We start from the raw sequence: 49,673 nt of genomic DNA, 5'->3' as shown, positions 1-49,673 counted from the left end.
CGCCATGCCCGCCGGCCTCCAATCCCGGCGGCAAGCTTGAATCATCAAAACGCTGATTTGTGAATCCCCAGCGATTCAGTCCGATGGGCTAACGCTCTAAGCTTTTGATCTCTCTAGAGGCGAATTCGACCGTTTTTTCCAAACGCTCATTGGAATCCTTGAATAATCAAACGGATTTTGATCCGCCATTCTGGCGTTCGCTCAAGGCAGACGTTGGTGCGGAGTTCCTGGACTTAGCGCTCCACTCGGCTGTTCATTTGGAAGCTAGGATTTGGAAAAGGGCCGCGTTGCCGGCGGCCAGGACCTAGCCCGCATCCACTATCTCAGATCTCCCGCAAGCCCCGTTCTCGTCCGGGACGCCGCAACGAAATCGCAATGAATTGGGTGAAATGACCGTGAACAGAATGCGACCGATCCAGCCCCCACACCAAGAAAGATCAATAACTTAGAAGATATCCACTGCGTTCGGGACGCAGGGGCGGAGGTTTAAATCCGCTCGCTCCGCCCATTTTTTTCCAACGTCCAGCGACATGCGATCTTCACCTTGGCATCTGCGTCTGCCCTGAAACCATGACCACGAGGCAAGCGGGCAAGCGCGGCCTGATCAGGCCTTCGCGTCCAACGCATCGACGGTCGCGAGCTTAAACTTTAGCGTCGAACTTCGTGCCAGCGGACTTGTTGAAAGTTGATAGAGCCAGCTGCGAGAACGCGTTCCAGTCCGATCGCGCGAGGCGATAGCCCGTTTCATGGTCTTGGCGAAAGGTCGTCGCGGCAGGCATTGAGCATGATCAGTCGAAGCTGCCTTGTAGGCGCGACGGCGAACAGCCATGCTCAAGCCCCACCGTCTCGTCGAGAACGTCAGAGCCGGTCTCTCGGATCGCATCGGTAGGGATCAGCGACCAGCATCCGGATTAGCTGTCTTCTTTTGTCATTCGGCCGGTGAGTCCTAGCCTGCATTCGCCTTCAACCCCGCCGCCTGGATGCCCGCGACCGCGCAGGCCTCGTCATTGTCGGAGGTGTCGCCGGAGACACCGACGGCGCCGAAAAGCGTCGTGCCATCCATAATCAGCACGCCGCCGGGGACCGGCACCAATGCGCCCTTGGCGATCGTGTTCACCGCGTCGATAAAAAAGGCCTGCTCCTGCGCGCGTTGGAATAAGGCGCGCGAACCCATCCCCATCGCGAGCGCACCATAGGCCTTGCCGTGCGCGATCTCGCCGCGCATCAGGCTGGTACCGTCCTGCGCGGCGGCGAACTTGAGCACGCCGCGCGCGTCCAGGATGGTGACGACCAGCGGCTTCAGCTTGAGCTCGCCGGCCTTCGCGAAGGCGGCGTCGAGAATTTTGCGGGCGGTGTCGAGGGTGAGGTCAGCCATGGCTGGTTTCCTTTGTAGCTGGAGAACTGGAATTGGGTCCGTCGCGATCGAGGCTCATGGCGAGCACCCGCGCGACGTGAAGGGCCTCGCGCCCGGCACCGTCGTGGATCTGGTGCCGGCAGGAGGTGCCGTCGGCGACGACCAGCGTAGCCTGGTTCGCCCGCCGCACGGCCGGCAGCAGTGACAGTTCGGCCATCTGGATCGAGGCATCGTAAGTGTCGGCACCATAGCCGAACGCGCCGGCCATGCCGCAGCAGCTCGATTCGATGGTCTCGACCTCAAGGCCGGGGACGAGGCGCAGCACCTGCTCAACCGGCTTGAAGGCGCCGAAGGATTTTGGTGGCAATGGCCGTGCACAATGGCTTTGTCGGCCAGGTTACCGAGCGGCAGTTGCAGCCGTCCGGCCTCGGCCTCGCGCACCAGAAATTCCTCGAAAGTCAGCGCGTGGGCACCGACCGCGTTGGCGTCGTTGTCCTTGCGTAACGAGGCGAGCTCATCACGGAGCGTCAAGAGGCAGCTCGGCTCTAGACCTATGATCGGCACGCCGCGCGCGGCGAAGGGCGCGAAGGTGGCCACGAGACGATCGAGCTCGGCCTTGGCCTCCTCGACGAGGCCGGCTGACAGGAACGTGCGGCCGCAGCACAGCGGGCGGCTGCCGCTCGACGGCTTCGGCAGATGCACGCGATAGCCTCCGGCCGCAAGCACGCGCAGCGCAGCTTCGAGATTTTCGCGCTCATAGATGCGGTTGAACGTATCGGCGAACAGAACCGCTTCGCGGCCGCTCTCCGGTCCCACGTTGTCAGCCGGCGGCACGAACACATCGTTGCGGAAGGCGGGCAGGGCACGGCGCGCGCTGATGCCGGCAAAGCGCTCGAACAGCTTTCGCAAGAGCAGGTTGCTGTTGCGCAAATTCGCCAGCAGCGCTTCGATTGCTCTATAAATTTGTGTCGAGGCGCTAAAGCGGCGCCTCGCCGCAGATTGCGCTTGCACCTGGCGCCCGAGCTGCCGCAAATGACAGCAAAACGGAGCCAAGGAAGCGAGCGTGCCATGAGCGACACCACTGCGGTCATTACCGAGAAGCGCGGGCAGGCGTTCTGGATCACCATCAACCGGCCGGAGAAACGCAACGCCCTGAACGGCGATGTCATCGCCGGCATCAGAAGGCTATCGCGACGCGCATGACGACAAGGACGTCCGCGTCATCGTGCTGACGGGCGCGGGCGACAAGGCGTTCTGCGCGGGCGCCGACCTGTAGAATTCCGGCGCGGCTTTCGCGATGGATCATTCCAAACCAAATGTCGACTATGCCGATCTGCTACGTTTGTCACAGAACGCCACTAAGCCTGCGATTGCGCGGGTTGGCGGCGTCTGCATGGCCGGCGGCATGGGCCTATTGTGCATGACCGACATGGCGGTTGCAGCCGATCACGTCATCTTCGGCCTGCCGGAGGTGAAGGTCGGCGTGTTCCCGATGCAGGTCCTGAGCCTGCTGCAGAGGATCGCGCCGCCGCGGCTTGTCAACGAATGGGCGCTCACGGGTGAGCCGTTCGATGTCAAGGCGGCGCAGGCCGCGGGCCTCCTGAACTACGTGGTGCCCGCCGCGGAGTTAGATGCAAAGGTCGACTGGCTGATCGCGCGTATCGTCGACAAATCGCCGACCGCGATCCGCCGCCGCAAATACGCCATGCGCGCGATCGCCTCGATGTCATTCGACGAGAGCATCGCCTACACCGAAAGCCAGATTGCGCTGCTTGCGATGACCGAGGACGCCAAGGAAGGCCTGAAGGCCTTCACCGAAAAGCGCAAGCCGGTCTGGACGGGGAAGTAGCTTTCCGACCCGAGCTCGATCAAGCTATGGAAGATAGGACGAAGGGGGATTGCGTGGCTCGCCCAGTGATTAGACCTCAGAGGTGAGTTCGAGCTGCTTAGCCGCTTCCGCGAGGGTAGCAGGCGGCAAAGTATAGCTGCCGAATGCCAGCAGGACACGCTTGATGACGTTGTACAAAGCCTTATCGGTGATCGTAACCAGGAAACGCTCGCCGGCACGCGGATATACTGAGGTGCACTTAATGATTTGGGGCCAATTGATCTAGTAGCTCGTCGCAGAGCAACTTCTGGCGACCGTGGCGAACAACTGAGAGCCTTGATCGCGGGCAACCAACGGTATATGCAGCAGGCGGCCGCGCTGGGGGCGCAGCTAGAGTGTGGAATGATCCATTCCCTTACCTCTTTGCGCTTCTTTTGCGCGCTTTATGTTTTCCTCTTCCACGTTCGATTTGTTCAGGAACTACCTCCCGGACTGTCAAATCTCGTGGACAATGGTTTCACCGGTATGACGTTTTTCTTCATCTTGTCGGGGTTTGTGCTTGCGATCAGCCATTGGGATCGTCCAATCGCATATGGCAGTTTTGTATTAGCGCGCGTAGCCCGGTTGTATCCCGCCTTTGCACTCGCGTTCATTCTCTCGTATTCCGCCTACAACACCGGGGCTCCCTCGGACGCTCAGGCTCTCAATGTTGTTGCGAATGTCACGCTGATGCAGGCTTGGTTCCCAAGCATGTACGAGCTGGGTCTGAACCGCGGCTCATGGTCGATTTCTGTAGAGCTGTTTTTCTATCTCCTGTTTCCGTTTGTATGTCTCGCCATCCAACACAGATTGCGTGACGCGAAGATCGCCGTCCTGTGGCTAGTTGGCCTGTGGCTTGCGAGCTTCCTGCCCGGCCTCGTGCAACGTGTCGCCCCGCAGCCAGGGGGTATGTGGCTCTACTATGCATTCCCTCCGTTTAGGCTTGCTGAGTTCCTAGTCGGGATCGCGTTGGCGGTGATTTGGAAGCGGAAACTGATTGAGCCGCGACTTTCTCTACTCTGCTTATCTGGATTTGCATTCGTCGCATCGTGCTTCGCCGGACTGACGACCAACAATCTAACCATACTCAACGCGACGGCTGTTCCGTTTATTTTGGCGATCATTCATTATTCGGCTGAGAAGCGCCCTGTTTGGCTGGAATGGAAGCCTCTCGTCTACCTAGGCGATGTCAGTTACGGCATATACATATATGGCTTCGTCACAATCCCGATGCTGATGTGGCCGATGCTACACCGCGGCTTCGATCATATGGCTGTGCTCATGGCCGGCGTCTTATCTACGTTAGGGCTGGCTGTGATCAGCTACCATGTTCTCGAGCAACCGGCCCGCGCCTTTGTGCGAAACCACACATCGCGGATCTCAAGAGTTCCGGCAGAATAGACGGCGTCCACAGAACTCATGATCAATCTGTCGCATCGTGGCGACAACTGAGCGCGAGCCGTCATCTCGGCTCGAGATGAAACTGATGGATAGCCGGGATGAAAGGCGGTGCAGAACTTGAGGATCGCGTTCTTAATGTGTTCGGCAGGCACCGCCTCAGAGGTTTGCGAATTAGGAGCTCGGCTCCAGGCCAAATTCTCGCCTAGACCTGGAGCTGTTTTCAATCTCAGAAGCGAGTGGTTCGGCGCGGCCTATTGGGCGGACAATGATCAGCCCATTCGCGTGGGCTCTTAGTATCATCGTACTTGTCCGTGGCGCTGTATCTGCCATGGTGAAGAGGAGGTAAGGCGCCGTGGCTAGAGTTCCACATCCATCGCCGCCAGCACATACCCCAAGAGAGTCGTGACAGCTACATACGATGCGGCTCCCGCAATGACCGTGAATATGCTCAAGCTAACGCCCTGCCAACGGTATGTTGGGCGAATCTAAAAATCGATTCAATCTGCGGACCGCTACCCCCGAGGGTAGACCAAATTCAAACTGTGGTGGGATGATCGCACAACCTCCAAATTCGATCCCTCGGCGCACCATGAGATCTTCGCTTAAGGCTCTGCTTATCGTCACCGGGATCTTCTTCGGATGGCTGGCGCTCAGCGTCCTGACATTCGATGATGTGCCGAACGGCTCTGCTTATCTCGGCCCACGACGTTAAAGGGCCTGAGAAAGGCGGGGAGTAGATTTTAACGCAAATCAGTTGGCGAGAAGACACAGGCGCGCCGGCCCACGTTGGCGGGCCTCTGTGCTAGCAAATGGGCGTGCCCCGCCGATCGTGCGGAACGTCGCGGCCCGGCCGCAGTCGGCGCCTGCCGCCGTTTGTTCTCGGTTCGTTCCCATGAACGGGCGGGTACTCTCCGTACTGCGATCAAGTCGCGCACGCCGGTGAAGCGCAGTTCGCAAGCCTGATCTTGGTTTCGGATTTTGGCTTGGGCAACCAACGTTGGGGCAGATGGCGTGCCGACTAATCGAGAGCGGCCGTTTTTTGCGTCGCAACTTCGTCAGTTACGTGATGACACGTTGTTAGAACAAATGCCGCTCTGCTGCATTGCCATTCACTACCGAGGGCAGCACTTGATACTGGCTCGTGAGCGGCCAATCCTAACAGAGCGGCCGCGCCGATCAGCAAATTTACTATGACGAGCTTGCGTGCTTTGCGAGCCCACGTTGGACTGATCATAGAGGTAGCTCCCCTTCTGGGACATGCTCTGGAAGAGAGAAGGCTAGGCCTCGTTTGTTTCAGGCCGACTTCGCGCCCAGGGAAAATGGTTTCATGGCGCGGAGCTGGAGGATCGATTCGGAGGCATCTCGGTTAGGCCAGCATGGGCATCCAGGCGATTATGCAGGCGGTATTGGTCGGCCTTCCCGTCCTAATTGTCTCTGCTTGCGTGAGTTCTGATCGGGTCACTTCGGGTTCGACAGTTCGATCAGGGGCTATGGGCGCGAGACCTCAACGCCCTCAAGTCGACAGCCGACTGATGCAGCAACCTCAGGCGTAAAAGCAGAACTGAATGCTGCGCGCGCGAGAGCTAGCCGATAAAGCCATCTTCGGCTCGCACTCACAAGGCCCGCCGGTTCACGCCGGCGGACTCCGGACAGCGTCACCCGCACTATCACCAGAGACGATCTCGCTCCGATGCTTTCACGCCATTAGGCAGCCTTGAAGACGGCTTGGCGTGAGGTGGCTTCACGCTGGGGCCCAAAACCGCCCACTCGCTCTGCGAACAGGTTCGCACATTCCTCATGTTTGCGACCCTCGGCGGCAGACCGATCCCGACGTCTTTTCGGATTTCATTTTCAAGGATGCGATCAACGGTAGTTTATGGACACTACCCATCGAGTTTGCCTGGTACGTCGTGATCGGATCGCTGCTCTCGATGTGGCCATCATGGAAAACCGCAGCTTGGCTGCTGTGGCTCTCCGGGGGCGCCGTGATAGCAATGCAGTGCACGCATTTCGATTATGCCTTCTATGGAATCCCTGCCACTTTCTTCGCTCTCTTCGGCGTGTCATTTGCGAGCGGCGCTCTCCTGTCCACGACCAAGGCTTCCTGGTTGCCTTATCGGGCTTATATGATTGTGGCTGCGCTACTGATGCTCTTCCTCATGCGCGGCCGACCAGAATGCCAAGTACTGGGCACAGCAAGCCTGGCCGTTCTCACGGTCGTCATAGGCGTGTCCTTCGCGGACAACTTAGTTCGCAGCCGGTTCGATATTTCCTATGGGGTTTATATCTACGCTTTTCCGATCCAGCAGCTGGTGATCAATCGTGTCACGGAAAATTTTTGGGCCGGCATGCTGATTGCCGCTGCTTTGACTACGATTACGGCCGTCTTGTCTTATCATCTCGTCGAGAAGCGGTTCCTAAAACGGCGCCACGGACGTGAGGAGACGGCACCCGGAGCTCTGGCATTGGCAGCCAGCTAGGTTCCCGGGGCCTAATAGTGTCGCGGTATGCGTGCGGCGCGCCTGTGTGGTTTGCAGAGCAAGCGCCTAATTCTCGATCTCCGATGGAATGGAGTACTTCCGCTTCAGGAGCTTTCAATGGCTCCTGTGCTTCGGCTTCTGTCAGCTCACGGACCGCGAGGAGCCGATCCTCAGAGCGTTTGCGGTAGATTTTATCGTGGTCTCGCCAGATCTCGGCGGAGGGGCCGCGCAATCCGCGAAGCCAAACGAAGCATGCCATCGCTAGTCGTCCGTGAAGAACCCTGAATTCAGGCTGGATTGATCCGGGGTCGGGCGAAGAGGATGGCCAGGATTTGCCACAACGAGAGCCTGAGCCAGCAGATCAGGCGGCGGAAGTTGTAGCCGACGGCGGCGAGGACGGCGTTGCTGGCGTCGCCCTCGCGATGCCAGAGATAATTGCGGCCCATTCGACGCTCGGATTTGAGATGGCCGATACCGGTTCGACGGCGGACCGCCTTCGCAGCTCGCGCGTGATCTGTGGCGTCACCCGCCGCTTCTGCCCTGACGTGAACACCCTCAACTTGTAATCGGGTGGGGCATTGTGGCCGCGATAGCCCTTGTCGGCGAGGAGGCGCTCGAGGGTATTGCCGATGAGGGCTTCCATGTCCGGGATGACGGCTGCGAGCGTATGCCCGTCATAGGGTTGCCGGGCAGCGCCTTCACGTGGGTCACGAATTGACCGCCTTTGGCGTGCGCCAGCGTCGTTGCAACACGACGGAATCACGGCTCGTGATTCGACGGAATCCTCAAAAATGAAACTGCAAGCTTTTGGGCGGTCAAAGCCCGAAAGTTTGCAATCCCAAAGACCTTCTCGCCCCGAAAACTGATTCTTGATCAACCGCTTGGAGGTTCTTCACGGACGACTCGCTACCGTTCATCCTCCACGAAAATGAACTCCCGCCAAGGCGGCCGCGCGTCCGTCATCCTCAATTGACTGCCGAATACTGCTGTTGCTCGCAGTTTTCTAAAATGACGGACTGCCTTAAGTCCTTGTACACATCGTCGAAAAACACAGAATATATGCGGCGGGGTCTGTCGGGCAACGGGGTCGCCTCTCGCAGGCAGACAAAGTAGCTTCCTGGGCCGTGGTCCGTACTTCGTAGCGCGGAGATCTCAACCGGCATGATCAGCTTTGCTGTTTGGGCGGCGATCTGAACGCCTTTCTGTATTTCCTCTTGGCTTGGTGCTTGCACTGGCCGGGCCTCTGGCAATGGAGCTGGGGTATCGACCCAGATCGAAGAGCAGGCGGTCAGGAGCAAGCATAGCAACGGGGTAGAACGCATCACTGATCGAATTTGCGTGGTTAAGGATCACGACACGATATACGGACAGTTTCAGCTCACTGCTAGCTCTCTCGCGACGCGACTATCGGCGCATTCCAGACGCGCAGACCCAGCTCAACTCGAGAGATGCCGGTGTACTTGCTGACCTCTTCGTTCTGAAGCGCGGCCAGTCGATCGATCATGAGCTGGGCGTAGGCTGCGGCGAGCATCGCCTTCTTGATCTCAGGGGGAGGTTCGTGAGGTACGCTGGGCTCCAGGGCAGGGGCGCTTCCAGCGGCAGCGGATCCTGAGCACGGTCGATGGCGCGATCGTGCGGTAGAGTGGACGGAAACGGGTCATCGGGAATGGAAGTGAATGGACTTGCGTTGAGGACTTCCTGTTCGTTGCGCATACTTTGCTCTCCGTGAGCCCCAGCGTGTTTTTGGGATCACTGAATCCGAGCTCGGTCAACGGTGAGAATTTGTTGGCTTTGTCGACATTGCGCGAACTGCCTGCAATCTGACGGCTCATCGCCGTGATCGTTGGCCTTTGTCTGGTCGGAAGTTATCGCAAAACTCGGCCGGCGAACGCCGGGCACTCCGAATCGGGGGCGACCTGTTGGCGCTGCGGTTATCGATTTTGTGTGATTTAGCGGGTTTGAGAGGAGCGACTTCGTCGACCGGGGCTGACTGCTCTCTGCGATCATGGGTCACCCGGGGTACGTCCCCGAAAGCCGGTCCGACGAGATGACTTTCGGGCCCGGAGCGTATCGGAGCCGTCGCTCTAAACGCGGTACCCCTGGACCGCGAGCACCTCGCGCAGGAACGCCACCTTCTTTTGTCGCTTCCCGGCCGGCGCAGCACCTTCCGCACCTCGTTCACCAGCCGCTCTAGGCGTTCCACATGCGCCCGCACGACGTCGTGTCGGCGGTCCCGTTCAGGTTGGTCGAGCGCGATCATGGCCTGGCGGTTGCCCAGCTGCGGCGTAGGTGGCCAAACGTTCCACTTCGCCAAATTTCATTTGCCAGTCTCCTTTTGGCTGAGTTCGGACGCCGGCGGCAGCCGCAGCGATAGCTACGAGCTGACGCCTGACGACATACGCGATCTTCGCAAGCAGCTGGCGCGTCTATGCCGAGGACACGAAGTTCTGCGCATGGTCTCGGTCCTGGATCCTGAGGAGCAGTGCTACAACGCGAAGTATTGATGCGAACGAGCTTCACGGCAGTGTGAATCCGATTTCCGTTGAGCCTTGCTGTTTCGCGACTGACCTTGGCGAGGCGTGAGGAGCTCGGCGATGAAGGTAAAGCTGCACGAAGTGGTAAAGTACTAGAGAAGGAGAGCTTTCGGCTGTCCGTGAGGACCGAGGGCGGTGGCGTTATCCTGGTCGTGACGAACCCCCGTGGTGATGGCGCCGGGGACCACGTTGCTACGTTGAATCTCCATAACAATGTAGTCGGCTGCTATGAAGAGGACGTGTTCTGGGACGCCGTCGCGCTCTACCGACACTCGCAAAAGCAGCAGGACGCGGCCTGATGGACAGTTCCTGGCTCACCCAGGATCAGCACGAAGCAGTTAGCTTGACTCAGGGTCTGCGCAATCTGATTTGCGCCACGACACCACCTGCTAAGCTTCAGGTAGACCGTGACAGGCAGGAACGCAGCGAGCCTTGAACTCAAAGCCTGTTGCCTGGCCTTGGGCGTGACAGGCAAATTGCCGCATTTTAGCTGTACCTTGGTTCTATAGTAGTCTTCGACACGTTTTGCTCGATAGTGTTGTCTTGAACGAATGCGCGGTGGCCCCACTACTTCTGCCAATTGACGATGTCGGCTGCCTGCTCAGTACCTTCTTCGCGGCGGTCGGCACCAAGCGATGCAAGATCATAGGCTAGCCCGTGCGCCCCCGGGAACGCATACGTATACGGTTTCCCCCATATCAAGCGAGCGCGCTTCCGACAGTCCGTCAAAGGCACATCCTCAGTATCCTGCGGAGCCTGGATGGAGCTATCCTGCGTTGCCCGTTAGGCCTGCGGCCTGGATGCCTGCGACGGCGCAGGCCTCGTCGTTGTCCGACGTGTCGCCGGAGACGCCGACTGCGCCAAGTAGCGTCGTGCCGTCCATGATCAGCACGCCGCCGGGGACCGGCACGAGCGCGCCCTTGGCGATGGTGTTCACCGCATCGATGAAAAAGGCCTGCTCCTGCGCGCGCTGGAACAAGGCGCGCGATCCCACCCCCATCGCCAGCGCGCCATAGGCCTTGCCGTGCGCGATCTCGGCGCGCATCAGGCTGGTGCCGTCCTGCGCGGCAGCGAGCTTGAGCACGCCGCGCGCGTCCAGGATGGTGGCGACCAGCGGCTTCAGCTTGAGCTCGCCGGCCTTCGCGAAGGCAGCGTCGAGGATCTTGCGAGCGGTGTCGAGGGTGAGGTCAGCCATGGCTGATTTCCTTTGCAGCTGGAGAAGTGGAATTGGTCTCGGCGCGATCGAGACTCATCGCCAGCACGCGCGCGACGTGAAGGGCCTCGCGCTGGGTGCCGTCGTGGATCTGGTGGCGGCAGGAGGTGCCGTCGGCGACGACCAGCGTCGTCTGGTCTGCGCGCCGCACGGCCGGCAGCAGCGACAGCTCGGCCATCTCGATCGAGGCATCGTAGGTGTCGGCGCCATAGCCGAAGGCCCCGGCCATGCCACAGCAGCTCGATTCGATGGTCTCGACCTCAAGGCGCGGGACGAGGCGCAGCACCTGCTCGACCGGCTTGAAGGCGCCGAAGGATTTTTGATGGCAATGGCCGTGCACGACTGCCTTATCGGCGAGGTTACCGAGCGGCAATTGCAGCCGGCCGGCCTCGGCCTCGCGCACCAGAAATTCCTCGAAGGTCAGCGCGTGGGCGCCGACCGCCGTGGCGTCGTTGTCCTTGCGTAGGGACGCGAGCTCGTCGCGGAGCGTCAGGAGGCAGCTCGGCTCGAGACCTATGATCGGCACGCCGCGCGCGGCAAAGGGCGCGAAGATAGGCACCAGACGATCGAGCTCGGCCTTGGCCTCGTCGATGAGCCCGGCTGAGAGAAAAGTGCGTCCGCAGCAGAGCGGGCGGCTGCCGCTCGTAGGCTTCGGCAGATGGACGCGATAGCCGCCGGCCGCGAGCACGCGCAGCGCTGCGTCGAGGTTTTCGCGCTCATAGATGCGGTTGAACGTATCAGCGAAGAGAACAACCTCGCGGCCGCTCTCCGGCCCCACGCTGTCGGCCGGCGGCACGAACACGTCGCTGCGGAAGGCGGGCAGGGCGCGGCGTGCGCTGATGCCGGCAAAGCGCTCGAACAGCCTTCGCAACAGCGGGCTGCGGTTGCGCAAATTCGCCACCGGCGCGAAGCGTGAGGCGAGGTCGGCATAGCGCGGTAGGTAGCCGACCAGGCGGTCGCGCAACGTGAGGCCATGAGACTCTGCGCGCGCGGCCAGCACCTCGATCTTCATCTTGGCCATGTCGACGCCGGTCGGGCACTCATGGCGGCAGGCCTTGCAGGAAACGCAGAGTTTCAGCGTCTCCATCATCTCGTCGGAGGCAAGCGCGTCCGGGCCGAGCTGGCCGGAGATCGCCAGCCGCAAGGTATTGGCGCGGCCCCGCGTGACATCCTTCTCGTTGCGCGTCGCGCGATAGGAGGGGCACATCACGCCGCCCTCGAGCTTGCGGCAAGCGCCGTTGTTGTTGCACATCTCGACCGCGCCCTGGAAGCCGCCGCCTGCGCCGGGATAAGCGGACCAGTCGAGCCTGGTCTTCAGCTCGGTGACGCGATAATCGGGCCGGTAGCGGAAGAGCGAGCGGTCGTCCATCCTCGGCGCATCGACGATTTTGCCGGGATTGAGAACGCCGTCGGGATCGAAGCGCTGCTTCACTTCCTTGAAGTCGGCGACGAGGCGTTCACCGAACATGGTCTCATGGAATTCGGAGCGCACCAGGCCGTCGCCATGCTCGCCGGAATGCGAGCCCTTGTATTCGCGCACCAGCGCAAACGCCTCTTCGGCGATGGCGCGCATCGCCTCGACGTCCTTCTCGAACTTGAGATTCAGCACGGGCCGCACATGCAGGCAGCCTTCGGATGCATGCGCATACATGGTGCCGCTGGTGCCATGCTTGGCAAACACCTCGTTCAGCCGTGCGGTGTAGTCGGCGAGGTGTGGCAGCGGCACCGCGCAGTCCTCGACGAAGGAGACCGGCTTGCCCTCCCGCTTCATCGACATCATGACGTTGAGGCCGGCGGCGCGGAAATCGGCGATGCCGCTCTGAAGCGCCGGCTCCGTGATCTCGACCACTCCGCCCCATTTGCGCTTGTCGTTGTTCCAGCCGAAGCCGAGATCGCCCATCAGCTCGCCCAACTGCTTGAGGCGCGCCAGATTGTCCGCCTGGTCTTCCTCGGCGAATTCGACCACCAGCACGGCGTCTGGATCGCCCTTGATCGCGGCGGAGATGATCGGCTTGAACATCGCGATGTCACGGCCGAGTGCGATCATAGTGCGATCGACCAGTTCGACTGCGATCGGCTTGAGCCTGACCAGATGCTGGGCTGCGTCCATCGCTTCGTAGAAACTGCCGAAATGGCAGACGCCGAGCGCCTTGTTGCGGATCACAGGCCACAGCTTCAGCTCAACCTTGGTGGTGAAGGCCAGCGTGCCCTCGGAGCCGACCAGGAGATGCGCCATGTTGTTGGGTGCATTGCGCGGCACCAGCGCATCGAGATTGTAGCCGCCGACGCGGCGCTGCACCTTGGGAAAGCGTGCGGCGATCTCCTCGGCCTCGCGGGCGCCGAGATCGAGCATGTCGCGGAACAGGGCCCGTGTGCTGTCGCCGGCCTCGACATCGGAGAGATCGCCCGAGACCTCGCCGAAACGGTTCAGCGTGCCGTCGGCAAGGGCCGCCTCCATCGACAGCGTGTTGTCGCGCATGGTGCCATAGCGCAAGCTACGGCCGCCGCAGGAATTGTTGCCGGCCATGCCGCCGATGGTGGCGCGCGAGGCCGTGGAGACGTCGACCGGAAACCACAGGCCGTGCTTTCTAAGCTGGCGGTTGAGATCGTCCAGCACGATGCCGGGTTCGACCACGCAGGTGCGCCCCTCGACGTCGAGCGACAGGATCCGGTTCAGATGCTTGGAGAGGTCGACCACGAGCCCGTCATTGACGGTCTGGCCGCATTGCGAGGTGCCGCCGCCGCGCGGGGTGACCTTGTGTCCCTCGTCCCGGGCAATGGCGAGCGACAGCAAGGCCTCGTCCATGGTCTTGGGCACGACCACGCCGGCGGGCATGATCTGATAGAACGAGGCATCGGTCGCGTAGCGGCCGCGGCTGAAACCGTCGAACAGGACGTCGCCGGTCATTTCCGCGCGCAGGCGCCGTTCCAGCGAGGAAGCGTTTGTCATCCCTGATCCCGGACCGATCCAGCGAGGTGGCCCAGCCTTGCTGAGTTATTCACTATGTCTCGCGTTCGATTATTGTGAATTCAGAATGGGCAACCCGGCCATCCTCTCAGGACGAGACCGGCGCGTCCTCTCGGGGTTCGGTCAGGTGCTCGATCGCGGCCGCCCGCTTGTTGCGCAGGTGCTGGAACAGGATGTCGCTGAGCTCGCTCGCAGCCCGCCGGCGCAGCGCATCGAGAATGGCCTCGTGCTCGCGCATGGCCTCCGCCCAGCGCTGCCGATTGCGGGCGAAATTGGCGGAGTAGCGAACGCGCCGGATCCGGCCGGCGAAGTTGGCGTAAGCCGCCGTCAGCGTCTCGTTGCGCGCGGCCGCGACGATGCTCTCATGGATGCGCTGGTTGGCCTGGAAATAGCCGTGCATGTCGCGATGTAGATAGCGGCCGTACATCTCGTAATGCAGCTGCTCGATCGCGGTGATCTCCGCGTCGGTAATGGCTTCGCAGGCGAGGCGCCCGGCGAGGCTCTCCAGTCCCGCCATCACGTCGAACAGCTCCTCGAGGTCGCGCTGGCTGAGCTGGCGCACCCGCGCGCCGCGGTTGGGCAAAAGTTCGATCAGCCCCTCGGCAGCGAGCACTTTCAAGGCTTCGCGCAGGGGCGTGCGGGAGATTCCGAGCATCTCGCAAAGCTGCCGCTCGGGAACGCGCCCGCCTTCCGGAATGTTGCCCTCGACCACGTAATCGCGCAGCCGCAACAGGATCTCGCCATGAAGCGAGGCCTCCTGGCGATCGCCGCCATTTAGGCTGGGCGGGGCAATCGGAACCCCGGTGTCGGGAATCGTGGATTTCATTTGTAGCACAGTAATTTGCCTGTTTAGTCGCGTCGACGGCCACAATAGAATACCAAAATTCGATTGAAAGGACAAAAAATGAATGCAAAATAGCCGAAAGGAGCCGGCCAGAACCCCACCGACAGGGAGGTTTTCATGCATCAGGGACGCCATTTCCTCCAGATTACAGGCCCGAGCCCGGTGCCCGAACGCGTGCTGCGCGCCATGGATATGCCGGTCATCGACCACCGCAGCGCTGAATTCGCCGAGCTCGGCCGGGCCGTGCTTGAAGGCAGCCAGAAGATTTTCCAGACCAAAGCTCCCGTCGTGATCTTCCCCTCGTCGGGGACCGGCGCCTGGGAGGCCGCGATCGTCAACACGCTGTCGCCGGGCGACAAGGTGCTGATGATCGAGACCGGCCATTTCGCCACGCTGTGGCGGCAGATGGCCGGGCGCTTCGGCATCGAGGTCGATTTCGTTCCGGGCGACTGGCGCCGCGGCGCCGATCCGGCCGTGATCGAGGCGAGGCTCACCGATGACACCGCGCACGCGATCAAGGCCGTCATGGTCGTGCATAACGAGACATCGACCGGTGCGACCAGCCGCATCGCCGAGATCCGCGCCGCGATCGATCGCGCCTCGCATCCGGCGCTCTTGATGGTCGACACCATCTCCTCGCTCGGCTCGGTCGACTACCGCCACGACGAGTGGAAGGTCGATGTCAGCGTCAGCTGCTCGCAGAAGGGATTTATGCTGCCGCCCGGTCTCGGCTTCAACGCGATCTCGGAAAAGGCCCGTGCTGCGTCAAAGACCAACAGGATGCCGCGCTCCTATTTCGACTGGGAGGAGATGCTCAAGCCCAACGCCAAAGGCTTCTTCCCCTACACGCCGGCGACCAATCTGCTCTACGGCCTGCGCGAGGCGATCGCGATGCTGCTCGAAGAGGGCCTCGACAACGTGTTCGCTCGCCACCAGCGGCTGGCTGCTGCGACGCGCGCTGCCGTCAAGCACTGGGGCCTTGAGATCCTCTGCCAGGAGCCGGCCGAGTACTCGCCGGTGCTCACGGCCGTGCTGATGCCGCCGGGACATGATGCCGACCAGTTCCGGAAAGTGGTGCTCGACAATTACAACATGTCGCTCGGCTCCGGCCTGTCGAAGGTCGCCGGAAAGGTCTTCCGCATCGGCCATCTCGGCGAATGCAACGCCCTGACGCTGCTCGGCGCGCTCACCGGCGTCGAGATGGGCTTGTCGGTTGCGGGCGTGCCGCATCGCGCCGGCGGCGTCGACGTCGCGATGAAGCTCTTGGAGCAGCGCCCGCAGGGCAATGCATCGCCGCATCTGAAGGTCGTCGGCACGTAAAGTGGTCGCGGTGAAAGGGGATGGTATCCGAGGGCAGGTCGGCTCGTTATGCACGGACGGACCCTCTTGGAGGAGGGGACAAGCCGGTCAAATGGTGCTATTCGGCGGCCACCAAACCAAGGCTAGACCGGGAAGGACGCCGATGACCGTGCATACTGGAAGGCATTTCTTACAGATTCCAGGACCGACCAATGTGCCCGACCGGGTGCTGCGCGCGATGGACATGCCGACCCTGGACCATCGCGGTCCGGAGTTCGCCGAGCTCGGTTTTGCGGTCCTCGCCTCGATGCAGCGGGTGTTTCGCACCCAGCAACCCGTGATCATCTTCCCCTCGTCCGGCACCGGCGCCTGGGAAGCGGCGATGGTCAACGTGTTCGCGCCCGGCGACAAGGTTTTGATGTGCGAGACCGGCCAGTTCGCCGTGCTGTGGCGCGGCATCGCCGACAAGTTCAAGCTCGACGTCGACTTCATTCCGAGCGACTGGCGTCATGGCGCCGATCTCGCCGAGATCGAGAAGCGTCTTGCCGCCGACAAGCAGCACGCGATCAAGGCGGTCTGTGTCGTGCACAACGAGACCTCGACCGGCTGCGTGACGCCGCCGCTCGACGTGCGCAAGATTCTGGACCGCACAAAGCATCCGGCGCTGCTGATGGTCGACACTATCTCCGGCCTCGGCTCGATGGAATACGAGCACGATGCCTGGGGCATCGACGTCTCCGTCGCCGGCTCGCAGAAGGGTCTGATGCTGCCGCCGGGGCTCGGCTTCAACGCCGTCTCGGAGAAAGCGCTCGCGGTGGCGAAAGCCAACCCCGGCATGCGCTCCTACTGGGACTGGCAGGAGGTCATCAGCTTCAACAAGCTCGGCACCTTCCCCTATACGCCCGCAACCAACCTGCTCTACGGCCTGCGCGAGGCGGTCAAGATGCTGGAAGAGGAGGGGCTGGAGAACGTCTGGAGCCGCCACAAGCGACACAGCGCGGCGACACGGGCCGCGGTCAAGGTTTGGGGCCTTGAGACGCAGTGCGCCGACCCTGCCGCGCATTCGCCGGCGCTGACCGGCGTTCGCGTGCCGGAAGGACACGACGCCGACGCCTTCCGCAAGGTGGTGCTGGAGAACTTCGACATGTCGCTCGGCACCGGCCTGAACAAGATCAAGGGGAAGGTGTTCCGCATCGGCCATATCGGCCATTTCAACGATCTGATGCTGATGGGCACGCTCGCCGGGGTCGAGATGGGCCTCGATCTCGCAAAGATCCCGCACCGGAGCGGCGGCGTCCTGGCGGCCATGGACGTCCTGAAGGGACGCGAAATGATGCCGATGGCAAAGGCCCAGGTGGCTTGATCCATCCAACTTGAAGAAGAAGTGAGCGCGATGAACGCACCAACTGCCAGCGAAGACCTGCTCTACTCCGTCCAGGACGGCATCGCGCAGATCACCTTCAACCGCCCGCAGGCACGCAACGCCATGACCTTCGCCATGTATGACCGCATGGCGGACATCTGCCAGGAGATCAACGCCGATCGTTCGATCAAGGCCTTGATCGTGACCGGCGCGGGCGACAAGGCGTTTGCCTCCGGTACCGATATCTCGCAGTTCCGCGCCTTCAAGTCCGCGCAGGACGCGCTCGACTACGAGGCCCGCATCGACCGCGTGCTCGGTACGCTCGAGCAGTGCCGCGTGCCCGTGATCGCTGCGATCGCGGGAGCTTGCACCGGCGGCGGCGCCGGCATCGCGGCCTGCTGCGATCTCCGCATCGGCACCGAGACGACCCGGATCGGCTTTCCGATCGCGCGCACGCTCGGCAATTGCCTGTCGATGTCGAACATCAGCCGCGTCGTCGCGCTGGTTGGTCCCGCCCGCACCAAGGATTTGATCTTCAAGGCGCGCCTCGTCGAGGCGCCGGAAGCCCTCGCGCTCGGCCTGCTCAACGAGGTCGTGCCCGACGTCGAGACGTTGCGGCGCCGCGCCGACGAGACCGCAAAGCTCGTCGCCAGCCACGCGCCGCTGACGCTGGAAGCGACCAAGGAAGCGGTGCGCCGTATCCGCCGCACGCTGTCGCGCGAAGAGGGCGAGGACCTGATCCTGAAGGCCTATATGAGCGAGGATTTCCGCGAGGGCATGGACGCCTTCCTCAACAAGCGCACGCCGAACTGGAAGGGAAGGTAAAGTCTCATGAGCTTTCGGCTTGGTCAGTCGAAAGTCATATGCGCTGAAGAGCTGACGCCGGTCTCGGTGATCGCGCTCGAGCAGTTCGTGCTGTGGGACAACAGCGCAGGTCGTAAGACGGTGAAGGCGTCCGTGACGGCCGCAGTCGCAGGGCGCTCGTTGTGAAAGCTCGCTGCGGATGATGGAAGCTGCGCGGAATCAGGTCAGTTCAAGCGAGCGCTTGAAGTAGCCGATCGTCTCCTTCAGCCCATCCTCGAGCACGACCTTCGGCTCCCAGTTCAGCGCCGCCTTCGCCTTGGCGAGGTTGGGCTGGCGCTGCCGCGGGTCGTCTTGCGGCAGCGGCTTGAACACCAGCTTGGAACGCGAGCCCGTGAGCTTAATGACCTTCTCGGCGAGCTCGCGGATCGTGAATTCGGAATTGTTGCCGAGATTGATCGGGCCGGTGACGTCTTCCGGTGTCACCATCAGCCGCGTAATGGCCTCGACGAGGTCGTCGACATAGCAGAAGGAGCGGGTCTGCCCACCGTCGCCGAACACTGTGATCGGCTCGCCCTGAAGCGCCTGGACGATGAAGGACGACACCACACGTCCGTCATTGGGCTGCATGCGCGGGCCGTAGGTATTGAAGATGCGTGCGACCTTGATCGGCAGGCCATGCTGGCGCCAATAGTCGAAGAACAGCGTCTCGGCGCAGCGCTTACCCTCATCGTAGCAGGAGCGGATGCCGATCGGATTGACGTTGCCCCAATAGTCCTCGGTCTGGGGATGAATCAGCGGATCGCCATAGACCTCGCTGGTGGAGGCCTGGAAGATGCGCGCCTTCAGCCGCTTGGCGAGGCCGAGCATGTTGATGGCGCCGTGCACCGAGGTCTTGGTGGTCTGCACGGGGTCACGCTGGTAGTGGATCGGCGAGGCCGGGCAGGCAAGGTTGAAGATCGCGTCGACCTCGATGTAGAGCGGGAAGGTGACGTCGTGCCTGACCGCCTCGAACAGCGGATTGACGATCAGATGGGCGATGTTGCGCCGGCTGCCGGTGAAATAATTGTCCGCGGACACCACCTCGGCCCCCGCTTCGAGCAGTCGCTCGCACAAATGCGATCCGATGAAGCCGGCGCCCCCGGTCACGAGGATGCGGCTGTTGTTGTAGCTTTCAAATGGCATGATCGGTTCCAGCAGGGATCTCGGGGACCGTCGGATGAGGCGGCAGAGTGGTATCGGCTACGGGCGGATAAGCTAATAGGCTTGCATTCCCATTATGATCCTTAAAAATGAACCTGATCCTGAAGGCCTATATGAGCGGGGATTTCCGCAACGGCATGGACGCCTTCCCCAACAAGCGCCGAATTGGAAGGGCAGGTAAATTATCATAAGCTTTCGGCTTCGTCAGTCGAAAGTCATATGCGCTGAATTGCCCGCCTGCTTGAACTCGTCAGTATTAGTCCGCACAATGCAGCGATAGAATTTTCCGCACTACAACTCAAAAAACATCAGGGGATGAAACTCGTGCGAATTCCAGTGAAGGCCGTCGGCGCTGCGACGGCGCTGTTGTTGGGCACGCCGGCCTTCGCCGGCTGGGAACCGGCAAAGCCCGTCGAGATCGTGGTGGCGGCGGGCGCGGGTGGCGCCTCCGACCAGATGGCGCGGATGATGCAGGCCGCGATCCAGAAGAACAATCTGATGAAGCAGCCGATGGTCGTCTCGCTCAAGGGCGGCGCATCGGGCGCGGAAGCGCTGATGTACATGAAATCCAGCGAGGGCGATCCGAACAAGGTGCTGATCGCCTACTCGCTGATCTACATGCTGCCGCTGTCGGCGAAGATCCCCTTCAACTGGCGCGAGCTGACCCCGGTCTCGGTGATCGCGCTCGACCAATTCGTGCTGTGGGACAACAGCGCAGGTCCCAAGACGGTGAAGGAGTTCGTCGCAGCCGCGAAGGCGGCTAGCTCGCCGTTCAAAATGGGCGGCACCGGCTCCAAGCGTGAGGATCACGTGCTGACCGTCTTCCTCGAGCAGAAGACCGGCGCGAAATTCTCCTATTTGCCTTACAAGTCCGGCGGCGAGGCGGCGACCCAGTTGGTCGGCAACCACACCGAAGCCAACGTCAACAACCCCTCGGAAAATCTCGAAGTCTGGCGCGCGGGCCAGGTGCGTCCGCTCTGCGTGTTCGACAAGGAGCGCATCGCCTACACCGCCAAGGTGACCGAGACGCAGTCCTGGGCCGACATCCCGACCTGCAAGGAGGAGGGCGTCGACGTCCAGTACCTGATGCTGCGCGCGATGTTCCTGCCCGGCAAGGTCACGCCGGAGCAGCAGGCGTTCTATGTCGATCTCTTCCACAAAGTGACACAGACTGCCGAGTACAAGGATTATATGGAGAAGCAGGCCCTGAAGCCGATCTTCCTCACCGGCAAGGACATGGTGCAGTTCCTCGAGGAGGACGATGCCATCAACAAGGCGCTGATGACGGAAGCGGGATTCGTCGCGAAGTAGCTGCTTGTCACCTCGCCCCACTTGCGGGGAGAGGTCGGATTTGCATCGAAGACGCGATCCGGGTGGGGGGGGACTCTCCGCGAGAATAACTCTCACTGGCTCCGCGGAGACTCCCCTCACCGACCCTCTGCCCGCAAGCGGGGAGGGGGAATTGAACGCACTCTGTCCTGACAGCTCATGTCCCAAACGGATCTTGAAATCGTCGTCGAGGATCCGACCGCGCCTGAGGACGACTCCCCCTCCGTCGTTTCCTCCGGCACGATCGAGATCGTCGTCTGCCTCATGCTGCTGGCCCTTGCCGTCACGCTCGGCTACGACAATTGGCGTACCGGTGCGGCCTGGGATGCGACCGGGCCGGAGCCCGGCTATTTCCCGTTCTATCTCTGCGTCATTCTCGGCGGCGGCAGCCTCTACGGCCTGATCGTCGCGCTCCTCGCGCACCGCGCCGCGCGCGAGACCTTTGTCACGCGGGCGCAAGCCCGCCGCGTGATGGCGGTGTTCGTGCCGACGCTGCTGTTCTGCCTGGTGACCCAATTCCTCGGCCTCTATGTCGCGAGCTTCCTCCTGATCTCCGGCTTCATGCGCTTCGTCGGCAAGATCGCGCTGTGGAAGTCGCTGCTCACAGCCCTCGTGTTCACGGCAATCATGTTCGTCACCTTCGACATCGCGTTCGACGTTATCATGCCGAAAGGGCCGCTCGAAGCGGCCCTCGGGCGCTAGGGCGCATCGCGATGGAAGCGTTTGGTCTCCTGATTCACGGCTTCGCGGTCCTGCTGACGTGGAAGACAGTTGTGCTGATGCTGGTCGGGCTGGTGCTCGGCATCTTCGTCGGCGTGCTGCCGGGGCTCGGCGGCCCCAACGGCGTGGCGATCCTGTTGCCGCTCACCTTCACGATGGATCCGACCTCCGCGATCGTGATGCTGTCCTGCATCTACTGGGGCGCGCTGTTCGGCGGCGCGATCACCTCGATCCTGTTCAACATCCCCGGCGAGGCGTGGTCGGTCGCGACCACCTTCGACGGCTATCCGATGGCGCAGCAGGGCAGGGCAGCGGAGGCGCTGACCGCGGCGTTCACGTCCTCCTTCATCGGCTCGCTGGTCGCGGTGCTCTTGATCACCTTCCTCGCGCCGATGATCTCGTCCTTTGCGCTGAAGTTCGGCCCGCCCGAGTTCTTTGCGGTGTATCTATTGACCTTCTGCTCCTTCGTCGGCCTCGGGCGCGAAGCCAAGCACAAGACCGTCATCTCGATGTCGCTGGGTCTCCTGCTCGCCGGCGTCGGCATGGATACGGTCTCGGGCAATCTGCGCATGACCTTCGGTTCGGCCGAGCTTTTGCGCGGCATCAACTTCCTGGTCGCGGTCATCGGCTTGTTCGGCATCAGCGAGATCCTGCTGACGATGGAGGAACGGCTGGCGCTGCGCGGGCATGCGGCGAGCATCTCGCTCCGCGTCGTGCTCAGGGTCTGGAAGGACCTGCCGAAATATTGGGTCACGCTGCTGCGCTCGTCCTTCATCGGCTGCTGGCTCGGCATCACCCCGGGCGGCGCGATCGCGGCGTCCTTCATGGGCTACAATCTGGCCAAGCGCTTCGCCAAGAATCCCGAGGGTTTCGGCATGGGTCGCATCGAGGGCGTGTTCGCGCCTGAAACGGCGGCGCATGCGTCCGGCACCTCGGCGCTGCTGCCGATGCTGGCGCTCGGCATTCCCGGCTCCGGCACCGCGGCCATCCTGCTCGGCGGGTTGATGGTGTGGGGGCTCAATCCCGGCCCGCTGCTGTTCGTCGAGCACAAGGATTTCGTCTGGGGCCTGATCGCCTCGATGTATCTCGGCAACGTCGTCGGCCTCGTGCTGGTGTTGACGACGGTGCCGATCTTCGCCTCGATCCTGCGCGTGCCGTTCGCCGCGGTCGCGCCGATGATCGTGGTGTCGTGCGCGATCGGCGCCTATGCGATCCAGAATGCGATGTTCGACATCTGGCTGATGCTCGGCTTCGGAATCGTCGGCTACGTCTTCAAGAAGATCGGCATTCCCCTGGCGCCGTTCACGCTGGCGCTCGTGCTCGGCAACCGCGCCGAGGATGCATTCCGCCTGTCCATGATCGGCTCCGGAGGGACCCTGAAGGTGTTCTGGTCGAACGGGCTTGTCGGCTCGATCACGACGCTGGCAATCGTGCTACTGTTCTGGCCCGTAATTGACGGCCTGCTCGCCCGCGTTGGTTGGACGCATCGGACCACGGCGACATCGCGCGAAGCATAATCTCTTAGAGACGATGTCGTTGTGGCCTGCGGCCGTATCGGCGTCCTGGCGACCCCAAGGTGCTGTTCTGCGGAACCGGCGGTCTGGCGTTCGGGGAGATCAAGACCAGCGGCGCCATGACCGGCTTCACCCCCGCGGGTGTGGCGATCGCGTCGATCGGCTCGAACTCGACGACGCGCGCGCTGGACCGTTGGTGCGGGTGTCGAAGGCAATCACCCAGAACTGGATGCCAAGCTCCAATATCTTCTATATGGATCTCGGGACGCTTCTCGTCCGGTCCGTTCACGTTGGCACTGGGCTCCACGATCACTGCCAACGTATCGTCGCGATTTACCGACACATCTGCGCGCCGGCATCAACTATCAGTTTGGTGGCCCGGCGGTCTCGAAGTACTAAAATCGACAGAGGCGTCAGCGCGTGCGTTTGTCGTTGGAGACGGTGCCGAGTGACGTTCACCCACTTTGGCGTCCCTGAGCTTGGCAATCTCCTCGGCGCCGTACTCCTTCAGTACCTCATCGGTCTGCTCGCCGAATCTCCGGCGGCTGCGCCACCATCCTGCTCGGCGTGCGCGACACCCAGATGCTTGACTTGGTTCCTTGAACATTTTGTCGATGGCATAGATCGGCTTGCGTTTTCCTTGGCACCGTTCACGCTGGCGCTCGTGCTTGGCAGCCGAGGATGCCCTCCGACTTTCCATGATTGGCTGCGGAGGAGCCTGAAGGTGTTCCGGTCGAGCGGGCTGGTTGGCTAGATCACGACGGTGGCGATCGTGCTGCTCTTCTGGCCTGCCATTGAGAGCCTACTCGTCAGTTGGCGCCGTAGCCCAAGTCCGCCTCACAAACTAGGGGCTGCATGGCACCATCTTAGATGGCTGCTCATCTCAGGCCGTTCAACCGAGTCTATTGGCCTTTTGCAAGCCCGTCCATTCTCTGACGGAAGCCTAGCAGCACCATCGATGCCACGCTCCACCGCCTAACGGCGTTAACGCCAAGTGCCGTCATCATGTCGAGCAATCCTATCGACTCGCTGCAAAATCATTCCTGCTGCGAGGCTAACGCCGATCACGTAAATCCAGCCTGGTACAAAATCGAATAAATGCGAATTGAACAAGGAGCTAACAATGTTCTGTACGATGACTATGAACCCAAGCCACGGATAGAATCCTGACCCGCCAAAAAGGTTAAGCTGACCAATCCACATTGCATACAAGATCATGCAGCCGATCGAGCCCCACTGCACGGCGACGTTAAGAGTTTGATTGTGTGGATTGCTGATCGTCTGCGCTGCAAGTCCGGTTTGGCCTTGTGCGGCGCGATCGAACAGCGTCTGAACTGATCCTGTGCCATGCCCAAGGACTGGAGCTTCTCGAAAAAAAATGAGAGACTTGCGCCAATACTCTAGCCGCATTCCTGCCGAAGTTATCTCATTGCTATCGCCGTATTTCGAATATTCAAGCAGGATGCTGTTCGTCCGATCCCGTAGAGTGGAAGAGGCAAGCCAAGCAGACCCGGCCAGAAAAACGAAACAGGCAATCGCGCCGTAAAAAATCGAGCGCGGTAGATAGAACGCTCCAAAAAGGAAGAGCATTACGGGGACATATATTAGGGCTGTCCGGGCGAGTACAACGAAGGATAGATTCACAAGAAATGCTATCGATAATGCGACTAAAAGCAGCGCCAGATTGATTTTGCGAGATCGAATCAACTCAAGGATCGGCCACGCCAATACTACGGCGCATAAAGCAAACGATTGGCTTTGATCAATATAATTCTTCACAGGAACGCCGGGCTGCAAACTTGCAATCGAAGTGAGGTTTGGCACGGCGGCTGTGATCCAAGACAACATCAATAGAACGGTGCACGAGGCAAGGAATGCGGAAAGTATCCAGATTGCGCGCGATGATCTCTGAAAATGGTATATCAAAATCGGCATCATAAGAAACTTGACCGAGGGATTTACACCGCGCAGTCGAGCCGCCCAGGAGACGTCAGTTGCCCACAGAGTGCCTGCCAATGCGAGTGCAAACAGCGCTACGGCAAAGCTGCTTCTGGAGCGGCCAACTGTATCGACGAGCCCTTTCATACGTATTCGCGGACACACACTAAGTGCCCAAAGTGCACTGAAGATTGAGGTGATGGTTGTGGACCACGGCAGCGATGCTGCGGTGATACAGGCGAGAAAATCGCTCGTTGCCATCGAACTCGACAGAGCCAGGCAGAGCCGCCAACTTGGCACGAAGCCGGCCTGTTTTGCGTCTACGGTGACCGTACTAAGCTTGTTTTCCATTGTGCCTCAAGCAGCGCGCATGTAAGTCCGGTTTCCGATGCCCGCAACATTGTAACTGAAAGGGAGAGCGCCTTAGAGGACGCGGGATTCTCTTAAATTGGCGATCTCGTCGTCGCTGAAGCCAAATTCTTTGAGAATTTCATTCGTCTGCTCGCCGAATTCCGGCGGCCGCGCCACCATCTTGCTCGGCGTGCGCGACAGCGTCACGGGCTGGCCGACCAGGCGGATGTGGCGGTCCTCGTCGTTCGGCACGTCCTGCGCGATGCCAAGATGCTTGACCTGCGCGTCCTCGAACATCTGGTCGATGGCATAGATCGGCCCGCAGGGCACGCCGGCCTCGTTGAGCTCACGGACCCAGGTCTCGGTCGACTTTGTCACGGTCCGCTTCTCGATCTCGTCGTTGAGCGCGTCGCGGTTCTTGGAGCGGGCAGGCGCCGTCGCGTAGTCCGGGTGGGCAAAGAGCTCCGGCGCGCCGATCGCCTGGGCGCAGCGCTCCCAGATCCGCCCGCCCGTGGTGGCGATGTTGATGTATCCGTCCGAGGTCTTGAACACGCCGGTCGGGATGCTGGTCGGGTGGTTGTTGCCGGCCTGCTTGGCGACCTCTTTCTCCATCAGCCAGCGCGCGGCCTGGAAGTCGAGCATGAAGATCTGGGCCTGAAGCAGCGAGGTCTGCACCCATTGGCCCTTGCCCGAGACCTCGCGCTCGAGCAGCGCGATGAGGATGCCCATGGCGCAGAACAGGCCCGCCGTGAGGTCGGCGACGGGAATGCCGACCCGCATCGGTCCTCCGCCCGGCGCACCGGTGATTGACATCAGCCCGCCCATGCCCTGCGCGATCTGATCGAAGCCTGGTCGCTTGTGATAGGGGCCGTCCTGGCCGAAGCCTGAGATGCTGCCATAGACGATGCGCGGATTGACCGTGGCAAGGCTCTCATAGTCGATGCCGAGCTTCTTCTTCACGTCCGGGCGGAAATTCTCGACCACCACGTCGGCCTTGGCGGCGAGGCGCTTGAACACGGCGAGCCCGCGCTCGTCCTTCAGGTTGAGTGTCATCGCTCGCTTGTTGCGGTGCAGATTTTGAAAGTCGGAACCCCGCCGGGGACCGCCCGGCTGCTCGCCGCCGGCATCCTCGGTCAGCGCGTCGATCTTGATGACATTGGCGCCCCAATCCGCGAGCTGCCGCACGCAGGTCGGTCCGGAGCGGACCCGGGTCAGATCGAGCACGGTGAAGCGCGACAGGGCTTCCGAGGCATGCGGAAAGGGCATCGTGAAAGGCTCCGAGACAGATTGCGGGCCTACCATAGTGCCGAAAGGCCATGCGGCAAGCCTGGGCCGGCGCGGATGCCGCCTGTCGAAATGCAATGGCTGGCGCGGTTTGCTGCGCTGCGTGAAGGGATCAGCGCGACAGGCGCTTCAGTTCCGCGCGCGCCTGCTCGGCCAGCGGGTTGTCGCCGTGGCGCGCAATGAAGAGTTCGAACGCCTCCCGCGTTCCCTTCCGGCGGGCAGCTTCGTATTCCTCGGCCACCGCAACGGCAGGATCGCGAGCCATTGGCATGGTGGGCGAGCGGCCCGCCTTGCCGCTGTTATCCGCATTGGCTTTCTCCACCATGACGGGCAGTCCTCCGAACCGCGTGTGATCGAATCCGGCGTGCGCCGCAAGGGCGCCAAACAGGCCGGCTGCGAGTGAACGTCTCTTCATGAAACCCTGCGAATGACGAGAGTCGCGGGAACCGAAGCTTTTGCTCGTGCCCCGTATGACTACTGGATCTCATAGCGAAACAGCGCATTATGGCATAGGTCCGAGCGGTCTCACCCCATTTAAACCAAACGCTTAACCCTCTAGCTAGAATAATCTGTTAACCCCTCGAATTGGATGGGGCCTGCTGCTTCGGAGATTCGCTTTGGCAACCGCAGTTACGGTCACGAAGACCAACAACGCCGATGTCGATGGTCTGCTGTCGGGCTATAAATGGTCGGGCGCGATCACCTATAGTTTCCCGGACTCGTCCAGCGACTACGCGAATCCGTACACTGGCGGCAGCAGCGAGCCGACCACGTCGGGCTTCGCTTCGGCGCCGACCCAGATGCAGACGGCGATCAACTACGCCATCGGGTTGATCAACAGCTATACCAACGCCAACATCCAGTACGCAGGCACGAACGGCGCCGACATCATGATCGCGCAGTCGCCGTCGGCCAGCCCAACCTCCTACGCCTACTATCCCGGCAATTATGCCTCCGGCGGCGACATCTGGTTCGGTACTCAATATAATTACTCGCTCGCCAAGCTCGGCAATTATTACTTTGCGACCGCGCTGCACGAACTCGGCCATGCCGTCGGCCTCAAGCACAGCCAGGAGGCCGGGGGGCCGGCCAACGTCGCAGTGCCGACCGCGCACGACGACAGCGAATATACCGTCATGAGCTATCGCAGCTATGTCGGGGCGTCCACGACGACCGGGTACACCAATGAGGCCTACGGATATCCGCAGACCTACATGGCCAACGACATCCTCGCGCTGCAGACGATGTACGGCCCGAACTTCACGACCCAGAGCAGCAACACGGTGTACACCTGGAATCCGACCACGGGGCAGGAGTTTATCAACGGCGTCGGGCAGCCCGCGCCGGGCGGCGGCGCCGGCGGTTCGGCCAACCGAATCTACGAGACGGTCTGGGACGGCGGCGGCGTCGACACCTACGACCTGTCGAACTACACGACGAACCTGAGCATCAACCTCAACCCCGGCGCGTCGTCGGTATTCTCCTCCGTTCAACTGGCCTATCTCGGCGATGGCCATTATGCATCGGGCAACGTCTACAACGCCTATCTCTATAACGGCGACGCGCGTTCCTACATCGACAACGCCATCGGCGGCTCCGGCAACGACACGCTGGTGGGCAACGCCATCGCCAACGCGCTGAACGGCGCGGGCGGCAACGACACGATCACCGGCGGGGGGGGCAACGATGCCATCAATGGCGGCTCGGGCACCGACACTGCAGTGTATTCGGGCAGCCGGCCCAGCTACGCGGTTTCGTACAACGCGACGACACAGACCTTCACCGTGGCCGACCAGCGCAGCGGCTCACCTGATGGCACCGATACCGTCTCCGGTATCGAATATTTCCAGTTTGCCGATGTCATGGTAGCGAGCCCGACGCTGACCGGTACACCCGCCGTCAGCCGCGTCGCAACCCATGCGCCAGACTTCAATGGCGATAGCAATACCGACCTGTTGATCCTCAATGATGCCAGCTTGGGGGTTGCAGTTTGGGAGTTGAATGGGACGACGGTGCTTGCGAATCCGCAAGTTGGGACGATGGCTTTAGGCTTTCACTTTAGCAAAGAGGCCGATTTCAACGGAGACGGCAAAAGTGACCTGCTGATGCTCAACGACACGACGCACGCCGCGCAGGTCTGGTTGATGAATGGCACACAGGTAACGAGCCAGACGACCGTCGGCTCGATCAATGCCGCAGGAGGATGGCATTTCGCCGACACGGGCGATTTCAATGGAGACAGCAAATCTGATCTGCTGCTCGTTAATAGTGCAAGCAACGGCGTCGCGGTCTGGGAGATGAATGGCTCGCAAGTAACTGCGAATCCGCAGGTCGGCACGATGGCCTCTGGTTTTCACTACGCTACAACAGGCGATTTCAATGGCGACGCCAAAGCCGACCTGTTGATGATCAATGACACGACGCACGATGCTCAGATCTGGCTAATGGATGGTACGCAAGTTTCCAGCCAGACGACCATCGGCACCATCAATGCCTCAGGAGGATGGCACTATGTAGGCGTCGGCGATTTCAACGGCGACGGCAAGAGCGATCTGCTCTTACTCAATGATACCTCGCACGGTGTCGCAGTCTGGCTCATGGATGGCGCGCAGGTGACCGCGAACCCGCAGATCGGTACGATCAACACGTCCGGTGGATGGCGCTTTGGCGATCTTGGCGACTTCAATGCCGATGGCAAGTCCGACTTATTGTTGCTGAACGACATCAGCCACGGTGTTGCGGTATGGGAGCTCAACGGCACGCAGGTCATTGCTAACCCGCAGGTCGGCACCGCCGGCTCCAACGATACCTATGCCGGGGTCCAGGACGTCAACGGCGACCACAAATCCGACATTCTGTTCTCCAACAGCTCCACGCAAGTCCTCACAGCCTGGGAGATGAATGGCACTCAAATTGCGCTCAACGGACAAATTGGTATTGTGAACGCCGCCGGGGGGTGGCATCTCGTGAGTTAAGCTTTGTCCTCCACGAAAGGCTCTGGTGCTTATCTGCCGCTGCGGAGCGGCCGAGTGCTGGTGGCGTTTTGGCCGCTGCGTGACCGGCGGTTCGTTCCGTGATCTTGGTGAAGGGCCGGCCCAAGTTGAAATAGGCCGCCTTATTGGCTAAAAGCTGGCGATCCGATGACTGAGAGGCTTGCTGGATAACAAGCCCGCAGTTGAGCCTGCCACAAGATTCCCATGATGTCGCGCCTCGCTCAATACAGCTTCCGCGGGCTGCCTGCTTGGTGTTGTGCCCAGGGGAGCAGCGCTTGAACGACATCTCCTTGCAACGGTCGGACGCGGGCGCTTCCACTGCGCGCGGGGGGCGTCTTCAGCGGCTTGTTTACGGCTGGTCGGCAAACCTCGCTCAGACGCTACTGGGGCTGTCTCAGCAGCTTCTCCTCATCCCGGCATTTCTGCATTTCTGGAGCGGCGAGATGCTCGCGGCGTGGTTCGCGCTCTATGCCGCCGGAAGCCTCATGGTCGTCGCGGATTCAGGATTGCAGTTGCGCGCCGTCAATCGCTTTCTGGCCTTCAAATCTTGCACCGATTGCGATGGACGCACGGCAAAACTTTATCGTCAAATGCTACGCATCTATATCGGGACCGTCATGGTCCTCGGCATATTGCTTGTCGCGGGGGCGCAGCTCTGGCCGCCGTCGAGCATGCTCGGATTCCATCCGATGCCCACGTTCGATGCCGCGTTCTTGGCGATGACGCTAGGCACGCTTCTGACAGTACCGGCCAATCTGGTGTCCGGCCTCTATCGTGTGCGAGGTCAATATGGTCGCACCGTCTGGCTGCAAAATGTCGCGCTTTTGCTGAGCCAGGTCGCGCAATTGCTAGCCGTCGCCGCCTTCGGCAGCTTGCTCGCGGTAGCGATTGCCTTCGTTTCGATGCAGGTTCTGTTTGCGTTGTTTCTCATCCTGCTCGATGCGCCGCGCCTGTTCCCGTTTCTGCGCCGTGGCCACTTTCAAACAAGCCCCTCAGTCTCGTGGCGCTGGAGTGTCGGACAGTTCCGATTAGCCTTCCCCTTTGCGGCAGCCAGCATCACAGAACTGGCGCTGGTCAATGTGCCGGTGTTGCTGGTGAGCGCGCTGGTCAGTGATCGCATTGCGGTTGCCCAGTGGGGGCTGACCCGCGTGATAGCGAGCTTGGTCCGCGGACTCTGTCAGCAGGCGAGCATGCCCCTGGCCGCCGAGCTCGGGCACGACTATGCCGTCGGTGACAAGGAGCGCCTCCGACGGCTCTATGCCAATGGATCGGCTCTTGTGACCGTGCTTGCCAGTGTGATCGTTGCGGGCCTGCTTGCGTTCTGGGGCGATTTCTTTGTGCTTTGGACCCACGGCAGCATTCCCTATGACGCGCCGCTTACTGTCACACTCTTGCTCGGCTCCGCCGCCGTCGCACCCTCCTTGCTGGCGCTCGTTTTTGCCTATCACAGCAACCGTGGCGATCTCCTGGTACGCACCAAGGGACTGCAGCTCATCGTCTTCCTGGTTCTCTCACTGGTCCTGATTCCGACGCTAGGGCCGCTGGGCGCGGCCCTTGCCGTCGTCGCGAGTGATGTCGGCGTGCAATTCGGCTTGCTGGCCCTAGTGATCATGAGTCAAACGCTGCAGCACTGGTTGCGCCACGCTGTTTTCCTACTTGCCCTGTCACTAACTATCCTGCTGGTGGGATGGTGTCTGGGCGCGTTCATTGCGTCGCTTGTGCCGGCAGTCGGACTCGTACATTTCCTTATCGAGTGCACCATCTGGAGCATCATCCTCGGACTGGCGGCAAGTCCACTTCTCGCCAGGAGAGTTCGCGCGCATCTAATGGGTATCATTCCCATCTAGACCTGAGAGCGTGATAAACCGGCGTCGCGCTCAAGGCCGGGCGAGCGCTAGCCATGCTTCAGCCGCTTCACACGGTCGGCTACTGCCGCTTCCCTGATCAAAATAGTTTCGGACCATGCTGCCGGCTGCGAACTACTCCAACCGCCGCTATGAGAGTTCGGCGTGACGCAGTGTTTGGTACATTTCGACACCTCACACACTTTGCTAACAGCGGTGAAGCCGTGATGAGATGCAGAGCGTGCGCAGGCCGCTCCCGAACAGCTTCACGTTATGGCGCCGTGCCACCGCCTCGAGCTGCGCCAGCCGCTCTTGCCGGTCTGCAGAAGCGGCGACGACGAAGGAGACATCGCTCCCGCGGGAAGGTGCCGGCTGGAGAGCGTCGAGAAACTGGGGCTCGAAAGCCAGGTGAACGATCTTGGCCGAAGCGCAGTGGCTGCGAAAGAAGTCAGCGACGCCGACATTGCGAGATCGAGAGGTCATACACCGACAAGTCCTGCCGCGCGACCGGTGAGATGCCGACGTTGCCGACCAATAGCGGGCGCCCACCTTGATCCGGTGCACGAGGCGCGTTCCAACGTGAAGCAGGTGTTGATTTAGCATGAGGTCTGGGTCTGAAGATCTTCAATCTGTATCAGATGGTCTCCGATTGCGCGTCGAGGACCCGAGTTTGCATGCTAAAGGGTTCCATCATGGACGTGAAAAGAGCCACAATGCAGGGCGGAGACGCATCGCGCGATGCTGCCTAGAGGAAGCGGCGACGTAATGACAGCGCCGTGCTCGCGCTCGTAGGCCGCATGGATCCATGCATTGTTGATGCGGATGTCGACCGGGACCTGCCCGACCTTGGCGAGCTGCGGGAGTAAAACTCGGTGACGTCTAACAGGCTGACATTCCGGGCAGATATCGAGCGGCGTAGCCGGGCCACCGTGGTGCCGGCACAGCCAGGAGAGAAAGCGCGGATAGTTGAGAATGAGCACGTGTATCAATGCAAGTCAGCAGCTCAGTTGGCGGCCAGGAAACGCTCCGAGGAGATCGTGAAAGATGCTGCTTCCGAAGCAGAATTAGAAGGTTTCTCTTTGGTGGGCAAGGCGGGCTGGAGCGCGCCGCTGGCTTCATTCAGCCCCGATCGTCTGATTCACCCCCTGATTGTATTACGGTAACTCAATTCAGTGAACCGCAGGAGACGCGCTCGACCATTCTGGTGTGTGCTGGCCAACCATCCGTAGGCAGCAACATTGTTCCTTGTCTGATTGAGGCGACGGGAGCTACGGATCATGTGGATCCGATTTGCGATGACCTGTCACTCGGGCGCGCGTTGACCACAAGACAAAACTCTGTAAAGGTTAAGTCACTTGGTTTTCGAGAGAATTTGGGGCTATGAGGGTCACCTTTATCGATTTCGATCGGCACGGAGACGAGCGTGGAATGTTGGTTGCACTCGAAGATCAGCGCAACATTCCATTCACGATTCGCCGCGTGTACTACCTGTTTGACACCAAGTCCCACGTTCGTCGCGGTTATCATGCGCACCGCCAATTGAAGCAGCTCATGATCGCGGTCGCGGGAAGCGTCAAAGTACATCTGGACGACGGGCTCGACACGACCGAGATTACGCTCGACACTCCTTATCGCGGGCTGCTGCTGGAGAGCATGGTCTGGCGTGAGATGTCCGAATTTAGCCCTGATTGCGTACTGATGGTGCTCGCGGATCGGCTCTACGATCCGAGCGATTACATTCGCGACTATCAGGAATTCTGCACGCTCGTCAAACAGGAGAGAAAATGATGAAGCGCCTAGTCATCATCGGAGCAGGTGAGTTCGCAGAGATCGCATTCCAGTACTTCTCTCATGACTCCGACTACGAAGTTGTGGCCTTTTCGGTTGATGCGGAGTTCATCAAGAGTTCGGAGCTGGAGGGACTCCCGGTAGTTCCTTATGGCGAACTGGCGGACCGCTATCCGCCGGGCGAGTACGACGTCTTCGTTGCAATTCCTTCCACACAGCTGAATCGCTTGCGCACGCGTTTCTACCACGATGCCAAGCAGAAGGGATACCGGTTCGGAACGTACGTCAGCTCGCGCGCTTTCGTATGGCGTAATGCCAAGATTGGCGAAAATACCTTCATTTTCGAGGACAATGTGATTCAGCCCTTCGTCACGGTCGGGAACAATTGCGTGCTGTGGAGTGGCAATCACGTGGGTCATCGCTCTGTGATAAATGACAATGTGTTCGTCACTTCCCACGTTGTCATTTCCGGATATTGCAATATCGGCGAGAGCTCGTTTCTCGGCGTCAATGCCACCATCAACGACCATATCACGATCGGGCCCCGTTGTGTTATCGGGTCCGGTTCGCTGATCGCCAAGGATACCGAGCCGGACAAGATCTATGCGACAATGCCGGCCCGCGCTGTCCCGGGCAAATCTAGTCAGGATACCGAGACTTGAGCGGCCCAATGTTCAGGTGGGAAAAAGAGGGACTGACCTTTCGCATATCTGACCACGGCGTCGGGAGTTGGATGGCGAACTCGGCTCTGACACCCACGCCGATGCGCCTGGACGACGAAACCATTCGCGTCTATGCGGGATTCAGGGACGGGGCGGGCGTTAGCCGGATTGGCTATGTCGACGTGCTTGCCGATGCTCCCGCCAAGATCGTACGAGTGTCGCATCGTCCCGTCCTGGACATTGGTCGGGACGGCTGTTTCGATGACAACGGAGTTATTCTCGGCGATGTTGTCCCGACGGCCGACGGCATATATATGTTTTACGTCGGCTTTCAGCTGGTGGCGAAAGCAAAATTCCTCGCCTTTACGGGATTGGCAAAGTCATCCAACGGCGGCGAAAGCTTCACCAGATTGTCCGAGGCGCCAATCCTCGACCGCGGGCCAGGCCAGACCACGATTGGCGCGGTGCACTCCGTGATGTTCGAGCGGGGACTATGGAAGATCTGGTTCGCCTGCGGTGACGGCTGGCAGTACATCGGTGGCAAACCGTATCCCCAGTATCACATTCGCTATGTCGAGACGCCGGATCTGCTCGCCGTGCCGCGGCTCGGGCACGACTGCCTCAAGCCACAAGGCGACGAGTACCGGATCGGACGGCCCCGCGTCTATCGGGTAGGGGGTCAGTTCGTCATGTACTTCACGTATGGAACTACCTCTGGGGACTACCTGCCTGGGATCGCTTATTCGCTTGACGGACGCAATTGGGTCCGTAAAGACCAGGATGTGGGCATCTCGTTGAGCGCCTCGGGATGGGACTCCCGCACCTTGTGCTACCCCGCCCTGATCCAGCACCGCGATAACGTCCTGATGTTCTACAATGGCAATGACATGGGCGTTGAAGGTTTTGGTGTTGCGCGTTCCAGCGGCACGCTTGGCTAGTCCCGATGGATAAGGCGAATGATCCACGTTCGATCATACTCGGCTTCGGACGAGGAGACTTGGAATGCGATCGTTCTGCAGTCCAGAACGGGCAATTTCCTGCACCTTCGCTCCTACATGGATTACCATTCTGATCGCTTTGTCGATCAGTCGCTGATCGTTCTGCAGGATGAGAGGCCCTGCGCGGTATTCCCGGCGAGCTTGCACGGCAACACCATCAGTAGTCACGGCGGGCTTACCTATGGCGGACTGCTCTCGACAACCGACATGCGGGCGCAGTCGTCGCTTGAGGCCATAGAAAAGATCGCCTTCCACTACGCCTCCGCCGGACGAGAAAAGCTAATCTATAAGGCCGTGCCCCACGTGTTCCACCGCTACCCTTCAGAGGAGGACTTGTACGCTCTGTTCAGGATGGGGGCGCGACTGCAGCGTCGGGATATCTCCTCGGTCGTCGAAATCGGCAAGGCGCCAAAGTACTCCAAGGGACGGAAGTGGACGATCAACAAAGCTAGGAAGGCGAACGTTGTGGTGAGCGCGTCGCACAGCTTCGACGCATTCCATCGGCTTCTCCTGGAGCAGGCCAGCGACCGCGACCGTCAGGTGGTCCATTCGCTCGCCGAGCTGCAATTGCTGAAATCCCGATTTCCAGACCAGATTGTCCTCTATGAGGCGCGGGCAGACGGCCTGCTGCAAGCGGGGGTCATTATTTACGATTTTGGCAGCACGGTGCACACGCAGTACATGGGGTCGAGCGAGCTAGGCCGAACAACCGGCGCGCTCGATCTTGTTATATCCGAGCTCGTCAATGACGTCTATGCCGACAGGCGCTACTTCAGTTTCGGGATTTCGACCGAGCAGGCGGGCCGCTATCTTAACGAGGGCCTCGCGTCACAGAAGGAGGGCTTCGGGGGGCGCGGTATTGTTCACGACTTTTATGAGATGGATCTAGAATGATGGTGCCGTTTCTGAACCTGCAAGAGGCCAACACCCCATACATCGACGAGCTCAAGGCTGCAGCGTCCCGAGTGATCGAGTCGGGATGGTACATCCTGGGCGAGGAGCTTCAGTCCTTCGAGCACGAATTCGCGGAGTATTGTGGGTCGCGCTTCTGCGTCGGCGTGGGAAACGGCCTGGATGCGCTGATTCTCACCCTGCGCGCCTACATGCAAATTGGCAGGATCGCCGAAGGCGACGAAATCATCGTCCCTGCCAACACATTCATTGCGACCATTCTGGCAATCACCCAGAACCGGTTGCGGCCTGTTCTCGTCGAGCCCGATCCGCTCACCTTCAACATCGATCCTGAACGCGTATCGCGCGCGATTGGTCCGAGGACGCGCGCAATCGTGGCTGTCCATCTCTATGGACAATTGGCGGCCATGCCGGAGCTGAGCGCTATCGCGCAGGCACGCGGCCTCCTGTTGATTGAGGATGCGGCACAGGCCCATGGCGCAACGCGCGATGGTAAGAGGGCAGGCGCCTTTGGCGACGCAGCCGCGTTCAGCTTCTTCCCGACAAAGAACCTCGGTGCGCTCGGTGATGGCGGTGCGATCGTCACGAGCGATGAGATGCTGGCGGAGCGGCTTCGCGCTGTGAGAAACTATGGCTCCAAAGTCAAATATTACCACGACTGCGAAGGGGTCAACTCGCGACTGGACGAGATTCAGGCGGCGATATTGCGGGTTAAGCTGAAATATCTCGAGAACGAGATCACGTCGCGCCGCGAGATTGCGGCCGCTTATCTGGAGGGCATCAAGAATGCGAGAATTCGGCTGCCCGTTGTGGCCTGTGATCCCGGCACTCACGTCTGGCATGTCTTCGTCGTCCAATGCGAGCACCGTGAGGAGCTGCAAAGTTATCTAGCATCCCGCAACATCCAGACGCTCATTCATTATCCTGTCGCTCCGCACCTGCAGAAGGCGTATCTGGGTCTGCATGGTCTGTCGCTTCCGATTTCCGAAAGACTTCATCGTGAAGTTCTGAGTTTGCCACTTGGGCCGACGCTACGGCCCGAGCAGGTCAAACAGGTGATCGCCGCATGTTGCGAATTCAAGCGTTAGAATTTTGACATGCGTCCTGTGATAGTTGACGAGCGTCGCGTTCGTTGGCTGTCACCTCCTTCGTGCCTTAGCCGATTGCCAAGCTACGGGAAAGGTCTGCAATCGTGATGAATATCGGTCCGGACCACGCCGTGGTGAACAGGGCGGCGGAGGTTCCGTTGGTGTCATTTCTCATTCCCGCCTACAACCATGAGCGGTTTATCGAGAGATGCCTCGATAGCGTTCTGTTCGATGAATATGTCAATAAGCAGCTTGTGGTCATCAATGACGGCTCGCGCGATCGTACGGCGCAGATCATCTCGAACTGGGTTTCCAGGAATAGATCGTCATTGGATATCCGTTACGTCGACCGGGAGAACAGGGGGATTGCTGCGACGCTCAACGAACTAACCGCGCTGGCCAGCGGCGACTATCTGCGGCTCGGTGCGAGCGACGACTATTTTCTGGCCGACGGTACTGCCGCGCAGGTCGCCTACCTCGAAGCCAATCCAGCCAAGCTTGCGGTCGTCGGCGACTCGATCGTGGTCGATGACCAGGATCGGATCATTCATGACAGCGCAATGGTCGGTCTGTTTAACGTCGACAAGGCCCGCTACCTGACTGACGAGGGAATTCGGCGCGAAATCATCTGCAGATGGGCGATTGGCGGTCCGGTGCCGCTGCTGCGGAAGAAGGGACTCGACGCCGCCGAGGGCTGGAACGAGAACCTGCTGATCGATGACTGGGACTTCTTCCTTCGTCTTGCTGCGATGGATGTGATCGGCTTTATTGACGTGAAGGTGGGTGCCTATCGGGTTCACGGCACCAACACCAGCAAAACCAGGGACACTGCGAGGCGGATCGCTAACCTGCGTAACATGGCCGAGGCGGTCAGCCGGAATGTCCATTTGTTCAATGGCCGATACGGGACGATGCTGAAGGCACAGGGAAGGCTGATCGCGGCAAAGATCGCTTATCTTGAATGTCGATATGGCGCATCAGCCTGGAATGTTCTGATGTTCGGCGGCCTAAGGGCCGTTGCCTCACTCGCTTCGACGTCCGCCCGACTGGGGATCCTTCAGTGAGCGAGGCGCTACGCTATCCATCGTTCTATCTGGCGCTCCCGATCGTGCTGGCGTTGTCGGTGATGCTCGTCAGCTTTGAATTTTCGCTAGGCACGCTTGGGGGCGTGCTGTTCTTCGCGACTGCCGCTGTCGCCATCGTAACGCTGGATGTCATCCTCGCTATTCGTCTGCCGCCACTGCAGTCATTTCAGGATATGGACTTCTCGGGAACGCGTCAGGGGGCGATTGCCGCGGCACTTTGCTGCCTAGTGGCCGCCTTCTGCGTCATTGATTTGACCTTCTTCCCTATCCCGCTCATCGTCGATCCCTCGTCCTATGCGACGTTCGAGGGGGGGCGCAATCACGTTCGGCATATCTCGAATTTGAGCTGGATATTGCCACCTATCGCATTGCTCTGTTTCAAGAGCAAAGCCGTGCGCATTGCGCTGATCGCAATAGGCCTTATCTTTCCGATACTTGTAATCGACCGGAATCGTCTCTTCGCAGCCTTGTTTTCGCTGACACTTACGCTGGCGCTGCAAAAGAGGAACTCACCACTGTTTTCCTGGAAGGTGATTTTGCCTCTACTGTTCGGAGGGTTAGTCGCTTTTTCGCTGCTTGGAGCGGTTCGCTCGGGAACTTTGAACGGTCTCACCTTGCCGTTGAGCAGCTTCTTCCGGAGCTCCCCAGAAGGGGTGAAGTGGCTGCTGCTATATGTGAGCGCTGGCGTTTACAACTTCTCCTCCATTCTGGCGAAGGGCTATCACAATGCCAGTTTTCTAATCAGTCAGTTCGTCCCCTTCGCCGGTTCGGTGGCGACGCTTGGGACGGACATACCACTGGATGCACCGACGATTAATGTCGGCACGGAATTCCTTCCATTCCTGATGGCGGCCGGATGGGGACTCGCGCTTCTTAGCGTTTTGGCGCTTTACGGTATGCTGCTTTGGAGCATGCTGCTGTTATGCGGAGAAGTTTCGCTCTGGCGCTTCTTGATTTTTCTCCGGTTCGCGTATGTGTCCATCATGTCTCCCTTTGCACCACAGGCGTTCACTTGGACGAACTTCGGTTTCGTGGTGGTCTGTTTGATGATTCCAATCGCTGGACATTTTCTTCCTGCGATGCATGAACGGCTGAAGGAGAGCTGATTGATCATGGCCCATGAGAGCGCATCGGTATCAGCGAAAGAAGCCGCGCGACCTGACTCGATCGAGGCGCGAGAATTCTTGCGTCTCCTGATCCGGCAATGGAGATGGGCCCTGGCGACCTTTGTGATCGTAGCCTTGATCGCAATTGTGCCTCTAAGCAGGGTTAAGCCGCAGTGGGAGGCACAAGCCACGGTTCGGATCGGTACCGTCTATGATGCGCTGGCCGGTGCAGCTCGGTCAATTGAGCCGCTTCAAGACCTCCTGGAGCGATTGCGTGTAAAGTCGCAGGTGGCGCGCAGCTCTTCGGATGCCGCCGCAAGGTTCGATCCAGTGCCGTCAACGGGGCTGATTCGCATCGCGGTGCGGGGAACTAATGCGGACGAGGCAGGACATCTCGCAACTGCGATTTTCAACCAGCTGAGGTCCATGCACGAAGAGCTCGCACGGGCGGCCCGCTCGGAAACCGAATTTCTCGCAGAAGAATATGCAAAGGAGCTTGTCACCCTGCGCGAAGTGCAATCGAACTTGCAGAAAGCGTTTACGTCTGCGAGTAATCCGGGCGTGGATGACAGGTCGATGACTCTGGCAACCATTGCATTGAGCATGGAAAGGAACGCCAAAGAGATAAGGGAAATCGATCGCCAGAGATTTCTCCTAATCAGGCGCGACAAATATCAGTCCTCACCGACCGAGATGATAGGTGGGATTTCATCGGTCAGGATTGGCGGAGCGGGCCGGGGTCTTATTGCTATCTTCGGTATCGTCATGGGTTTGGCTGCCGGGCTGATGGTGGCCCTGCTACGCGACTATGTCAGCAGGATGCGACCCCAACGACTGTCAGCCTAACGGCAAGACCTTCCCAGGCATCGGCCCGGCCTAAATTCACTCCGCCGGAAGCATAAAAGGCTGTGGAAAGCGTCGCCGCGATTTGGTACGCAGGCGCCTCTGATTTCAGTGCCCAGGGCTAACCCTTGAGTGAACCCCAGGGGTCAGCACGCGAGCGGATTCAATTGTCCAGGCATCTCAAAGTCACGATCCTGCTTGCAGCCCGCAACGGGGCCGAGTTCATTCTCCAGCAACTCGAGTCTTATCGTGCCCAGACTTATTCGAACTGGGAGCTTATCGTATCTGACGATGGCTCGACCGATGGCACGCTCGGGTTGATTGAGGAATTCGCAAAATCCGTATCGCAGCGTGTGGTTATCCTCCACGGTCCGCGACAGGGATTCTGGCAGAATTTCGTATCGCTGGTCCGCTGCCCTGATGTTTCAGGCGACCTGTTCGGCTACAGCGACCAGGACGACGTCTGGTTCGCTGACAAGCTGGCGGATGCTGTAGCGTGGTTTGAGCGGATACCGGAGAACAAGCCCGCTCTCTTTTGCACGCGGACCCAGCTTGTGACCCGGCAGGGAGCACCAATCGGCTTCTCGCGGCAGTTCGGGCGCACGCCGGGGTTCGCCAATGCGCTGGTTCAGAGCATCGGCGGTGGAAACACCATGATTTTCAACCGGGCCGCCCGACTGGCTCTTCAGAAAACCCCGACCGAAGCACAGATGGTTGCGCACGATTGGTGGACCTATCAGATCATTGCCGGAGTTGGAGGCATCATACACTACCATCCTGGGCCTAGTCTTGCCTACCGGCAGCACGGAGAAAACGTGTTCGGAAAGAATGTCGGTCTTCAGGCGCGCCTCACGCGGGCGCTTGGGCTAGCCTCCGGGCAAATGACTGCATGGAACGATATCAACCTCAAATTACTCAGTCGGGTCCGCTCGGAATTGCTTCCCGAGAACGTCGCAATCCTCGATCTGTTTGCCCACGCGCGAACGGCTTGGCTGCCTGCTCGGTTGTGGCTACTTTGGCGCTCAGGGGTCTATCGGCAGACCGCCGTTGAAAATTTTGCGCTCTATCTTGCCGCGATCTTTGGCCGGATTTGACGGCCTCCGCAGGCGGGCTGCCGGCACTGAACAAACGGGACGACACCCATGAAAATCGAACGCTTAGCCATTCCTGATGTGTTGCTGGTGACGCCGTTCCGGCATGTCGATGATCGTGGCTCGTTCTCGGAGACGTTTCGGGAAGATCTCCTCGCCGCCTATGGCGTCAATACGGCCTTCGTGCAGGATAATCACGTCGTCTCCAAGAGCAGAGGTGTCGTACGCGGCCTGCACTACCAGGTCGCGCCGCGCGCGCAGGGGAAACTCGTGAGGTGCTCGAGAGGGGCCATTCTCGATGTTGCAGTGGACGTTCGCGAGGGGTCGCCGACCTATGCGAAGCATGTTGCCGTCGAACTATCTGAGGTTAATTGGCAGCAGATTTGGGTTCCGCCCGGCTTCGCGCACGGCTACGTCACGCTGGACGACAATTGCGAGGTCATTTATAAGACAACGGACTATTATTCGCCGGCCCATGAGCGGGGGATCGCGTGGGATGATCCCACGCTCCAAATCGATTGGCGCATCTCCCACGCCGAGGCCATCTTGTCGAACAAAGATCGCAGTCTTAGACGTCTTGGCCAGACGACACCGCTCTCCGAATAAAGTTGTAGGACGATCATGCGAGTTCTTGTGACTGGGGGGGCCGGGTTCATCGGATCTGAGGTCTGTCGTCACTTCATCTCCAATCTCGGGCTCGATGTTGTCGTGCTCGACAACCTGAACTATGCGGGCAACTTGGCATCGCTCGCTCCCGTGTCGAGCAGCTCACACTTCGCCTTCGAAAAAGGCGATATCTGCGATCATGAAATCGTCGATGCGATTTTCACGAGGTACGAACCCGGGGCGGTCGTTCACCTTGCGGCCGAGACTCACGTCGACCGCTCGATCGTGCAGTCGAAGGTGTTCGTGCAAACGAACGTGCTTGGTACGTTCACGCTCCTGGACGTGTCGCGTCGCTATATCGAGCGCAGCCCGGCGAGCATTGCCCAGTCGTTTCGCTTCGTGCACGTCTCGACTGACGAGGTCTACGGATCTTTGGGGGCGGAGGGCGCTTTCAGCGAGACAACGGCCTACGACCCGAGCTCTCCATATTCGGCCAGCAAGGCTGGATCGGATCACTTGGCGAAGGCATGGTATCGGACCTACGGCCTGCCTGTGATCGTCTCGAACTGCTCCAACAATTACGGGCCTTACCAGTTTCCCGAAAAGCTCATCCCCTTGATGATCCTGAACGCGCTCGAAGGCAAGACGCTCCCGGTCTACGGAAATGGTTTGAATATCCGCGATTGGCTTTACGTGGAAGACCACGCGCGCGCTCTCGCCACTATTTTGGTCAAGGGCTGTCCGGGCCAAACCTACAATGTGGGCGGACGCAATGAAAAGACCAACCTGGACGTAGTGCGGCAGATCTGCACGTTGCTGGACCGGCTGCGCCCAACCGGCGCGTCGCATCATGAGTTGATCTCGTTCGTGAAGGATCGACCGGGGCACGATGTCCGCTACGCGATCGACGCAACGAAGCTGGAAGGCGAGCTGGGCTGGCGTGCTAACGAAACGTTCGAGACAGGCATCGAAAAGACGGTGCGCTGGTATATGGACCGAGCCGATTGGTGGCGCCCGTTGCGGGAGCGCGTCTATAGCGGCAAGCGGCTGGGACTTATCGGGCAAGGCTCATGAGGCTTTTGGTCGTCGGTCGCGAAGGCCAGATTGCCCGATCGTTACGTGAAGCGGCTGCCAGCGAGAGTGATCTCATTCTCCAATCCGTCGGACGTCCTAATGCGGATCTGTTGCGGCGCGGAGCGGTAACTGCGGTGGTCTCGGAATTTCGCCCCGACATCGTTGTCAACGCGGCTGCTTACACAGCCGTCGATAGAGCTGAAGACGAATCGCAGCTTGCGTTCACGATTAACAGCGATGGTGCTGGGGAGGTTGCGGCTGCTGCTGCAGGCGCTCGGCTTCCCATCATTCATTTTTCGACTGACTATGTTTTCGACGGAACGAAACCCGGCTTCTACGAGGAACAGGATGCTCCCAATCCGCAAAGCGTCTACGGACGTTCGAAATTGGAAGGAGAGCGAGCCGTGGCGTCAGCGAACGTCCAGCATATCGTTCTGCGGACCTCCTGGGTATATGCACCGTTTGGTACTAACTTTGTCCGGACGATCTGGCGCAAACTCGTTGCGGGGGAACGTCTTCGGGTGGTCAATGATCAGATCGGCTGTCCGAGTTATGCTCCAGACTTGGCTCAGGCCACAATAACGTTGGCGCGTCGGCTGGTCCGGACAGGCTGGCGTTCGAACTACTCCGGAATAACGCATATTGCTGGTCCCGATGCTTTGACCTGGTACGAATTTGCTCGCTTGATTGGGCAGAGAGTTGGGGGCTCAAATTTGAGTGAGATCGCTCCGGTTTCCAGTTCCGAATATTCGGTGCGCGCAGTTCGTCCGGCGAACTCACGCCTCTCGACCAGGCGCCTGCAGTCAGTTTTTGGCATAACGCTACCAGCACTGCAGACGTCGCTGGATGAATGCCTCGATCGTATCTCACAGGAGTAGGAGGCCACCTTGAGAGGAATTATTCTTGCTGGCGGCAGTGGCACGCGGCTATATCCAATGACTCTGGTAACCTCGAAGCAGTTGTTGCCCGTGTACGACAAGCCGATGATCTATTATCCGCTCACGACTCTGATGCTCGCGGGCATCCGCGATATTCTGATCATCTCGACGCCGCACGATCTCCCTCAATTCCAAGCCCTGCTTGGCGATGGCAACCGGTGGGGCCTGTCACTTTCATATGCGCAGCAGCCGACGCCGGGTGGTCTTGCGCAGGCGTTCGTCATCGGTGCTGAATTTGTTCAGGGTAGCCGCTCGGCGCTCATTCTGGGCGACAACATATTCTTCGGTCAGGGGCTTCACCGGTTGCTGGCTAACGCTACGGGCCGGACAAACGGCGCGACGATCTTCGCCTATCAGGTGGCGGATCCGAACCGCTACGGCGTGGTAGAATTCGGTGAAGGCGGCAAGGCTCGCTCCATTGAGGAAAAGCCGCTGAAGCCCAAATCGAATTTCGCTGTCACAGGTCTCTATTTCTATGACGAACAGGTCGCAAGTTTGGCTTCGACTATCAAGCCTTCGAACAGGGGAGAACTCGAGATCACTGATTTAAACAAACTCTATCTTGATCGTGAGCAGTTGCACGTTGAGCGACTGGGACGTGGCTTCGCCTGGCTTGACGCGGGGACACCCGAGAGCTTGCTCGATGCTGCGGAGTTTGTCGCGACGGTCGAGAAGAGGCAGGGCTTCCGCATCGCCTGCCCCGAGGAGGTGGCGTTCAACCAGGGTTATATCGATCGGGCTCAACTCGAGCGACTGGCATTTCAAATGGGCAAGGGTGACTACGCGTCGTACCTGCGTAATCTTCTGCATACCTGAGCGCGCAGCGATCCTTGCGAAAGCGAAGACAGTCACGAATCGGCTGGTCCGACGGTCGTTACTGGTTCCGCACTTGAGGGTCATCTCACCGATCTGCCGTCGTCTCAGCCACTCAACGGAAAAACCGGATCACCAGCCTTGAGTCAGCAGCGCCCGGTTGACGCAGAAATGAACCGGGAGACGCTTAGTTGGCGATGGCGAAAATGGCCCTGCATGGCTCATGTCGAGGTCGGTCAAACTGAGGCTATGATTCCTCTCCGTCAAGAACGAGCATTCTTGTAGCCCAGCCCCTAGGTGTTTTGCATCACCACTGGAAGCGACCCAGCGCAAGGATAGGTAATCACCGGCTTCAAGAGAATGGTATTTGGCGGAAGTAGATGCGAGGTTGGGTCGAAAAAAGTGAACTGTAGACGTCCAGGGCGCTCGACAGGATGGTGAACATGGGATGTTGACTCGAATACTCTTCCGACAATCAGCCGGTCCCACTGCGAGCAGATTTGCTAAAATGAGAACGACGGCAACTAGGGGCAGCAGGAGAGGTTGGCCTGACCCGAAAATTGGACCAGGACCACAGCCGCAGCAGAAGTGCAGGCGGCCAGGAGGCACATTGCTCAACGTGATTGGACAGACGCGTACGCATCAGTAGCAGTGCGAGCCTAAGCTGGCCCCCCCGAGATGGGACGGGAAGATGAGCGGTAGTATGCGCTCAGAGATATGTCGATCGCGTGGACTAGCGGCTAGGCGAACCGACTTCGTGCCGTAAGCAGAGAAGCGCACGAGCTGGTGATCTAGGTAAATCTGAAAGGATAATGATCTAAAGGAATGGAGTCATGATGGTAAACAAGCCGAAGCTGAACTTTGTCGACGCAACATAGCAATGGCGATCTAGGACATCGCGGCGATGACTGCCACAGCTTCGCTTCTTGATGAATGGGGATGTAATCTAGGAGCGTCGAACCTGTACGAGTGACAGCCAACAGAGTGTCGCTAGCACCCGAGGAGGCATATGACTAGGCTCGCTCTGTGAGAAGGGATTTTTGCAGATTCACGCAGTGCAGCGTGCGGCTTCTGCGAGCGGCAAAAAGTTCTCGAACGAGCGTATCGAGACTGTAACCTCGAACAGAGCTCGCGCATGCTTGCAGCGGCGGCTGCCTCGAGATCTGATGGCTTGTCGCGTATCAACACGCTCCCGTTTGCGTAGATGGGAGAATACGTCAGGAGATCAGCGATTATGCCTAGCGCGGCTTCGCCCCGTGGCGTGGGCTGGCGATATCGCTCGACGATGCTCGAGATGCTAGCGCAATATTGCAACGCATCGACGTGAGTCCGGCTCTTTCCAATTCGTCGGCCATCCATTTATGGAGCGCGTCGACATCGCTCTCCTGAAGAAGCCCCTTGCGACGCCGGATGGTTGGTTGCCCACAAGCCAAAATAGCCAGCGTAGGTACCGCCTGAGCGGGCTCGCGAGCGACATCGATGCATTTCCGGTCTTGGATGTCCAAAGTCCGCTGTCTTAGTTGAGAACGCCGATGAGATACAAGAAAGCAGCCAGCCGATTGATGTTTCGCGCCCCAGTTTCTAAACATGATTTCGACTTCATTCCGGTTGAACGGAGGCAGATTGAGAAGTAAAGACGAAGCCTCGCCACTTCGTTTACCCTGCAATGCAGGTAAAGGCTAGCCGCCGCATTTGAGAGGCCTCCTCCTGCATGCTCACGCTTGTCACGCCGCCTCCCATCTCTCAGGATCAGAGAGGCATCGCATTGTGAGGGCGCGGCAAAGAGCAGGATTTATGGTCGATCGATGAGAGCTAGTGATAAAGGTTACAGGAGGCGCTTGGACGTTCACGACCTCATGGCGCTATTTGTCCTGCTGGGGTGTGGCCTTCTTTTCGTCTATTGGTTCTACCACGGGGAGCGGATCCAGCATAATGAAGGTCTTGGCTGGGACGGGGCGGCCTACGCTGACTGGGCTCAGCGCGATACGCTCGAGGTTTTGCGCAAAAACGACCTTTCCGAATACTATGTGGGTCGCATACTGCCGTCGCTGGTCGTGCACTTTCTGAGCAAGTGGTTGCACTACGACATCGGCTCTCCGACGGGAGTCATTCGCGCGTTCTTTGTCCTCAACTGCGCGCTTCTATGCGGCGGCATTGCGTTGATGTTGTCTATTGCGCGCCATTATGGCTGGCGACGCAACATCGCCTATTTGGCAGTCTCCGGATTCCTGTTCAACTATGCAGTTCTAACCAATCTTTCCTACAATCCGACATTGACCGACATCTCGGGATACGTCCTGGGTCTAGCCATCATCTGGGCTTATCTGCGCGGCTATCTGCAGATTCTCTGGTTGCTCAGCTTAGTGTCCGGCTTCGTCTGGCCCACGATGATCTATGGTTCGTTTCTCTTGATCGCTTTTGGTCATACTAAATTGGAGGCTGGGCCTATCCCGCGCCATGCACACGTGCTCGCGCTAGCCAACAGTCTCTTCTTGCTTGTTCTGTCGGGATGGCTCTACTTCGTGAAGGGGCTCCGCCAAACGCCCGGCACGACTGAGCTCAAGCTGATGCTTCTGCCACTATGTGCGCTCCTCTATGGTGGATATCTTTATCTGGCCGAGCTTCCGCTGATCAATGTGCCGGCGGGACTGCGCGCGCTGCGGCGTGTCGACTGGCGTGCGATTGTTGCCGCGCTGGTGCTCGTAGTCGCAGTTAAATGGCTGACTAGCTATTTTTCGGACCACTCGCCGGGGCCGCTCACGATCGTCCGGTACATCGGGCTGCTCACTCAGGCGTCGCTTGCCAATCCGCTCGTGAACGCAGTCGCCCACGCAATGCACTACGGTCCGTTCTACCTGTTGGCCGTGTTTTTGTGGCGTCGCGTCGCCGCTGTAGCATGGAGCGAAGGACTTGGACTCACGCTATTCACGATGTTGTTTGCAGCGCTTTCGATCGGCTCGGAATCCCGCCAATTCCTGAATGCGTGGCCGGTGCTGATCGTGCTGGTCTGCCAGGTTCTCCACCAGCTCGATGAGCAGTATCGGATCGATTGGTGGTTCACCTATTCCATTGCAGGTATGGGACTCATTCTGTCGCGCTGCTGGCTTCGCATCAACGTCGGTCTCTGGACTGGCGACTTCCAGAATTTTCCCGACCAAATGCTCTATATGTATACGGGCCCCTGGATGTCGAACCAGATGTATCAAGTATTTCTGGCGGTGACGCTGCTTTGCAGTATTGGAATTGCTGCTTTGCTGCGCAAGCTACCAGTTCAATCATCTCCTGGGCTAAGTCGTGATGGCTAAGATTGTATCCGTTGTCGTGCCGGTCTACTTCAATGAGCAAGCCTTGCCGGATCTCTTCGGCAAGCTCGGCTACGTTGAAAGTAAGCTTGAGGAGCAGGGCGTCCAGCTTGAACTCATCTTCGTAGATGATGGTTCTGGCGACAATTCGCTGGCGCTGTTGCGACAATTCAAGCTTGCCCGGCCGGCCACCAAGGTGATCAAGCTCGCACGCAATTTTGGCGCGATCAGCGCCGTCAAAGTGGGCATCGATCACCTTTCTGGCGACGCCTTTCTCTTCTTGGCTGCTGATCTGCAGGATCCGCCCGACCTGATCCCGGAGATGGTTGCCCATTGGCTCAAGGGCAAGAAGTACGTCATTTGCGAACGCACCGACCGCGACGACCCGCTGGGCACGAAGATGTTCTCGGCCGTATACTACAAGCTGCTTCGTAAATTCGTGGCGCCGTCCTACCCGCAGCAGGGGTTCGATCTGGCTTTGATGGACAAGGTCTTCGTGCCTTACTTGCGCCAGAGCGGGAAGCACGTCAATTTTCCGCTATTCCCGTTCTGGCTGGGTTTTGCTCCCGAGAAGATCCAGTATAAGCGTCTCGCGCGGAAGCACGGGAAATCGCGCTGGACGTTCGGCAAGAAATGGAAATTGCTGATCGACTCGATTTTTTCGTTCTCGTTCGCGCCTGTGCGAATCATTTCCTCTATCGGTTTGCTGGTGTCCGTTGCGAGTTTTAGTTACGGCGCACTGGTCGTGGTTAGTGCATTAATTGGCAAGATCGAGCTGCCTGGATTCGCCACGCTTGCAGCGCTCATTTCATTCCTTCTGGGTCTGATTATCGTGATGCTGGGTGTAATCAGCGAGTATACTTGGCGCATCTTCGATGAAGTGAACAAGCACCCATACGCGGTCATTGACGAGATTGTCGAGGCGCCATGTGATAACGAGTCAGCGCCAGGGCAGGTCCGATAACTAAATTCAAGACGTTGAACGGCATGTCATCTAACCGGCCGTTATTGGAAAGCTATCGAAGTCTGTCCAATTTGGCGGCGATCTGAGGATCATCGTCATACGTCAGGACGGCAGTTATAAACCATGCAAAAATTAGCGCGATCGCAGCGAAGACCAATCGTAATTTCTGGCTGCTTTGGGAACACATAACGTTTCCATGGCCGAAGAACTTGGTGCTGCAATAGCGGCCTTTGTGCCTATGTAAGCTATCGTCGAGGGAGAGCGATTGCAAGCCGAACGATGCGCTTAGACCGTCGATCGGGTCACAAGCGGGATCGGATTGAGCTTAGGTCTGCCTCCTTCCTGCTCGTTGTCTGCCCCTAAAGAAATCTCGAGATTGTTCGCATGGGCGGCATCGGCCAGTCATCGCGGCATGAATGACGAGAGGTTCTGAGTTCTCAAGAGGGAGCGTTGGTTTCGATCGCAGCAAGGGGCAATGGCAGCCCTAAATCACCGCTCGCGTCAGCAGCGCAAAGTTTCCCTCAGGGTCTGGGCCATAGACAAAGGGAGTCGCCTGATCGATCCCGGTAATCCTCACGAGGGTGCCGCCCGCCAGTGTCCTGAGACCTGCCTAGGCGGTAGTCTTGTACATTTCATGAAGTCTAAATGGCGTGAGGACGTCGTTCTCGCTGAACAGAGTGCGGCCGTCGTTACTGCTGCCGTGCACCAGAACATTGCTGACGCTGCGCTGTGCGCCAAGTTTAATATGCCTCGATGTTGACGGTTACGGTTGAGCGGCGTGCTAATCATATTGTAATGTACACTCGCTGTGAAATGAACCACGGCGTCGACACCGGTGAAGCAGTTGTTTCAGCATTGATCAACTGGAAGATGACCTCGAACCTCAACGAGTCGCCCATATCCTTGACGCGGAAGTACAAGGTGCCAGCTAATGAACCCGTTAGCCCCGGTTATCAGCGTTGCGGGTTTGCGTTTGCTCAAGTTATCTCCGCCTATCGCGGATTACACGGCTATTGCAAGATCGGCGCCAAAACCATACCAAAGCGGCCGAATTCGGCGCCTCGCGTCGGGTTGCCTCCAATCTTCGCAAACCTGTTCATGCG

At 59.6% G+C, this 49,673-nt stretch carries 37 protein-coding genes and 5 pseudogenes; 29 read left to right on the top strand and 13 right to left on the bottom strand.

Annotated features, from left to right (window positions below; all coding sequences use genetic code 11):
- Nucleotides 1–724: 724 nt before the first annotated feature.
- The 3 genes and pseudogenes from IVA98_RS37690 to IVA98_RS19675 all read right to left on the bottom strand — a co-directional run.
- Nucleotides 725–896: pseudogene (locus IVA98_RS37690) on the bottom strand (caspase family protein); the annotation flags it as partial.
- A gap of 50 nt (nucleotides 897–946) precedes the next feature.
- Complete coding sequence (locus tag IVA98_RS19680; RefSeq protein WP_247304129.1) at nucleotides 947–1,375, bottom strand: GlcG/HbpS family heme-binding protein; 429 nt, start codon at nucleotides 1,373–1,375, stop codon at nucleotides 947–949.
- Nucleotides 1,368–2,299 (bottom strand): annotated as a pseudogene (locus IVA98_RS19675) ((Fe-S)-binding protein); the annotation flags it as partial. The gene IVA98_RS19680 and the pseudogene IVA98_RS19675, both read right to left, overlap by 8 nt.
- 123 nt (nucleotides 2,300–2,422) lie before the next feature.
- Here IVA98_RS19675 and IVA98_RS19670 point away from each other — a divergent pair.
- The 3 genes and pseudogenes from IVA98_RS19670 to IVA98_RS19660 all read left to right on the top strand — a co-directional run bounded on the left by IVA98_RS19670 (nucleotide 2,423) and on the right by IVA98_RS19660 (nucleotide 7,102).
- A pseudogene (locus IVA98_RS19670) lies at nucleotides 2,423–3,203 on the top strand (enoyl-CoA hydratase/isomerase family protein).
- A gap of 381 nt (nucleotides 3,204–3,584) precedes the next feature.
- Complete coding sequence (locus IVA98_RS19665; RefSeq protein ID WP_247304131.1) at nucleotides 3,585–4,622, top strand: acyltransferase family protein; 1,038 nt, start codon at nucleotides 3,585–3,587, stop codon at nucleotides 4,620–4,622.
- 1,730 nt (nucleotides 4,623–6,352) lie between these two features.
- On the top strand, nucleotides 6,353–7,102 hold the full coding sequence (locus IVA98_RS19660; protein WP_247355360.1) for an acyltransferase family protein: 750 nt from the start codon (nucleotides 6,353–6,355) through the stop codon (nucleotides 7,100–7,102).
- A gap of 287 nt (nucleotides 7,103–7,389) precedes the next feature.
- Here the strand turns inward: IVA98_RS19660 and IVA98_RS19655 are convergent.
- The 6 genes and pseudogenes from IVA98_RS19655 to IVA98_RS19630 all read right to left on the bottom strand — a co-directional run.
- Nucleotides 7,390–7,852 (bottom strand): annotated as a pseudogene (locus tag IVA98_RS19655) (IS5/IS1182 family transposase); the annotation flags it as partial.
- A 634-nt stretch (nucleotides 7,853–8,486) separates the two neighbouring features.
- Complete coding sequence (locus IVA98_RS19650; protein ID WP_247304135.1) at nucleotides 8,487–8,633, bottom strand: hypothetical protein; 147 nt, start codon at nucleotides 8,631–8,633, stop codon at nucleotides 8,487–8,489.
- Between the two features lie 1,570 nt (nucleotides 8,634–10,203).
- Complete coding sequence (locus tag IVA98_RS19645; protein WP_247304137.1) at nucleotides 10,204–10,371, bottom strand: type II secretion system protein GspG; 168 nt, start codon at nucleotides 10,369–10,371, stop codon at nucleotides 10,204–10,206.
- A gap of 31 nt (nucleotides 10,372–10,402) precedes the next feature.
- Nucleotides 10,403–10,831, bottom strand: coding sequence for a GlcG/HbpS family heme-binding protein (locus tag IVA98_RS19640; protein WP_247304140.1), 429 nt, complete (start codon nucleotides 10,829–10,831; stop codon nucleotides 10,403–10,405).
- Nucleotides 10,824–13,799: an FAD-binding and (Fe-S)-binding domain-containing protein gene (locus tag IVA98_RS19635; protein WP_247355359.1), complete on the bottom strand. Its 2,976-nt coding sequence runs from the start codon at nucleotides 13,797–13,799 to the stop codon at nucleotides 10,824–10,826. Before IVA98_RS19635 ends, IVA98_RS19640 begins: the two co-directional genes overlap by 8 nt.
- A gap of 106 nt (nucleotides 13,800–13,905) precedes the next feature.
- Entirely contained in the window at nucleotides 13,906–14,643 is a 738-nt protein-coding gene (locus IVA98_RS19630; protein ID WP_247355358.1) for a GntR family transcriptional regulator, read from the bottom strand.
- Between the two features lie 135 nt (nucleotides 14,644–14,778).
- Here IVA98_RS19630 and IVA98_RS19625 point away from each other — a divergent pair, with 135 nt between their 5' ends.
- From IVA98_RS19625 to IVA98_RS37275, 4 genes and pseudogenes are all read left to right on the top strand, one after another.
- Complete coding sequence (locus IVA98_RS19625; protein ID WP_247355357.1) at nucleotides 14,779–15,981, top strand: pyridoxal-phosphate-dependent aminotransferase family protein; 1,203 nt, start codon at nucleotides 14,779–14,781, stop codon at nucleotides 15,979–15,981.
- Nucleotides 15,982–16,123: 142 nt separating this feature from the next.
- Nucleotides 16,124–17,323, top strand: a complete 1,200-nt coding sequence (locus IVA98_RS19620; protein WP_247355356.1) for a pyridoxal-phosphate-dependent aminotransferase family protein — start codon at nucleotides 16,124–16,126, stop codon at nucleotides 17,321–17,323.
- 30 nt (nucleotides 17,324–17,353) lie between these two features.
- The gene (locus IVA98_RS19615) at nucleotides 17,354–18,148 is read left to right on the top strand and encodes an enoyl-CoA hydratase/isomerase family protein (protein ID WP_247304149.1); all 795 of its coding nucleotides are present in this window, start codon (nucleotides 17,354–17,356) and stop codon (nucleotides 18,146–18,148) included.
- 48 nt (nucleotides 18,149–18,196) lie between these two features.
- Nucleotides 18,197–18,307 (top strand): annotated as a pseudogene (locus IVA98_RS37275) (tripartite tricarboxylate transporter substrate binding protein); the annotation flags it as partial.
- A 39-nt stretch (nucleotides 18,308–18,346) separates the two neighbouring features.
- On the opposite strand, the gene IVA98_RS19605 reads toward IVA98_RS37275, so the two are convergent.
- Nucleotides 18,347–19,309 carry a UDP-glucuronic acid decarboxylase family protein gene (locus IVA98_RS19605; RefSeq protein WP_247304151.1) on the bottom strand — a complete coding sequence of 321 codons (963 nt, stop codon included), beginning with the start codon at nucleotides 19,307–19,309 and terminating at the stop codon, nucleotides 18,347–18,349.
- Between the two features lie 342 nt (nucleotides 19,310–19,651).
- Between IVA98_RS19605 and IVA98_RS19600 the strand changes: the two genes are divergently transcribed.
- The 3 genes from IVA98_RS19600 to IVA98_RS19590 all read left to right on the top strand — a co-directional run bounded on the left by IVA98_RS19600 (nucleotide 19,652) and on the right by IVA98_RS19590 (nucleotide 22,893).
- On the top strand, nucleotides 19,652–20,638 hold the full coding sequence (locus IVA98_RS19600; protein WP_247355355.1) for a Bug family tripartite tricarboxylate transporter substrate binding protein: 987 nt from the start codon (nucleotides 19,652–19,654) through the stop codon (nucleotides 20,636–20,638).
- A 177-nt stretch (nucleotides 20,639–20,815) separates the two neighbouring features.
- On the top strand, nucleotides 20,816–21,358 hold the full coding sequence (locus IVA98_RS19595; protein ID WP_247304154.1) for a tripartite tricarboxylate transporter TctB family protein: 543 nt from the start codon (nucleotides 20,816–20,818) through the stop codon (nucleotides 21,356–21,358).
- Nucleotides 21,359–21,369: 11 nt separating this feature from the next.
- Nucleotides 21,370–22,893 carry a tripartite tricarboxylate transporter permease gene (locus IVA98_RS19590; RefSeq protein ID WP_247304155.1) on the top strand — a complete coding sequence of 508 codons (1,524 nt, stop codon included), beginning with the start codon at nucleotides 21,370–21,372 and terminating at the stop codon, nucleotides 22,891–22,893.
- Nucleotides 22,894–23,874: 981 nt separating this feature from the next.
- Here the strand turns inward: IVA98_RS19590 and IVA98_RS19585 are convergent.
- The 3 genes from IVA98_RS19585 to IVA98_RS19575 all read right to left on the bottom strand — a co-directional run bounded on the left by IVA98_RS19585 (nucleotide 23,875) and on the right by IVA98_RS19575 (nucleotide 26,788).
- On the bottom strand, nucleotides 23,875–25,179 hold the full coding sequence (locus tag IVA98_RS19585; protein ID WP_247304156.1) for an O-antigen ligase family protein: 1,305 nt from the start codon (nucleotides 25,177–25,179) through the stop codon (nucleotides 23,875–23,877).
- A 72-nt stretch (nucleotides 25,180–25,251) separates the two neighbouring features.
- Nucleotides 25,252–26,445, bottom strand: coding sequence for a CaiB/BaiF CoA transferase family protein (locus tag IVA98_RS19580; protein ID WP_247355354.1), 1,194 nt, complete (start codon nucleotides 26,443–26,445; stop codon nucleotides 25,252–25,254).
- 130 nt (nucleotides 26,446–26,575) lie between these two features.
- Nucleotides 26,576–26,788, bottom strand: a complete 213-nt coding sequence (locus tag IVA98_RS19575) for a hypothetical protein (RefSeq protein ID WP_524536392.1) — start codon at nucleotides 26,786–26,788, stop codon at nucleotides 26,576–26,578.
- A 292-nt stretch (nucleotides 26,789–27,080) separates the two neighbouring features.
- Here IVA98_RS19575 and IVA98_RS19570 point away from each other — a divergent pair, with 292 nt between their 5' ends.
- From IVA98_RS19570 to IVA98_RS19480, 19 genes are all read left to right on the top strand, one after another.
- Entirely contained in the window at nucleotides 27,081–29,438 is a 2,358-nt protein-coding gene (locus IVA98_RS19570; RefSeq protein WP_247355353.1) for an FG-GAP-like repeat-containing protein, read from the top strand.
- Between the two features lie 293 nt (nucleotides 29,439–29,731).
- Nucleotides 29,732–31,303: an MATE family efflux transporter gene (locus IVA98_RS19565; RefSeq protein ID WP_247355352.1), complete on the top strand. Its 1,572-nt coding sequence runs from the start codon at nucleotides 29,732–29,734 to the stop codon at nucleotides 31,301–31,303.
- A gap of 869 nt (nucleotides 31,304–32,172) precedes the next feature.
- Complete coding sequence (locus tag IVA98_RS19560) at nucleotides 32,173–32,463, top strand: hypothetical protein (protein WP_247304161.1); 291 nt, start codon at nucleotides 32,173–32,175, stop codon at nucleotides 32,461–32,463.
- Between the two features lie 217 nt (nucleotides 32,464–32,680).
- Nucleotides 32,681–33,088: a sugar 3,4-ketoisomerase gene (locus IVA98_RS19555; RefSeq protein ID WP_256467132.1), complete on the top strand. Its 408-nt coding sequence runs from the start codon at nucleotides 32,681–32,683 to the stop codon at nucleotides 33,086–33,088.
- A complete protein-coding gene (locus tag IVA98_RS19550) occupies nucleotides 33,085–33,750 on the top strand; it encodes an acetyltransferase (RefSeq protein WP_247355351.1) in 666 nt (221 codons plus the stop codon). The genes IVA98_RS19555 and IVA98_RS19550 overlap by 4 nt, the downstream gene beginning before the upstream one ends.
- Before the next feature lie 71 nt (nucleotides 33,751–33,821).
- A complete protein-coding gene (locus IVA98_RS19545) occupies nucleotides 33,822–34,688 on the top strand; it encodes a glycoside hydrolase family protein (protein WP_247355350.1) in 867 nt (288 codons plus the stop codon).
- Nucleotides 34,689–34,706: 18 nt separating this feature from the next.
- Nucleotides 34,707–35,642 (top strand): GNAT family N-acetyltransferase, encoded by a 936-nt coding sequence (locus tag IVA98_RS19540; RefSeq protein WP_247304169.1) that lies wholly within the window; start codon nucleotides 34,707–34,709, stop codon nucleotides 35,640–35,642.
- Complete coding sequence (locus IVA98_RS19535) at nucleotides 35,639–36,748, top strand: DegT/DnrJ/EryC1/StrS family aminotransferase (RefSeq protein WP_247355349.1); 1,110 nt, start codon at nucleotides 35,639–35,641, stop codon at nucleotides 36,746–36,748. The genes IVA98_RS19540 and IVA98_RS19535 overlap by 4 nt, the downstream gene beginning before the upstream one ends.
- 107 nt (nucleotides 36,749–36,855) lie before the next feature.
- Nucleotides 36,856–37,812 carry a glycosyltransferase family 2 protein gene (locus IVA98_RS19530; protein WP_247355361.1) on the top strand — a complete coding sequence of 319 codons (957 nt, stop codon included), beginning with the start codon at nucleotides 36,856–36,858 and terminating at the stop codon, nucleotides 37,810–37,812.
- Complete coding sequence (locus tag IVA98_RS19525; RefSeq protein WP_247304173.1) at nucleotides 37,809–38,939, top strand: hypothetical protein; 1,131 nt, start codon at nucleotides 37,809–37,811, stop codon at nucleotides 38,937–38,939. Before IVA98_RS19530 ends, IVA98_RS19525 begins: the two co-directional genes overlap by 4 nt.
- A complete protein-coding gene (locus IVA98_RS19520) occupies nucleotides 38,940–39,785 on the top strand; it encodes a GumC domain-containing protein (RefSeq protein WP_247304175.1) in 846 nt (281 codons plus the stop codon).
- Nucleotides 39,786–39,910: 125 nt separating this feature from the next.
- The gene (locus IVA98_RS19515) at nucleotides 39,911–40,876 is read left to right on the top strand and encodes a glycosyltransferase family 2 protein (protein WP_247355348.1); all 966 of its coding nucleotides are present in this window, start codon (nucleotides 39,911–39,913) and stop codon (nucleotides 40,874–40,876) included.
- Between the two features lie 48 nt (nucleotides 40,877–40,924).
- Complete coding sequence (gene rfbC / locus IVA98_RS19510; protein ID WP_247304179.1) at nucleotides 40,925–41,479, top strand: dTDP-4-dehydrorhamnose 3,5-epimerase; 555 nt, start codon at nucleotides 40,925–40,927, stop codon at nucleotides 41,477–41,479.
- Between the two features lie 15 nt (nucleotides 41,480–41,494).
- Entirely contained in the window at nucleotides 41,495–42,553 is a 1,059-nt protein-coding gene (gene rfbB / locus IVA98_RS19505; RefSeq protein ID WP_247304181.1) for a dTDP-glucose 4,6-dehydratase, read from the top strand.
- Nucleotides 42,550–43,431 carry a dTDP-4-dehydrorhamnose reductase gene (rfbD, locus tag IVA98_RS19500; protein WP_247304182.1) on the top strand — a complete coding sequence of 294 codons (882 nt, stop codon included), beginning with the start codon at nucleotides 42,550–42,552 and terminating at the stop codon, nucleotides 43,429–43,431. The genes rfbB and rfbD overlap by 4 nt, the downstream gene beginning before the upstream one ends.
- A gap of 9 nt (nucleotides 43,432–43,440) precedes the next feature.
- Nucleotides 43,441–44,307 (top strand): glucose-1-phosphate thymidylyltransferase RfbA, encoded by an 867-nt coding sequence (rfbA, locus tag IVA98_RS19495; protein ID WP_247304184.1) that lies wholly within the window; start codon nucleotides 43,441–43,443, stop codon nucleotides 44,305–44,307.
- Between the two features lie 1,835 nt (nucleotides 44,308–46,142).
- On the top strand, nucleotides 46,143–47,609 hold the full coding sequence (locus IVA98_RS19490; protein ID WP_247304185.1) for a hypothetical protein: 1,467 nt from the start codon (nucleotides 46,143–46,145) through the stop codon (nucleotides 47,607–47,609).
- Nucleotides 47,602–48,570: a glycosyltransferase family 2 protein gene (locus IVA98_RS19485; protein WP_247304186.1), complete on the top strand. Its 969-nt coding sequence runs from the start codon at nucleotides 47,602–47,604 to the stop codon at nucleotides 48,568–48,570. The genes IVA98_RS19490 and IVA98_RS19485 overlap by 8 nt, the downstream gene beginning before the upstream one ends.
- Before the next feature lie 813 nt (nucleotides 48,571–49,383).
- Nucleotides 49,384–49,673 (top strand): hypothetical protein (locus IVA98_RS19480; RefSeq protein ID WP_247355347.1); only part of this gene is annotated, 290 nt, incomplete at its 3' end.

This window comes from Bradyrhizobium sp. 160, from assembly GCF_023073735.1.
GTDB lineage: Bacteria > Pseudomonadota > Alphaproteobacteria > Rhizobiales > Xanthobacteraceae > Bradyrhizobium.
The sequence above is the reverse complement of the archived record's forward strand: the minus strand, read 5'-3'. Positions and strand labels throughout refer to the sequence as shown.

What these genes read in the sequence shown, in the direction of transcription:
- IVA98_RS19680 (WP_247304129.1), bottom strand. Translation starts at nt 1,375, where the DNA reads ATGGCTGACCTCACCCTCGACACCGCCCGCAAAATTCTCGACGCCGCC.
- IVA98_RS19665 (WP_247304131.1), top strand. Translation starts at nt 3,585, where the DNA reads ATGATCCATTCCCTTACCTCTTTGCGCTTCTTTTGCGCGCTTTATGTT.
- IVA98_RS19650 (WP_247304135.1), bottom strand. Translation starts at nt 8,633, where the DNA reads ATGCTCGCCGCAGCCTACGCCCAGCTCATGATCGATCGACTGGCCGCG.
- IVA98_RS19640 (WP_247304140.1), bottom strand. Translation starts at nt 10,831, where the DNA reads ATGGCTGACCTCACCCTCGACACCGCTCGCAAGATCCTCGACGCTGCC.
- IVA98_RS19635 (WP_247355359.1), bottom strand. Translation starts at nt 13,799, where the DNA reads ATGACAAACGCTTCCTCGCTGGAACGGCGCCTGCGCGCGGAAATGACC.
- IVA98_RS19630 (WP_247355358.1), bottom strand. Translation starts at nt 14,643, where the DNA reads ATGAAATCCACGATTCCCGACACCGGGGTTCCGATTGCCCCGCCCAGC.
- IVA98_RS19625 (WP_247355357.1), top strand. Translation starts at nt 14,779, where the DNA reads ATGCATCAGGGACGCCATTTCCTCCAGATTACAGGCCCGAGCCCGGTG.
- IVA98_RS19620 (WP_247355356.1), top strand. Translation starts at nt 16,124, where the DNA reads ATGACCGTGCATACTGGAAGGCATTTCTTACAGATTCCAGGACCGACC.
- IVA98_RS19615 (WP_247304149.1), top strand. Translation starts at nt 17,354, where the DNA reads ATGAACGCACCAACTGCCAGCGAAGACCTGCTCTACTCCGTCCAGGAC.
- IVA98_RS19605 (WP_247304151.1), bottom strand. Translation starts at nt 19,309, where the DNA reads ATGCCATTTGAAAGCTACAACAACAGCCGCATCCTCGTGACCGGGGGC.
- IVA98_RS19595 (WP_247304154.1), top strand. Translation starts at nt 20,816, where the DNA reads ATGTCCCAAACGGATCTTGAAATCGTCGTCGAGGATCCGACCGCGCCT.
- IVA98_RS19590 (WP_247304155.1), top strand. Translation starts at nt 21,370, where the DNA reads ATGGAAGCGTTTGGTCTCCTGATTCACGGCTTCGCGGTCCTGCTGACG.
- IVA98_RS19585 (WP_247304156.1), bottom strand. Translation starts at nt 25,179, where the DNA reads ATGGAAAACAAGCTTAGTACGGTCACCGTAGACGCAAAACAGGCCGGC.
- IVA98_RS19580 (WP_247355354.1), bottom strand. Translation starts at nt 26,445, where the DNA reads ATGCCCTTTCCGCATGCCTCGGAAGCCCTGTCGCGCTTCACCGTGCTC.
- IVA98_RS19575 (WP_524536392.1), bottom strand. Translation starts at nt 26,788, where the DNA reads ATGGTGGAGAAAGCCAATGCGGATAACAGCGGCAAGGCGGGCCGCTCG.
- IVA98_RS19555 (WP_256467132.1), top strand. Translation starts at nt 32,681, where the DNA reads ATGAGGGTCACCTTTATCGATTTCGATCGGCACGGAGACGAGCGTGGA.
- IVA98_RS19550 (WP_247355351.1), top strand. Translation starts at nt 33,085, where the DNA reads ATGATGAAGCGCCTAGTCATCATCGGAGCAGGTGAGTTCGCAGAGATC.
- IVA98_RS19545 (WP_247355350.1), top strand. Translation starts at nt 33,822, where the DNA reads ATGGCGAACTCGGCTCTGACACCCACGCCGATGCGCCTGGACGACGAA.
- IVA98_RS19540 (WP_247304169.1), top strand. Translation starts at nt 34,707, where the DNA reads ATGATCCACGTTCGATCATACTCGGCTTCGGACGAGGAGACTTGGAAT.
- IVA98_RS19535 (WP_247355349.1), top strand. Translation starts at nt 35,639, where the DNA reads ATGATGGTGCCGTTTCTGAACCTGCAAGAGGCCAACACCCCATACATC.
- IVA98_RS19530 (WP_247355361.1), top strand. Translation starts at nt 36,856, where the DNA reads ATGAATATCGGTCCGGACCACGCCGTGGTGAACAGGGCGGCGGAGGTT.
- rfbC (WP_247304179.1), top strand. Translation starts at nt 40,925, where the DNA reads ATGAAAATCGAACGCTTAGCCATTCCTGATGTGTTGCTGGTGACGCCG.
- rfbB (WP_247304181.1), top strand. Translation starts at nt 41,495, where the DNA reads ATGCGAGTTCTTGTGACTGGGGGGGCCGGGTTCATCGGATCTGAGGTC.
- rfbD (WP_247304182.1), top strand. Translation starts at nt 42,550, where the DNA reads ATGAGGCTTTTGGTCGTCGGTCGCGAAGGCCAGATTGCCCGATCGTTA.
- IVA98_RS19485 (WP_247304186.1), top strand. Translation starts at nt 47,602, where the DNA reads ATGGCTAAGATTGTATCCGTTGTCGTGCCGGTCTACTTCAATGAGCAA.